Source organism: Chryseobacterium sp. JAH (assembly GCF_001507335.1).
GTDB lineage: Bacteria > Bacteroidota > Bacteroidia > Flavobacteriales > Weeksellaceae > Chryseobacterium.
Genome location: NZ_LMAH01000010.1, coordinates 1 through 57,671, shown reverse-complemented (window position 1 = coordinate 57,671; position 57,671 = coordinate 1). Strand labels below are relative to the sequence as shown.

The following is a 57,671-nucleotide window of genomic DNA, read 5'->3' as shown; positions in this document are numbered from 1 at the left end:
ATTCCCGAAACCCAGGAAGTGATGGATTATTGCGCTGACAATAAAATCTATCCGCAGATAGAAATGATTAAAGCTTCAGAAATAAATGATGCATGGGGGAAAGTTGTCAATAAAGAAGCGAGATACAGATATGTGATTGATGCTACGACATTTTAATTTTAATACCTGAAATTTGAATGTAGCGTAATCTCCCATCCGTTTATCGTTGCTAATTCTCCTCAGTTTCAAGACAAAAGTTGCAGCAAACTGAATTCAGTCTTCAAATTTGAAAAAAATAAAATCGACCCATTATGAAAAATGTTTTAATATCAGGTGCACTGTTTATATTTTGCTCAGTTGCAATTTTTTCCTGTGACAAAAAGCACAAGGATGCATCCATCGGTAAAAAAAAGGAATTAAATCAAATTTTTCCTTCAGGAAAAAAAGGTCCAAGTGAAAATTTTACCGGAAACGCATACAACGTGGGATTGGTAGATCCTGACAGCACGTTCACAACATCTGTAGGCAATGTTTATTTCGAGCCCGGTGCAAGAAGCAACTGGCATAGTCATCCTGCGGGTCAAATTCTAATTATAACAGACGGAATTGGTTACCATCAGATAGAAGGAAAACCAATTGAAATCATTAAAAAAGGTAGTGTTGTAAAATGTCCGCCAAATGTGCGCCACTGGCACGGAGCAAGTACTGATGTAGGATTACAACAGTTATACATTGTTCCGAATACCGAAAAAGGAATTGTGAAATGGCAGGAAGCAGTGACTGATGAAATATACAACAGTGTACAATAATGTCGGTGAAAAAGGCCCATTAAACTAAATTTCAAGCGTAAGACTTTGTTTTCTCCGAGTGAAACTTAAAAAAAATTAAAATATGGATAAGTATACACATAATCAAAACACCAAATCCTTGGAGCGACGGGACTTCCTGAAGAATGCGTCATTACTTACCTTGGGAACTATTGCCTCAGGAACATTGTTGAGTTTCGGATCTGCTCCCGGTAATTACGAAAATAACAACATTAGTATTAAGAAAGATTCTGGAAAGCTACTTAAAGAAAAGAGAACATTAGGATCAAAAAAAAATCCATTGACAGTTTCTGCCATCCAGTTAGGCTGTATGGGAATGCACACCGGACGTGGCGTCCATCCAGACCATAAGAGTATGGTCAAATTAATTCGAAATGCCGCAGAAATTGGTTGTGACTTCTTTGACACCGCTGAAGTATATGGCCCATACATCAATGAAGAATTGGTAGGTGAAGCACTTAAACCTATCCGAAATCAAGTGTCTATTTCGACCAAATTCGGTTTTGCAATCGATGGTACAAATGCTTTGGACAGCAGGCCAGCACATATACGTAAAGTTGTTGAGCAGTCCCTGAAAAGATTAAAAACCGACCGTATCGATTTATTATATCAACATCGTGTTGATAAAAATGTTCCCATTGAGGATGTTGCTGGAACTGTAAAAGATTTGATCAGAGAGGGAAAAGTGCTGCATTTCGGACTTAGCGAGGCAAAAGCAGAAACGATAAAAAAAGCACATGCAGTCTGTCCTGTAACAGCCGTTCAGAGTGAGTATTCCTTTATGACCAGATTACCGGAAGAATTTATCTTCTCGACTTTGCAGGAGTTAGAAATTGGTTTTGTAGCATATAGTCCACTGTGCCGTGGGTTACTGGGTGGAACATTAACGGAATATTCTGACCTGAATACAAATGACATTCGCGGTGCGTGGCCAAGGTTCCAGCCTGAAGCCATAAAGTCCAATATCCGTATTGTAGAGGCACTGAATGATTTTGGAAAAACAAGGGGAATGACCTCATCTCAAATATGTTTGAGCTGGATGCTCTCCAAATACCCCTTTATTGTTGCTTTACCAGGCACGACGAAAATTTCACATCTGGAAGAGGATTTCAGAGCTGCCGACTTTACATTGTCAGCCTCAGAGATTAGTGAGCTTGAAAGCAGAATAGAGAAGATAGGTGTTGTGGGAGATAGATATGACGCAAAACAGCAGGCACAAGTCGAATATTAACAGTTAAAAAAAATTAAATAAGAAAAATGGAAAATAATATCAAAAACAAAATAGTCATTATTACAGGAGCAAGCAGTGGTATGGGTGAAGCTGCAGCTAAACATTTAGCGACACTCGGCGCTGTTGTCGTACTTGGCGCAAGAAGAACAGACAAAATTGAGCAACTCGCAGAAGAAATCGTTGAAAATGGAGGAAAAGCACTAGCCATAAAAGCAGATGTTACAAATCTGACAGAAGTACAAAACCTTGTCGATACTACCGTTCAAAAATTTGGGCGTCTCGATGTACTATTGAACAATGCCGGCGTGATGCCACTTTCTCCGATAGATAGACTTAATGTAGATGAGTGGAACACAATGATTGACGTAAATATCAAAGGAGTGCTAAATGGTATTGCCAGTGCTCTTCCATATATGAAAGAACAAAAATCCGGTCAGATCATCAATACTGCTTCAGTTGCAGGTCACAAAATATTTGGTGGTTCTGCAGTTTATTCGGCTACCAAATTTGCTGTTCGCGCTTTATCTGAAGGTTTGAGAATGGAATTAAAGCCCTATAATATCCGTACCACCATCGTATCTCCCGGTGCTGTAAAAACTGAACTTCTGGAACATATTTCTGAAGCAGATATTCAGAAGGCCAATAAAGAGTATGTAGGACAAGTGGGTATAAGCGCGGACAGTTTTGCTCGTGTGGTTGCCTTTGCAATTAGCCAGCCGGAAGACGTTGACATCAATGAAGTCATATTCCGACCAACAGCGCAGGAATTGTAGAAACACTTTTTTTACTAAAAAATTAATGAATTAATAATGTTGTATGGAAAAACGTCTTTTAGGAGAGGGAGGTCTTGAGGTCTCTGCGCTTGGGTTAGGATGTATGGGTATGAGTTATGGCTACACGCCAATCCCTAACAGAAAAGAAATGATCAAACTAATCCGTAAGGCTGTCGAAAGTGGGGTGACCTTTTTCGATACAGCGGAGGTATATGGCCCTTTTATTAATGAGGAGTTGGTTGGCGAAGCATTGGAACCATTTAGAGAAAAGGTCAATATAGCGACCAAGTTTGGTTTTAAACCTGCTGCTGATGGTTCTTGGTCAGAATTAAACAGTCGTCCGGATAACATTAGGAAGGTAGCAGAAGAGAGTTTAATAAGACTAAAAACAGATGTCATTGATCTTTTTTATCAACACCGTGTCGACTTAAATGTACCGATTGAAGATGTGGCAGGAACGGTAAAAGACCTGATACAAGAGGGTAAGGTAAAACATTTTGGACTATCTGAAGCTAGCGCAGAAACCATCCGACGCGCACACTCTGTACAAAAGATTACGGCATTGCAGAGTGAGTACTCCTTGTGGCACAGAAAACCAGAAGAGGAAATCATTCCGACACTTGAAGAATTAAAAATAGGTTTTGTTCCATTCAGTCCTTTAGGAAAAGGCTTCCTGACAGGCAAAATTGATGAAAAGACACAGTTTCACAAAGGTGATTTCCGCAACACTCTACCCCGCTTTCAAGAAGAAAACAGAAAAGCCAATCAGGCAATGGTACAACTACTCAACACCATTGCAAGACAAAAGAATATAACAGAGGCGCAAGTAGCGCTAGCTTGGCTCTTGGCTCAGAAACCTTGGATTGTTCCTATCCCCGGAACAACAAATCATCACCGTTTAGAAGAAAATTTAAGTGCCGTAAATATTGAGCTTACAGGCAAAGAATTAGAAAAAATTAATGAAGCTGCTGCTCATATTGCTGTAGTGGGTCCCAGATATACAGAAGCTGGTGAAAACCTGACGGGTCGGTAATCAATCGAGTTATATAAAATTGCAAAACAGTAATAACACCTTTGCAACGTTATTGTCGTTATGTTTTTTTGTGCATAATATGCCATTGTAGAACTAAGAGTAATGAATAAATTGAAACACAAATGCTCTTAAAATCTGGTTTTTATCGTAGACGATAATGATGATAGAAGAAGAAGTTAGAATTTTGACAGCCAGTTAATTTCCATATAGCATTCTCAATAATGATCCAACGAGTGCATCTGACTTTAATGCAGTGTTGCAGCAGATATTTCGAGAAGTCGCTTAAATTATTAAAATTTTAAATAAAGAAAAATGAATACAAAAATTCCAAAAATAAGTGATTTTCCAACAGGGGAAGAAAATACTGGATTTGCACAATATTTTACAGGTATTTCTTATCTTGCCAATCTCACCAGCAAAAAGGATCTAAATGTTCCCATTTCAAATGTGACCTTTGAACCCGGTTGCAGAAATAATTGGCATAAACATACTGGCGGTCAGATTTTAATTGCAGTTGGAGGTCAAGGCATTTATCAGGAAAGAGGAAAACCGGCCAGAAAATTAAAATCAGGAGATGTTGTCGAAATTGCACAAGATGTCGAACATTGGCACGGTGCAACTTCAACACATTGGTTTTCACATTTGGCTATCACCTGTAATCTGACGAACAATGAAAATTTTTGGTTGGAAACTGTCACAGATGAAGTTTTCGCTGAGGCTAATGATCAAGTCAAAGAATAATAAACTATTGTGAAGGTAAGTATTTTTCACCTTTATTTCACTGATTTTTATTATCACCTCATTACAAAATAGTCTTTGGCTAGTGATTGGCTGCGTTTCACAAATCAACTCGTCCATCAATAAGCAATACAACTTTTTACTGTTTTTTTTATAATTAAGCAAAGCGATATTTGAAATTCTTAATAAATAGTTTGATAATCGTTAACAAAATGACAAACGATATACTATATTTGGATAAGTAATATCAAGAAAAAAATATATGATCTCATTAACAATAAATAATAAAAAGCATCAGCACGATGTTGATGAAAATATGCCATTATTATGGTTCTTACGAGATGTTGTCGGATTAACAGGAACTAAATTCGGTTGTGGCGTAGCACAATGTGGCGCCTGTACTGTTCACCTTGATGGCGAAGCGGTTAGATCTTGTGTTACAAAACTAAGCAGGGCAAATGGTAAAAATATTACTACTATTGAGGGACTTTCAAAAAATAATGATCATCCTGTTCAGCAGGCCTGGATTTCAGAAGACGTACCACAATGTGGTTACTGCCATTCGGGACAGATAATGTCTGCAGTGGTGCTACTTAGGGAAAACCCCAATCCCACCGATATTGATATAGATAACGCGATGGCCGGAAATATCTGTAGATGCGGAACATACAGCCGTATTCGCAAAGCAATTCATTTGGCTGCAGATATCAAAAACGGAAAAAATAATAAATAACGTGCAGTACCCCAGTCTGATAAAATAGTAGAAATGATGTCAAACAAACTAAACTTAATAAAATATTCGTGCATTACTTTAGTCGTGGGATTATCTCTCTTTTTTGCGAGGGATAAGACTCATATGCCAATAAGTACTGTAAAAGTTGAATACAACCACGCTGCAAAAGACAGCGTCGCCTCTCTTAAAGCCTTTAAGAAAGTATATTCAGTATTGATGAGCCCACGCTGTATGAATTGCCATCCTTCAGGCGATATTCCATTACAGGGCGACGACAGTCACCTTCATGGGATGCTTCCAAAAAGAGGAATTGATGGAAAAGGTTTGTATGCAATGAAGTGTACCAATTGTCATCAACCAAATAACTCTGAGGGAGTACATACTCCACCAGGACACAAAAACTGGCATTTACCTCCTGCCAATATGAAAATGGTTTTTCAAGGAAGAACCCCGCATCAATTGGCAAAACAACTAATTGACCCTAAGAAGAACGGTAATAAAGATATAAAAAAATTGATCGAACACGCTGATGATGGACTTGTTCTTAAAGGTTGGGATATGGGTGAAGGAAGAACAAAGCCACCAATGAGCCATGCAGAATTTAAAGAAGCTTGGATAACCTGGCTTAAAACAGGCGCATACGCTCCAAACCCTTAAACATCAATTCAATCAAAAAACCGAATCAAATTATGTCTAAAAATACAGAAATTAACAATTTATCGCGCAGAAAGTTCCTATCTGTGGCGGGTCTGGGAGCGGGGGCGCTATGCTTGGGTTATTTTTTTCCTGCAAGTGCAAGTGTTGTCAAAATTTTAGATACTAAAGAATCCTTACCAGTAAACGACATTCCTATGAATGCGTGGATTCACATTAATAAAGACGGTCAAATTACTTTATTTGATCACCGAGCAGAGATGGGTCAGGGATCATTTCAATCCGTTCCACAAATCATTGCAGAAGAACTAGAAGTTGATCTTAAAGATATTAATGTTGAATTTGCACCAGGAGACCGTACTAAATATGGTGGACAGATAACCGGCGGTAGTTCTACCATCCGCGGAGGTTATAAAAGACTTTTAAATCTGGGAGCAGCAGCCAGAATGATGCTTATTCAAGCAGCTGCCAATCAGTGGAATGTCGATACTTCTGCCTGCTACGCCCAATCGGGATGTGTAATACATAAATCAAGTGGTAAAAAACTGACTTACGGTCAACTTGTTGAGAGCGCCTCTAAATTGGAAGCTCCCAAAAATATTCAACTGAAGCCGGTCTCAGAATATAAACTGATCCGAAAGCCTTTAAAGAGACGTGACACACCGCTGAAAACCAATGGAAGTGCAATTTTTGGTTTGGACAAAAGAATACCGGGAATGTTATTTGCCTCCGTAGAACGTAATCCGAAGATTATGGGAACTGTTAAATCCTTCGACGATACCGAGACTTTAAAGATAAAAGGTGTAAAAGAAGTTTTTAAAATTCGTGCGAAAGTACATAATGTTTGGCGAGAGGGAGTTGCAGTAGTAGCCGATTCTACCTGGTCTGCATTACAGGGAAGGAAACATCTTAAGGTGGAATGGGACGAATCTCAATTTAAACATATCAACAGTACAGAAGTATTAAAAGAACAGAGAAATCTTTTAGCTTCACAAGAAGGCCTCACCCACAAAACGCAGGGTAATGTGAAATCTATTTTGTCAGATAACAATGATAAGTTAGATGTCATATATGAAACACCTTATCAAGTTCATTATGCGATGGAGCCCCTCAACTGTATTGCTCATTGGAAAGGGGATTCTGTTGAAATATGGGGTCCGGTACAAGCGCCTGAACTCATTCAGGATGCCATCGCTCAGGAATTTAAGATCCCGTGGCAAAATATAAAAGTAAATATGACTTTTCTTGGCGGTGGATTTGGTAGAAAAGCCAGTGCAGATTATCCTTACGAAGCTGCAATCATTTCAAAACAAATAGGAAAGCCTGTGCAGGTAGTTTGGACCCGGGAAGATGAAACGACCGGAGGTCTATTCCGTCCCGGAATTACCTACAGGTGCGAGGGTGTAGTTAAAAACGGGAAGATTGAAGCTTTAAGAGTAAGATTATGTGGACAGAACATTTCTCACTTTGCGGGAAGCAGTGAAGATAAAACTAAAGCAAATGGAAGTGCTAGTGAAGGATTTTTGCAGCCTTATTATGAAGCCATCAAAAATATAGCTATTAATGATGTGCCATTTGAAGCGCCAGTCCCTGTTCACTGGTGGAGATCAGTATATGCATCAACAAATGGTTTTGCTTACGAAAGTTTCATCGATGAGTTAGCTGTTAAAGCTAAGATTGATTCTATGGATTTCAGAAGAATGCATCTGCAAGAAGATCGTTTACAAAAACTGATAGATAAGCTCGAAGAGGTTTCTGGATGGAAATCACGGGGGAGAGAAAAGGGTTATGGCGTTGCAATTACCGAATGTTTTAGTTCTACCGTAGGACAGGTAATCAAAGTCTCAAGAAACGGCGGGGGAAAAATTGTGATCGACAAAATCTGGGCAGTGATGGATTGTGGCTGGTTTGTTAATCCTGATATTATACATGGACAAATAGAAGGCAGCATTATAATGGGATTAGGCGCTGCTACAATGCATGAGCTCACATTTACAGATGGTGAGGTCAACCAAAAAAACTTCTATGCATACAACCTGCCACGCATTATGGACATGCCAAAAATCGAAGTTCATATAATTGAAAATGACGAAGACGCAGGAGGTGTCGGTGAGCCAGCTCTACCACCATTTGCTCCTGCCCTGGCTAACGCAGTCTATGACCTTACAGGAACGAGAATAAGAAAGCTTCCATTCGGTTTGGACAGCCTATAGTTGAAAACTAACAGTTTTTTTTTAATAGTTAATATAATTCTGATATTCGAGCTGCTCATAACTGAATTCTTTTATTAGCTATAAGACTGGTAGACTAAACAAATATAACAAGTAATGAATTACTAGCTTTAGTTAGAATTAAATTGAAGCTGCTAACCAATTATCAATCTTTCTGAACGGTCATTACTATTATTTGTAAAGATTACATTGACACCAGTGTAATAAAAAGTTTTGAAAATTAAGAATTTTAGGATGAAAAATAAACAGATCTGGTTTTTCATCCTAAAAATTTCAGCACAATGAAAGCTATAAAAAACCTCGTGAACTACAGGTTTTGTAAATCATTAAAATTTTTCTGAATGAAGTCTAAAATCCAAATAATATTACTTTCAGGTATCCTGTTTACATTATCTTGTAAATCTGATGATAATACAGAAACTCCAGCTTCTGAAAATCCATCAACTGGTACATCAGTCGAAACTAATCCGGCCAATACCAATTATACGCCAGCTTTTCCTGGACAAACCAGGGCAAATGCAATAAGCACTACCACACCTTATCAGCGGACAGTCATAACATCTGCCCTGAATTCGCCCTGGGGAATCACAAACCTTCCAGACGGACGTTTGCTCGTCACAGAGAAGGCAGGAACTATGCGCATCGTTACTTTAACTGGTATCGTAAGTGGTGCCATCACAGGCATTCCTTCTGTTAATTCATCGGGGCAAGGTGGATTGTTGGGTCTTTGTATCGATCCCCAATTTTCATCGAATAGAATGATCTACTGGGTTTTCTCTGAAAATGTTGCAGGAGGAACGTTGACTTCCGTAGCAAAGGGAAGGCTTTCTAATAATGAAACTTCAATAGAAAATGCCACAGTGATCTACAGAGCAAATCCTTCAGCAAACAGTACAGCTCATTATGGAGGAAGGATTCTGTTTGATAAAACTGGAAATTTACTAGTCAGTACAGGGGAACGATCAAATCTGGCGACACGTCCGTTGGCTCAAACAGTAACTGCGGCTCTCGGCAAAATTATTCGCATTACGACAAATGGGACGCCGGCGCCTGGTAATCCAATCTTCACGCAATCAGGTGCTTTGCCGGAGCTCTATAGTATAGGTCATAGAAATCCTCAGGGAATGGCGTTACATCCTTTGACAGGAGAACTTTGGCAAAGTGAACACGGTCCTCGTGGTGGCGATGAAATCAACCGTGTGCAAGCAGGAGCAAACTATGGGTGGCCCATTATTACCTATGGAATTGAGTACGGAGGGCAGGCAATCGGTTCTGGAATTCAGCAACAAAATGGTATGGAACAGCCGGTATATTATTGGGATCCTGTAATTTCGCCAAGTGGAATGACTTTTTACAGCGGAAGTCGTATTCCTGAATGGCAAAACAATCTTTTCGTAGGTGCATTAAGTGGAACACACATTGCCCGATTAGTAATTAGCAATAATCGCGTAATAGGTGAAGAGCGATTGCTGTCAGGCGAAAATCAACGATTTAGAGACATTACCCAAGGATTGGATGAGGCATTATATGCTATTACCGATAGCGGTAGGCTTTATCGCATAGATCGATTATAAAATAGTAAATAATTGGATTTTGATATTACTTTAGTGCAAGTAGTTTATAATTAAAATCTATATATTTATATATCTTATTTTTGAACGAAGCGAGAAAAATTTGAAATGATTTCAATAGGTTGACTTTGGTCCTGTTTTAATCTAATCAAACAGTTTTTTGAAAAAATCAAAGAAAATATTTTGATTTATGACAAACGAGTATAAGATCTATTTGGATAATAATGCAACTACGAAAATAGATCATAATGTATTGAAAACAATGCTCCCTTATTTTACAGAATTTTATGCAAATGGCAACAGCTCACATCTGGACGGTCTTGTCGTCAAAGATTCAGTTGAAAATGCAATCTTTCAAATTGCAGATCTAATCGGTGCACAGGAAAATGAAATTATTGTCACGTCGGGCGCAACTGAAGCTTTAAATTTAGCCATCAAAGGGCTTGCTGCCGCATCATCAAAAAAGAAAATCATCACTTTTACAACAGAGCATAAGGCTGTTCTGGACACCTGTAAATATATAGAAAATCAAGGATTTGAAGTGGATTATAGTGGCGTTAAATCTGATGGAACTATCAACGTTGAGAATCTTAAAGATTCCGTTACTGAAGAAACGCTACTTGTGATTGTGATGATGTCTAATAATGAAACAGGAACGGTTCATGATATCAAAGCAATTTCAGAAGTGGCGCATGCAAACGGTGCTTTATTACTTTGTGACACGACACAGGCCATTGGGAAAATAGCTATCAATGCCGAAGATTTAGGAATAGACATGTTGACCCTTTCAGCACATAAATTTTACGGTCCCAAGGGAATTGGTGCACTTTACGTTTCAAATAAATCAAGAATTAAACTTTCCGGACAGATTCACGGTGGTGGACAGCAGAGAAATCTGAGAAGCGGGACTTTAAATGTGCCTGGAATTATCGGTCTTGGAAAAGCCTGCGAAATTGCAAAATCTGAAATGCAGAATGACGAAACCAGAATAGGTAAGCTTCGTGATTACCTTGAAACAGAATTATTAAAAATTGATGGAACATTTGTGAATGGTTCGGTAAAAAATCGAATCTACAATACGACAAACATTTGTTTTCCGGGCGTGTGGTCTGAGCAGTTGATTATCGCACTGGGAAATATTTCAGTTTCCAGCGGATCGGCCTGTTCATCGGTCACCTCGAAGCCATCACATGTTTTGAAAGCACTTGGATTATCGGATGAAGATGCTTTAAGCTCAATCCGTTTCAGTTTAGGACGATTTACAACTTTAGAGGAAATCGATTTTACCATTAAAAAAGTAACTGAACTGGTTCATCATTTAACAGCATAAAAAATCCCACCGCTTGCAGTGGGATTGAGTTTTTTTTATATAAAATTGATTTACAGAAGTCTGTCAAAATGAATCGGTAAATCGTAAATTCGTTTTCCTGTTGCGTGAAAAATAGCATTGGTAATCGCGGGAGGCATTCCTACTCCACCAATTTCCCCTACTCCTTTTACACCGAGATCATTCACAAATTGATCATTCTCTTCCACAAACAATACTTCAAGATCATGAATATCTGCATGCACCGGAATATGATATTCACCTAAGTTTGGATTCATATATTTTCCAAACTGGTGGTCAAGAATCGTTTCTTCATGCAAAGCTTTGCTGATTCCCCAGATCATTCCACCCAAAACCTGACTTTCGGCTGTTTTAGGATTAATAATTTTTCCGGCTGCTACAGCTGTTACAGCTCTTTTAACTTCAATAATACCTAATTCTTCATCCACTTCCACCTCCACAAATACAGCACTGTGTACTGCTCTAGCTTTTTTACCGTACGTCAGTGGGTTAGGCATCGCAGAATTGGTTGTTTTCACTGACTTTCCTTCATTTGAAGCCAAAACATCTTTTATACTGATTTTAATTTCAGCATTATTCTTTAAACTGATCCATCCATCTCTGAACTGAACCTCTTTAAATTTAGCATCCCTTAAAACTGAATCTTTTAATTTTCTGGCGAGCTTAAATAGTTTTTCATTCAGAGCCTGACAGGCATTCTGTACTGCAGGACCCACTGTTGCCGTGGTAAAAGATCCACCCTGAATCGGTGCGAAAGGCATTTTACTGTCTGCATGGGAGAACGTTATATCTTCAATTGGAAGTCCAAGTTCATCTGCTGCGATTTGAGTCATAATGGTTAAAGTTCCTGTTCCGATATCGGTCACCGCACTTTTAATTTCAACCTTTCCGTCGGGAGTCATGATGGCTTCAGCTCGGCCTAAAAGTCTGTTGGCATCCCACATTCCTGTGGCCATACCATATCCAACCAATTTGTTCCCACGCTTCATGCTTCTCGGTTCAGGATTTCTCTGGTTCCAGCCAAATTTTTCGGCTCCCTGCAGATAGCAGTTTCTCAGTTCCTTGCTCGAAAATTCTTTATCGCTGCTTTTGTCGGTTTCTGAGTAATTGATCAGTCTCAATTCCACAGGATCTATATTTAACTGATAAGCAATTTCATCCATGGTCACCTCGATAGCGTGCATTCCGGTACTTCCGCCTGGCGCTCTCATATCCAAAGGACTGTAAACATCCAACGGGACAATTTCGTGTTCCAGTAAAGTATTTTCAGCGGGATAAAGCATGTTTGCCCAGTTGACTACGATCTCTACATAATCTTCAAATCTTGAAGTTTCGCCGGTAGCTTTGTGGTAAATCGCATTGACTTTTCCATCTTTGTCTGCTCCGAATTTTGTCTGCTGCAGAGTCGGTGGTCTGTGTCCGATCATGTACATCTGTGCGCGATCCAAAGTGACGCGGACGTTTCTTTTTAAAGCCAAAGATGCCATCACAGCCATAAAAAGCTGATGCTGAGGACGAAGACCCGAACCGAAACCGCCTCCCACGAAAGGAGCAATTACCTGAACATTTTTCATTTTCAGTCCGAAAACATTTGCAACGTACATCTGGGAATTGATCGTTCCCTGTGTCTTATCAAAAATCTTTAATTTATCTTTCCCTTCATAAATAACAGTCGATGCATACATCTCCATCGGATTGTGGTGCTCTGTGCCGTGACTGAAATGACTGTCTGTTTTGATAAAAGAATTTTCATATTCTTTATTAAAATCGCCGGTCGGTTTTGGAGGTGGCGGTTTGAGCATTGAAGCCAGTCCTTTTTTAGGATCACGGGATTTTTCGAGATTGGTTTTTAAATCGGTTTCAAAATCTTCCTGCTCGTAGACGATGTCGAGTTTTGTGGCTGCATATCTGGCCAGTTCAAAAGTATCTGCAACCACCAGCGCAATCGGCTGACCGTTGTATTTGATATCGTTATCTTTAAGTGGCTTAAAAACAGTTCCGGGAGGCGCATCCATATCGGCATACTGAAAATCGAACCAGGCCGTTGAAGGTTTGTTTTCATGCGTGAAAACTTCAATCACGCCGGCTATTTTTTTCACTTCCGAAGTATCGATTGACTTGATTTTACCTTTTGTGACTGTACTGTTGACTACATAACCGTACAGTAAATCGTCAGCCTGATATTCTCCGGCGTATTTTGCACTTCCGGTTACTTTTAAATGACCTTCAAGACGGCTGATTGGTTTTCCGACAGATAGTGTATTTTCCATAAATAATTGTATTTGAAAGTGATTTTTACAAAGACGGTTTTGCGCCAAGACGTTGTGATTTAGGGTCTAAAGCCATTATGCAGTTTCTTACGATTGCTTTTTTAGCAAGATCAATTTTAAAACTGTTATTTTCAAAACCAACTGCACCATTCAGAATTATATCAGCTGCGGCCGAAAAATTTTCTCTTGTCGCTTCTCTGTCAACCAAAAAATCTTCTGCTTCTTTTACACGCCAAGGCTTATGAGCAACACCGCCTAAAGCAATTCTGGCTTCTTTAATTTTCCCGTTTTCCAAGGTTAAACCTGTCGCAACGGAAACCAAAGCAAAAGAATAGGAAGCTCTGTCTCTTAATTTTAAATAAGAATAATTTTTGGCAAAGCCTTTTTCGGGAAGCTCAATTCCTGTAATGAGTTCGCCATTTTTAAGATTGTTATCAAACTCTGGTGTATCGCCAGGAAGTCTGTGGAAATCTGCAAATTCCAATGTACGTTCTCCCTCAGGTCCTGAGATGTGAATGACCGCATCCAAAGCAGCGAGCGCTACACACATATCTGAAGGAAAAACAGCAATACAGTTTTCGCTGTGTCCCAAAATTGCATGAATTCTGTTGTAACCGGTAATCGCAGAACATCCGGAACCCGGTTCACGCTTATTGCAAGGCGTATTGATATCGTAAAAATAATAGCATCTTGTTCTTTGCAGTAAATTACCACCATTGGTCGCCATATTTCTGATCTGCGCCGAAGCTCCTGCTAAAATTGCTTTTGACAAAAGTGGATATTGCTGTTCGATAATCGGATGATATGCAGTTTCCGCATTGGTAAGCAGCGCACCGATCCTAATTCCTCCATCCGGAATCTCCTTTATATCACTCAGTCCGGAAATTTGGTTGATGTCAACTAAAGTATCTGCCTGAATGACGAAATATTTCATCAGATCTACAATATTGGTACCGCCGGCAATGATTTTATTGCCATCATGACCGTTGATGAAAGAAACTGCATCTTCAACGTCAGTGGCTTTTGTATAGGCAAAATTATTCATAAGACATCGCTTGTTTTACTGACATAACAGCATTAATAATTCCTCTGTTGGCACCACAGCGGCAGAGATTACCGCTCATCAGGTCCTGAACTTCTTCACGTGTCTCGGCTTTATTTTCGTTGAGTAATCCAACCGCACTGCAGATTTGCCCCGGTGTACAATACCCGCACTGAAAGGCATCATGATCAATAAAAGCCTGTTGGATAGGATGTAAATTTCCATTTTCTGCAATTCCTTCGACGGTGGTTATTTCTGTTCCCTCTTTCATTACAGCGAGACTGAGACAACTTAAAACACGTTTCCCGTCAATTAAAACGGTACAGGCGCCACACTGTCCGTGGTCACAGCCTTTTTTTGTTCCGGTAAGATGAATTCTTTCCCGTAGAGCATCGAGAAGGGAAACCCATGGCAGAATTTCCAGATGATGATTTTCACCATTCACATTAAGCGTAATGGATTGTTTTTCACTATTTAACATAAATTTGAGCTTTGGTATAGTGAACCTATTACAAAAAAAGAACCGTTATGTCTACATAACGGCTCATGTGGTAGTATTAAAGCTAATTTATAATCGATGTATTTAAGACCGAATTTTAATTAAAATTAAATTAGACTTAATGAATCTGATTATCATTCAACTGGAAAACGTGCAGAATCTGTGGGAAAAGTGCTTCCATAGATTCTTCAACCGCTTTTTTGGAACCTGGCAAAGTTAGCACCAGCGTCTTACCTGAAAAACCTGCTACTCCTCTCGAAAGCATTGCGGTTTTTATTCTTTGCTGTCCGTAACTTCTCGCCGTTTCCATAATACCAGGAATTTCTCGGTCGATCAGTGGAGCAACTGCCTCGGGAGTGACATCTCTGGCTGAAAGTCCGGTTCCGCCAGTGAAAATGACCAAATCAACATTACTTTCTTTACAATTAATCAAAGTGGATTGGATGGTATTAAAATCATCTTCAATAATCTGATAATTGACATCTGTGATCTGATATTTTTCTAAGCCTGCACAAATTGCTTTTCCTGAAGTATCTTCTTTCTCGCCACGAAATGCCGAATCTGAACAAACGATCACAGCCGCTTTTATATCAGAATTTATAAATTTATTGCTGTCAGATTTACCGCCCTTTTTTTCCAATAGGCGGATGTTCTGAATTTCTACGTGTTTGTCAATCGGTTTCAGCATATCGTACATCACCAGTGCGGCCACTGATGCGCCGTGCATCGCCTCCACTTCTACTCCGGTTTTATAAATGGTATGCACTTCAACCGAAATAATCACAGACAAATCTTTTATTTTAAAAGTAACCGATGTAAATTCTATAGGCAAAGGATGACAATCCGGAATGACGTCACTTGTTTTTTTAACCGCAAATAATGCCGACGCCCTTGAAAATTCAAAAATATCTCCTTTCGGAACGGTGCGGTTTTCTATTGCCGAAATGGTTTCTGTTGAAGAAGTTTTTACTGTTGCTGTCGCTATCGCCTTACGCAGCGTGAATGATTTATGTGTAATGTCAACCATATTATTTATTTACTTTCCACTGGTGGGATTCGTCGTTAAAAATTTCTCTGCCCCAAATCTGAAGCTCTGATTTGATGCGTTCTACAAGTTCATTACAGGCTTCCATTGCTGCAATTCTGTGTTTTGAAGAAGTAAAAACAAAAAGACAGATTTCTCCTGCATTAACAATTCCTAAACTGTGATGAACATGCATGCAGGTCAGATAATATTTCAAAAAAATCTCTTCCCTGATTTCGTGCATTTTCTCCAAAACCATTTCCTCGTAAGCGGTATATTCAATTGCAGCTACGGTTTTGCCGTCGACCACATCTTCTCTGATTTGACCCAGAAAAATACTGTGTGCTCCAATGTCTTTTTTCGTCGCATGTTTTGCAATGCTTTCAGAAATAAAAACCGGACTGATCGCTCCTTCTGTAAATATATTTTTAATTGCTCTGCTCATTTTTTCTTTCCTGTAATCCTGTGATTCCACCTTTAAGATGGCTAATTTTTTTCTGATTTCCGAAATGTTCCAGTAAAATACCTGCTGCTTTCAGACTTCGTTTTCCGCTTTGACAGAATAAAATAATCTTTTCTTTCTCAATTTCCGACACTCTGCTTTTTAATTCCGAAAGGGGAATTTGAATATGTTTAAAATCTGCCTTCGGGAGTTCATCAACTTCCCGTACGTCGATGGTCAGTGTGTTTTCATTGAATGTTTGTTTAATAAAATTATCAGGATTTAAATCCTCAAGATTAATTTTTGAAATTCCACAGAGAAAGTCATAATTGGTTTCTTCAAAAGCTTTTCTATCCTGAGGAATTAAATGTACGGCTGAATTTTCATTTGAAACATCCATAATGAAATTCTCATAAGTGAGCATATTAAAAGTCAATAATCTACCATCTAAAACTTCACCGACACCTGTAATTAATTTAATTACTTCGTTCGCCTGCATCATTCCAATTATTCCTGGAAGGACACCCAAAACACCGACTTCATTACAGTTCTGCACTTCATCTGGTTTGGGTGGATCTGGAAAAAGATTTCTGTAGTTTACAGCTTTATTATTTTTTAAATTTAAATTAAAAACAGCCACCTGACCTTCATATTTATAAATCGCCCCGAAAATCAAAGGCTTATCTAAAAGTACACAGGCATCATTGATCAGATACCGTGTGGCAAAATTATCGGTACAGTCGACGATAATTTCATACTCTGTAATAAGATCCCAGGCATTTTCTGAAGTCAGCTCAAGCTGATAAGAGTTTATGTTTATTTCGGGATTTAAAAGTTTTAATTTTAAAGAGGCAACATCAGTTTTCATTTTACCAACGTCATCGGTAGAATAAAGTGTCTGACGCTGAAGATTGCTCAGTGAAATTCGGTCCTGCTCGACAATTCCAATGGTCCCAACCCCTGCAGCAGCAAGATACTGGAGAACCGGACAGCCTAAACCACCTGCCCCGATGACAAGAACTTTTGTCTGCAAAAGTTTTTGCTGACCTTCAAAACCGAAGTCAGACAAAGCGTAATGCCTGGCGTATCTTTCGTTGTAATTTTCCATATTATTATCCTCCCGAATAAGGCGGCATCAAAGCCACTACATCATTTTGATTTAAGATGATATTTTCCTGCACCAATTTTTTATTCACCGCAAAAGCAAATTTCCTTTCTGAAAGTTCGGGAAATTTTTGAATTAAAAACAACTTTAACGAATCTAAATCTCCTGCTTCCGACACGAATTCTCTTCCCGTAATTTCCGCTATCTGTCCAAATGAGATGACTTTTATTTCCATAACTATTTCACTTGCTGGATTACAATTTTAGACAAATTCTTTACATATCTTCTTCCTGTTGCTTTATCGGTCGGCGTTATTAATATGATATTTTCTTCTGATTGAGAAACATCAGATCCATTCAGTTCCGTTACAATAAACGCCTGATCTCCGTTGCCGCTGTTGAAAATTTCGTTCCATGAAAAAACAACTTTATACCCGTCATTGGCGATGCAGACTAAATAAAATTCACTCAATAATTTTGGCGAATCAGTTTTAAAATCAACTTTTGTTAAAACATCTCTTAGTAGAACACCTTTTATTTTTTTCAGAGTGCTTTTGTAATCCATTTTGTGATTATAAATCACCAGACTGTCGACCGAATGTTTATGATAACTTTTCAGATCATTAAAATTGATGGTCAATGGCTTGGCAATATCTCCGGTTACAGAAACCGAGTTAGTCGCTTGAGCATTGAGTGTCAAACCAAAAAATAAAATAAAAATTGAAAGAATCTTCATGGTTAAGCTTTTGTGAGTAATAATTTATACGATGCCATCAGCAAAACGGTCGCCAAGACATATTTTAAAACATTTTGATTGAATTTTTTTGAACCTAAATAAGCGCCTAGTAATCCTCCTGTGAAAGCAACCATGATGTACATCACCATATCTCCAGTGAAAGATATTCCCTGCGTCACCATTCCACCTAGCCCTGCCACCGAATTAACGAAAATGAAAGCTGCGCTTATTGCTGCGGTCTGTTTCTGATTAGTCCAGTGCAACAAAAGTAAAATCGGAGAAAGAATAATACCGCCACCAATGCCGATCATTCCTGAGAGTAAACCTACTACTCCGCCGGTTACAACTGCAATTGTCGTATTGTGAGGTTTCAGTTCACTGTCGTCTACATTTTTAAAAAAGAAAAATCGAATCACCGGAAATAAAAGCAATATTCCGAGGATTCGTTTATAAATATTTTCTTCTACGGTAATCATTCCGCCAATAAAGGCAAGCGGAATCGAAGCTGCTGCAATTGGTATAAAAAGTTTTCTGGAAAAATATCCGCCACGGTAATACTGAATGAAAGACGTTAAGGAAACAAAGAGATTGAGCACCAAAGCGGTCGGTTTCATCTCTTCCGGAGCTACGCCGTAAAGAGCCATGAGTGCTAAATATCCACTGGCACCACCATGACCGACAGCAGCGTAAAGAAAGGCAACAAAAAAAAGAATAACATAAAATATTTCTACATACATTGGCTTAAGACGTTGATTTTTAAATTCTAATTATATTATTTTGGTAAGAGATGAACTATAACGTCATCATTTTCTTTGCATCCCAATGACTCTTCAGGCAAAACAATGAAACAGTTTGCCTGTGCAAAAGAATGCAGACGGAAAGATTCCTGAGCGTGAAGCGGTGTCACTTTTCCATCGTTGTAAAATGCTTTCAGAAAATGCGTCAATCCTACAGGTTTAGGGTAATGATGAGTTACGGTTGCGGTTGTCTCACTAACACCTGATGGCAGTCCCATCACTTTTTCGAGCGCCGGTAAAACATATTCGTAAAAGCAGGTTAACGATGAAGATGGATTACCGGGAAGTCCGAAAACCAAGTTGTTTTCTTTTGTCCCAAAGAAAAGTGGCTTTCCCGGTTTTTGTTTGATCTTATGAAATTTTTCTTCCACACCGCAAGTATTTGCCACCTGAGTAACAAAATCATAATCGCCTACACTCACACCGCCGTTGAGTAAGACAACATCATTGTTTTCGATTGCTTTTTCGAGAATCTTATGCAATTCTTTAGGATCGTCTTCAGCTCTGAAGACTTCAATATTTTTAATTCCAGTTTGATTTAAAACTGCTTTCAACTGAAAAGAATTAGCTTCGTAGACCTGACCAAATTCCAATGGATTTCCGGGATCCTGAAGTTCGTTTCCGGTAAGAATAATGGCTACTTTGGGAGGTGTATAAACTGAAATTTCTGCACAACCGATTCCGGCAAGAAATCCGATTGCAGCTGCAGAAAGATAGGTTCCTTCTGTCATGGCGACTTCTCCTTTTTTTACTTCGGCACCTTTCGGACGAACGTTGAGACCCTCAGATAAATTTTCGTCTTCAACAGTCAGCGTTTTATTTTCCAAACGAATTTTTTCCTGCATTACCACGGTATCTGCGTTTTCAGGCAGAGGCGCTCCGGTAAAAATTCTGGTAGCTTCGTTGCCACTAATTGCCAGTTGTATTGATGCGCCTGCAGCCATTTCACCAATCACAGCAATAGGCTGATCATGATCTGCAAATCTTAAAGCATAACCATCCATCGACGACTGTGCAAAATTGGGAATGTCGGTTGAAGCAATTACATCTTCTGAAGTGACCAATCCAAAAGCTTCTGACAGCGGAATGATACTGCTTTTTTTCGTTAATGCAGATTGTAGGATGATTTGCTTGGCTTCGTTGACGGAAATCATTTTCATTGAATCAGTTGTTGGTAATCTTTTTGGGTGTCGATATCTATTGCGCCTTTTTCAAAATTAATTTCAGCGATATCGTCTATAAATTTTTGGAGGAGTTTTTTAGCACCTTCCTGTCCGGAAAGATCATATAAATTCTTAAAATATTTTTGGATAAATAAAACCGGTGTTCCCAAAGTGTCTGCGTATTTTGAAGCGATGATTCCTTTTTGAGAATCTTGCTGCATCTGAATTAATTCAGAGAAAACCGATGCTTCGATAAAAGGCTGATCGCAAACTGAAACAATACAGTTTTCAATGGTTGGAATTGCATTTAAAAGCTGATTTAATCCGATATGGATTGAAGAACCCATGCCCTCTTTCCATTTTTTATTTTCCGCAATGATAAGTTCAAGATCATTAATTTCTTTTGAAATTTCGATTGAATTCGATCCTGTAACAACTACAACAGATTTTGTTATTTTCAGTGATTCTTCAGCAACATGTCGCAGCAGACTTTTTCCATTAAAATCCAATAACTGCTTAGGCTGTCCAAGTCTTGAGGAATTTCCTGCTGCTAAAATGAGTATTCCTGTTTCCATTAACCACCGATTGTAATCATACTTCTGTTTTCTAATTTTGATGCATCGATATTTTCAAATACACCGCTGAACTGTCCGCCTAAAGCTTTGGCTTTAGCTTTCATCGTCTGCTGAATTAACGGTAAAATATCCTGGCCATTCCTCAAAGCTCCCAATAGATCGGTTTCATCTTTACTGAACAGACAGTTTTTTAATTTTCCGTCAGCAGTCAGTCTCATCCTGTTGCAGGTATCACAGAAAGGCTGGCTCATTGTGCTGATTACGGCGAATGATCCAACATGACCATCAATGATGTAACGGCTGGATGTGTCATTGGGTTCAGGTTCAACCGGAATGACATCATATTTTGAACTTACTTTCAATAAAATCTCATGTAAGGTAAACACCTGATTACTCGTCCACTGATTTCCGCTGAAAGGCATAAACTCAATAAACCGCACTTCAATATTATTGTGTTTCGTCAAAGCAATAAAATCAATAATCTCATCATCATTTAAACCCTTCATGATGACGACATTGATTTTTACACGAATATTGTGCCTCAAGAGTAAATTGATATTATTTCTGACGCGGTGAAATAGATCACGTCTTGTAATTTTTAAAAATTTTTCAGGCTGTAAAGTATCGAGGCTGATGTTGATGGCTTTAATATGGGCTTCCAACAATTCGTTTAACATTTCATCGACACGAATTCCATTAGTCGTAATGGCGAGTTCGATATCTAGTTTGCCCAATGATTTTAATATCTTGGGAGCGTCTTTTCTGACCAAAGGTTCGCCGCCCGTCAGTCTGATTTTCTTCACTCCGTATTCGACAAAAAGTTGAGCAATCTTTTCAATTTCATCTACCTGCATGAGTTTGGCGGCTGGAGCAAATGCATATTTTTCTTCCGGCATGCAGTAAAAACAACGCAGGTTGCAATTATCTGTAAGGGAAATCCTCAGATAATCATGCACTCTTCCGAAAGTATCTGTAATCATATTATTTTATTTTTAGCAGCCAAACTAACTGTGTATTTTATCTGTTTTGTAACGAAGAGAAGTTCCTTTTCGATCTTCTATTACAGCTTTAATTTCAGATATTACGGACAAAGCAATTTCTTCAGACGTTTCTGCGCCAATATCCAGACCAATCGGACCGTAGATGCGCTGATAATCTTCTTGAGTGAGAATAATTCCGTCTGCATGTAAGTCATCAAAAATTCTCTGCAGTTTTGTTTTTGGACCCAATATTCCGATGTACGGACAATTTGTTTTTAAAAGCAGCTTTAAAACTTCAAGATCATATTTATAATTGTGAGTCATCAGAACAAAATAAGTTCTGTCATCGATGACGACATTTTGTAACAATTCTTCAGGTTTTACAACCATAACATTTTTAGCTTCAGGAAAACGCTTCTGAGTAGCGTGAGTCACTCTGCCCTCACCAACAGTAACTTGCCAGCCCAAGATATCCGCCATCTTAACCACAGGCTGAACGTCGTTTCCTGCGCCGGCAATCACCAGCGAAACGGCTGGAGCAATATATTGAAACAATGCACACTGTTCCCCGTTTTCGAAATGAATATTTTTGATTTGCGAAGATTTATTCTTTAGAACATTTAAACTTTCATCTTCTAAAGAATAATGAACATCAAAAAAACTCTCGCTTTGCTGAAAAACATTCACCGTTCCTATTTGTTTTGCGTTTCTTTCCAAAGAAAACAAGGTTGCAATTACTGATTCTGTGCGGTTTTCTTCCACTTTTTTCAGTAACTCCAATGGATTATGAGGATTGTCAGAATCAATATATTCAAATAAAATATGAACAATTCCATTGCAGCCGAGCTGAACACTAAATTCCAAAATGCTTTCATCACTTGTATCGTAGGTGATCAGTTTATTCTGTTTCTGATTGATGGCAAGCAAAGCCTTTCTCAATGCATCACCTTCCAGACATCCTCCGCTGATAGCACCTGTCAGGATTCCATCTTCAGTCACAAGCATTCTGGCGCCCGGCTGTCGATAAGAAGAGCCTTCTACGTTCACTACAGTCGCTAAGGCAGTCTGTTTCCCTTCAGAAATGGCGCGATGATATGTATTGATAATTTTGCTTAATTCCGTCATTTAAGTTAATATTTGTGTAGTTTAATTGTAATCTTGTCAATCACATCTGTCCTTAATGGAACCGTTTAGAAGCACTATGCAATTATCCGTCCCATTTTTTTATCTGATGCTTCAATCGCAGGCAGTGGACCAACGACAGAGCGGTTTAAACTTACTTTTATTTGTCTTTTTTTCGAGACCATCTGCTATTAGTTTTATAAGACTCCGGTTTTTTATCTTATAAACTTACAAATTTTATACTTGAGAATGAAAACATCAACTTACGTCTACTTGTACCAGATATTTAAGAGTACTAAAAAAAGTAATGATAATCAAACCAATAATTAAGAATTTAGAACAGAACATCTGTGTAAAAATTCATTATCATATGATTAACTCCAACTAAGTATCTAACAGCAATAAGTTTCAAATCAAATCGCACAGACTCAGATCATCAGTATGATGTAAATTATATAATAATTTAAAATCGCTTATGAAACAATCTGTTAATTTGGATAAAAAATCGACAAATCTCAATCTTTAAATTAAAAATCGGAAGATCAATATTAAAACTAATTGAGGCTTCTGTATTCGTTTGGTGTATACCCCGTTTTCTGTTTGAAAAGCCGTGTAAAATGCTGTTGATATTTAAAACCCAATTCGTTCGCTATATTATTGATTGATTTTGAGTGATCAAATATTCTTTCCTTGGCCTCCTCAATGAGTTTAGTCTGTATATAATCTAAAGCTGTACTCCCTGTTTCTTTTTTTATGAGATCACCAAAGTAGTTGGGTGATAGGTGGAGTTCCTCTGCGCAATAGCTCACACTCGGCAAACCTAGCAAAAATGGCTTGTCTGAAAGAAAATAATTACGAAGCAGCTCTTCAAATCTCATTAGAATATCTTTATTGACATTATTTCTGGTAATGAACTGCCGGTCATAAAAACGCATACAGTAATTCAGCAGAACCTCTATATTTGAGACAATAAGCGTCTTGCTGTGCTTGTCGATATTTTGTGCAATCTCAGCGGCAATCTTTTCCAGGCAGTCAAGAATTGTTTTTCTCTCTTTTTTCGATAAGTGCAGAGCTTCATTCACTTCGTATGAAAAAAATGTATAATCTTTGATATTTTTCCCAAGAGTTGTTCCTGTAATAAGATCCGGATGAAATATCAATCCATATCCAGAAGGTTTTATTACAACTCCTTTACTATCTATTCCATAAACCTGACCCGGAGAAACGAATACCAAAGTACCGTCTTCATAATCATAAGGTTGACAGCCATACATCATGTCCCCGCATTTTATATCTTTTAAAAATACGGCATACACACCCATATACCTCCTGAACTGTTGTATTGTCGGAATCTCGTTAAAGTTTACCACACTTACCAACGGATGAAGGGTATTAACACCTACCAGACGATGATACTGACCTACTGTATCAATTCTTTCTACTTGTTCCATAATTAAAAATCTACCATGCAAATTTAACAATCAAAATGATGTGATGTACTCATAATCAGCAAAATCAGTAAAAATGGTAAATAAAACAGTATTCTATATAAAATACTAATACGCCTGAAATGGGAAATTTGCAATGTCGATTTAGTACAGGTATTAATTTAATGTGTGAGATAACAATAAGAAAGAAAATTTGAAAATCAAACAGTTATAAAAATACCTTAGACAATGAAGAATTCCTGCTAGCAAAAGCCATATAGCTTATGAAGATTACAATTGGAAAATATTAAGAACCTGATCTTAAGAGCCTACAATTAAGGAATAATTGAATATTTAAACAATCAGCCATTACATCTGAACAAATACTCTTTGTGATAAATAAAAATTTACAAATTAAGAATGAAATTTTTTCAGATTACTATAGAACTGCTGTTTGCTATCTAAAAGTGCCAAGTGATCATCAGTTAAAAAACAAGAATGAATTGCTGGATTACAATCTTAAAGTGGTTAAATAAAACAGTACTGTATAAATAATTGATAATTGATAAGCAGGGAATTGATTATACAGTCCCTGTTTTTTTTGTGAAAAATTAAAAAAATAATTAATGGATAATAATCATAATATAACAATTCAGCAACCAAGATGGATGGCTGTATATGCCGTGGCATTGGGAGTTGCAGGATTGATTACCGCAGAATTTTTACCTGTTAGCATATTGTCGCCTATTGCAAACGAATTAAGTATCACTGAAGGAGCCGCAGGACAAACGATGTCTGTAACGGCATTTGTAGCAATGTTTTCCAGCTTGCTGATTAGTGTGGTAACCCAAAAAGTAGATCGACGCTACGTAGTGCTGTCCTTCTCACTATTGCAAATTATCTCAAGTCTTCTCGTTTCCTTTGCTCCAAACTTTTTCGTGCTGATGCTGGGACGTATATTATTAGGGATTGCGGTAGGTGGTTTTTGGGCATTGTCGATTTCAATTGCAATGAGGTTGGTACCCGAAAAATTTGTTCCAAAAGCATTAAGTATCGTTTTCAGTGCGGTCTCTATTGCCACCGTAATATCTGGACCTTTGGCTAGTTTTCTTGACGGGCTGATCGGCTGGCGTTACGTTTTTCTTTTGGTCGCCATTATTGGCGGAATATCTTTCGTATGGCAGATCATTTCTCTACCATCGATGCCACCTGCAATCCCAACAAAACTAAGGTCTTTTGCAGATTTATTAAAAAATAAAACTGTGCGAACCGGTTTGTTAGCAAATATGTTTTCCTTTGTGGGATATGCCATTTTTTTTACCTACCTCAGACCATTTTTGGAGAATGTCACGCATCTGACGGGAAATACGATTTCTCTTGCTTTACTGGTGTATGGTATTGCTAATCTTCTAGGAGCAATAGCCGCAAAATTCTTTCTGCAAAAAAGCCTTTTTCTCACCTTAACCCTTTCACCTGTTTTGATGGCAGTGTCCATACTTTTTGTCATTTTACTGGGAGCCGAATTAAAATTTGCGATCTTATTTATTGCACTTTTTGCATTTTCATTTGGAAGTGTACAAGTCGGATGGCCAACTTGGCTGACCCAGTCAGCGAAAGACCAAGCAGAAACTGCCGGAAGTCTTTTAGTTGCCTTTACTCAAATAGCCCTTACCGTTGGTGCCGGAGTTGGAGGATTGATTTTTGACAAGCTCGGAATTAATGTAGCATTGGGATTGGGGTCAGTCGTTTTGATACTGGCTGTTGCGTTAGCCATTCCTGCTCTTAAAAAAAATTGTTAGAATTCATTTTAGTGATTGCCAGTAAAATAATCTTACTGTTAAAAGACTTTAATTATAATCAGTAAATTCTAAGATCATTAAAAAGTTCACACTACTCTATTTTCCTAAAATATTTAAAATCAGTAAAAAAGGTAAATAAAACAGTATTGTGTATCAATCAAAAGTGATTGTAAAGTAGGAATTTTGCATTATTAATAACAACCAAAATATACAGAAATGAAATATTTAAAATTGTTCACGGCAGGCACTCTACTAGTCTTTGGATTTTCTTGCAATAAGATGACACAGCAGGGAACCGCCCAAAAAGAACAGACACTAAAAACAGAAAAAATGGAAAAAATCTCGTCAAAGGAATTCACTACCTTTAAAGTTAATGATAATGTTGAACTTTATAAAGTTAGTTTCAAAAACCAATATAAAATGGATGTTGTAGGGCACCTATTCATTCCAAAAAATTTAGACAGATCCCGAAAGCATCCAGCCATTATTGTGGGACATCCTATGGGAGCTGTAAAAGAACAGAGTGCGGATGTGTATGCTTCAAATATGGCAGACCGAGGTTTTATTGCCTTAGCAATCGACCTGTCATTCTGGGGCGAAAGTGAAGGTGAGCCACGAAATGCCGTTTTACCGGATGTTTATGCTGAAGATTTCAGTGCAGCAGTAGATTATTTGGGCACTCGTGATTTCGTTGACAGAAACAATATAGGCGTGATCGGAGTTTGTGGTAGTGGAAGTTTTGTAGTCAGCGCCGCAAAGATAGACCCTAGGATGAAAGCCATTGCCACAGTAAGTATGTATGATATGGGATCAGCGAATCGTAATGCACTGCAACATTCATTAACAATAGATCAGAGAAAACAGATCATCGCGCAGGCTGCTGAACAGCGCTATGCAGAGTTCTCAGGAGCAGAAGTGAAATTAACAGGTGGAACAGTTGATAAGTTGGAGGCTAATACAGACCCGATTCAGCGCGAATTTTACGATTTTTACCGCACTCCAAGAGGAGAATTTACGCCGAAGGGAGCTACAAAATTGACCACAACCCATCCTACTCTGAGCAGCAATACAAAATTTATGAATTTTTATCCATTTGAAGATATCGAAACGATATCACCGCGTCCAATGTTATTTATAACGGGAGATCATGCACATTCAAAGGAATTTAGTGAAGATGCTTACAAACGTGCAGGACAACCGAAGGAGCTGTTCTACGTGAAAGGGGCAGGACACGTTGATCTTTATGATAAGACCGACCTGATTCCGTTTGAAAAGCTTGCAACATTTTTCAAGAAAAATTTGAAATGAGATTAATAATAAAATCTAGAAATCTGCTTATCAAAATTTAATTGATTGATAAGCAGATTTTTTTTGAATAAGATCTTCATAACCAGACCTTGATTATAAGCAACTCAGGTTTTTAATGTTCATCTTCTTTTTCAATATCCAGACTTAGCGGAATGAGCTTGTACATCACAGGAGTAATAATTCTTGAGAGAATCGTTGAGCTGATTAGACCTCCAATTAATACAATTGCCAAAGGAGAAAATGATAATTCTACAACGTTCACCGTGATTTACGGATTTGAAACTTCCTTAATAACATCTGCTGCAACATACTATTTATTAGTAACTAGAACATTTAACATTACTTTCAACCAAATTATAGATATCCTATAATCCTCCAATTCCCACGTTTGTAAATAGACTGATAATTCAACTAAAATAGATATCTTCATTAAAACTTTATATTTACTCAATGAATTTATAGTTCAGATCATCAATCTAATATTTTATTTCGACCATAAAGTTCTTGCGTCGTGCAAGAAAGGGCCATGATTGGTCTTTATCAAAATCTTGTCAGATCTGGTATATTCTACGAGGGAGACTCCACCCTTAGGTGTATCGAGTTGAATATCAAGCCTGCTGCTTGATAAATTTTGGATATCATTGAGTAAATCCTTTGCCTCCCCAATCGAAATTCTCTTCGATGTACGAATCACCAGATCCAAATCACTTGTATCTTTTATAGACTTGTACCCTGTTGCAAGCTCGTAGGCAACACTACCAGCCGGCCCCCAAAGAGAGTCCAATCTTTGATTCATCAAAGATGTGATCGCAATAAGAGTCTTAACAGGATTAGGCATCCTACCATTGTATTTCATTTTCCAGCTTAGAGGATCCGTTAGGGACATAGGGCTGATGACCTTTGTTATATGTTGATCGTCGATCCATGCTGCAAAACGCTGCCCACGCTCAATTCCCCTTAACCCCACTGGTATCCTATTTTTTTTATAGTGAGCATCTCTGCGAACAACTGCAAGGAAACTCTCCTTTAAGGTATCTAAAGCCCAAAATGGTAGAGGTTCATCCGACAGTAGGTTATTTATGGTATCAAAACCCAGAAGATCGTGCGCCGCTAGTTCCATTGTTCTTCTATTTTGGATCTGACAACTATTGAGCTCTTACGCCCGCTTTCAACTGCATTTTTTGTTTTAAGACGCTGTGAAAGTGAGTGGTCATTTGCTTCGATAGCTTTTGATAATTCTATTGATACTTTTTCAAAATCATGAGTAGTAGGAAAATTGGCATTTTCAACGTCGATCAAAGTATCTAAAGCACCTAAAGTGTAATAACTATTGATATCATACGCCATGGCAGGAACTTTTTTAGTTACTTCTTCTAATTCTGCTATAGTACGTTTAGTAATACGGGCAGCAGACTGCTTGGACATTGCCTGCACGTTGATATCTTTGTCATTGAGTGCAATCAGCCTGCTCGATTGAAGACCATGTGCTAAAAATGCCCCTGAGATTGCATTTCCCACAATTACACCTATAACAGAATGTCCTTTTAATCGTGCTGTTGCATATGCGTCTGCACTTGCAGCACAGGCATAATGAATGCCCAATAGCTCTTCATTAAATCCATATGCTTGGCTTGGAACATCAATTATCGCCACAAAGTTTCTTTTGATCATCTTATCTGCATCATCCTCAATAGCTTCTCTGATGTACTTTGCCAGTACCCATCCTTCTTGTAATCCAACTTCACCGTGAATTGCTCTAGGAAAGCGGTTTTTTTCATTGGGTACAATAGCAACAAACCTCGTCATTTTTCCTTCAAATTCTCTATCAGCTACTAAAACGGTCGGATACTTACTAATTGACTCCACCCCCTTTGTGAAAGTCGTAAACCAGGTTCTTCCTCGACTTGGCGTTTTAGCATCAATACGATCAGGAACCTGTGTCATTTTGTTTTCTAACAATTGAAGTACCGATTCTTTGCGGTTCTTAACGGTGGGATCCAACTGATTGACTGTCGATAAAAACTTAGAAATCTGTTGTGTTCGGGGCACAGAAAATTCTTTACTGATTGCTGTATGGATAGCATTTCTAAAAAGTTCCACATCGTCTTCAACCAATTGATCAACCAGTCCCATCTCATATCTCGCCATCCCTCCAATCGTATTCCAGACCAGTGCTCTGTTTTTGGAGTTGAACTCAGTAATTCCTGCTTCCTGTTCAATTACTTCGGGACCATTGAGTCCAAAACGAGCTGTTTCTGTCATAATTAATTCTGAACATAATGCAGCTGTAATCGACATTCCCCCAAAACTCCCCACATTTCCTGGAATAAGTCCGATGACCGGACCGTATTCCCTCAGTGCGACAATGGCTGACTGGATTTCAGAGATCATCAGAAGTCCATAGTTAGCTTCCTGAAGACGAACCCCTCCAGTATCAAAAATAATAACAGGTATTATTTTTTTACCAATCTTATTTTCTTTTAAAACATGCTCAAGTGCTCCGGCGATCTTACTTCCGCCAACTTCTCCAATACCTCCGCCCTGGAAAGCACCTTCAATCGAAATAATGACAGCAGGCTGGTGCTTAAAAGCACCTTTTCCGATGATAACACCATCATCACTTTGCGGCACAATACCTTGAGCCGCTAAATGTGGCGATTCTATTCTGTCAAAAGGCCCTAACACCTCCCTGAAACTACCAATATCCAAAAGAGCAATGGCACGTTGACGTCCGTTCAACTCTATGAAACTATTTTTTAACATATTTTAATTTTTTTTATTTGCTAATTCAAGAACCTGAGCAAGGCGAAGACTTACAACGCCAGGTGTCGCTCCAAAGTCGTTTAGGGTTATTTTTGCCTGCACATCATTAAGGGCTACAAATCTTTTAAACACTTTTTCCCATATTTCCTTAAAGCCGTCTGATGCTGTTCTGACAACAAATTCAGATTCCGCAGATGTCGTCGGTTCTAGTAAGATTTCCAGATCACCTGAGCCTACAACTCCTGTATGTGCTCTCTGTAAGACAGATTTAGATGCTGGATATTTGAATGAAAATGACTCCATATTTATTTTATTTATAATTAACTATGATTTTTTCCAGAAAGATCGCTGCTGCCAGAAGATCGGCGCTTCCACCTGGAGATATCCAATTGCGTGTAACATATTGATCTAAATCTCTATATCGCTCAGCATTGGTATCCTTTCCCATTCCTCCATGATCGAGTATTTCCGTACACTTTTGTTTCACAGAATGCAATGTTTCCATATTACTTCTATTAAGAATACAGGTGTCGTCGACTGTCGCCATTAAAGCTAGTAAAACATTTAACCGCTGACTACTCCTAGGTTGCCATTCAAATTTTTTCATAAAAGGCATAGCAATGTTCATTAAGGATGGAAAACCCATTATTGCTTCTTCTCGGGCACCTCTAACGGCATATCTCTTTTGTACTTTTCCACCATTTGTCAAAACAGGAGGCATGTAACGATCGTGAAATTCTGCGATAGTACCAGCTGTATCGAGAATATTCTCATACCTTAATTGTACATTGGATGGTGCTGACAGTAGAATCGATACGGCGGCGGTGAGCAGTCCCAAGGTCCAGATTGCTCCCTTATGAGTATTGATACCTCCAGTTGAATGAAGCATTTGATATTCTCCTCTCCGCCCGATTGCTGCAAGAACCTCTCTCACCTCCTGGGATGGATTTTTTCCTTTTACCGATTCCGCCATTTCCAAGAAAACAGATCGTAATGTATACGCTGACCTTTCCATTAATTGAAGAGTGAGATCATTATGGGATCCATTGTTCTCACCATCCACAAGACCTGGCTTAGGCGTTAGCCGTACTTCTTCTAGTAAGGCCTGCACAGCAAGATCAGCAAGAATAGCGGAATCTACCTGTTCCTTAATACAATTTTTTTCAAGTAACATAATTTGCTATTTTTTGACTGTTAACATTACCAGTTTTTAAATTTTGCAGGTGGATTATACAAACCTCCTGACCATTCTACCAGCTCCTTAACATTTTTAGCTGCCAGCAAAGATCTATTGGCTTCCGTACGACCTATTCCCAGGTCCTCAGGATATGCGACAATTCCCCTTTCTCTTAAAGATTTAATGACTTTAGCATCTGCTTTTGTTCCTACTGAAGTTACGCCTGCTATTGCACTTAGTGCCTGTTTACGCTCAATTTCACCTTCAGCCTTGTAAATGTAGGCAACTCCCTCCTCTGTAACGACGTGCGTAACATCGTCACCATATATCATTACTGGTGCAGTGGCAAGACCTGCTTGTTTTGCAACTTCAATGGCATCAAGTGATTCTACGAATACAGGAGTATTACCATTTTGAAAGGTCTCAACCGTTTGAACAACAAGTTTTCTACCTTTAGCCAATGGATCATCTGATGTGACCATATCCATCCATGCTTTTGAGGAATGTCTTCTTCCCCTTGGATCATGGCCCATATTGGGAGCCCCACCAAAGCCGGCAAGTCTTCCCGAAACGACAGTCGAAGAGTTGGCATTTATGTCCATCTGAAGAGTGGATCCAACGAACATATCTATAGCATACTGTCCGGCAACCTGTGCAAAAGCCCTGTTTGATCTCAAGCTACCGTCTTTACCAGTAAAAAATACATCTGGTCTTGCTGCACAATATTCTTCCATTCCTACCTCGCCCCCAAAGCAATGTACAGTATCAATCCATCCGCTCTCGATTGCGGGAATCAAGGTTGGGTGGGGATTTAAAACCCAGTTGGTTGCAATTTTACCTCTTAATCCAAGTTTCTCTGCGTAAGTTGGCAATAAAAGTTCAATTGCTGCGGTATTGAAGCCAATACCGTGATTGAGAGATTTTACCTGATGCTTTTCATAAACCCCTCGGATGGTCATCATCCCTATAAGAATATGAAGTTCAGTAATCAGTTTAGGATCCCGTGTAAATAGCGCTTCCAATTGGTATGGCTTGTCTGCTTCTACAATGAAATCTACCCATGAAGCGGGAATATCTACTCTTGGAAGTTCATCAACGATTTCATTGACCTGCACGATCACTATTCCATCTTTAAAAGCTGTAGCTTCTATAATAGTGGGAGTCTCTTCAGTATTTGGTCCTGTATACAGATTGCCAAATGGATCGGCCTTATCAGCCGCAACCAATGCTACATTTGGAATAAGATCAACAAAAAGCCTCCCGTAAAGTTCAAGATACGTATGAATCTCTCCTATCTCCACAGTGCCATCCTCAATCATCTGTGAGATTCGAAGACTTTGTGGGCCTGAAAAAGAGAAGTCGATTTTTTTTGCGATACCTTTTTCAAAAATATCCAAATGCTCAGGTCGCGAAATACTTGACATGATCATATGTAAATTGTTTACTCGTGAAGAACTTACCTTTACTAAGGATTCTGATAAAAATGAAGCTTGCTTCTGGTTATCTCCTTCAAGCACAACCAGATCACAAGGCTGGATCAAAATTTCCAGCGCTTCCACGATATTTTCTTTTTTAAGTACCACATTTTTTGTTAAATGTGAGATGCTCTTTATTCGTCGGGTTTTTTCATCCCGTTTTGTAGTCCAAGAATTTCTAGACATATTGTTATGATTTAAATATTATTCTGCTTAGTAGCTGTCATACAGCCACCTTAATGTTTCTATATTTTGATTTTCAAATGCATATACATAGGCATTCGGAAATGTTGTTCGAGCAATTTTTGTCAACACACCGGAAGGAGACATCTCAATAAAAAATCTGGAACCTAATTCATATAATAAGGTCGTACCTTCGTACCATCTTACAGTTTCTGAAATACTTTTAAATAAATCTTCTCTGATTGCATATTCTGTCCTAAGAAGTCTTCCTGTATGGTTTGAAATGCATGGATATTTTGGTTGGTCAATCTTAATAGTTTCAAATCTATTCTTTAAAGCAAAGGAAACATAGTTCAATAGTTCGCAATGAGATGGAACGGAAACATTAAGTAATTGAACTTTCCTGGCGCCACCTCTCTGTAATATGGGGATAAAGAAATTAATAGCATCCAAAGAACCAGCGATCACCTGCTGATCAGCTGCGTTATTATTAGCTATGAAAAGTTTTTTATCTAAATCATTCAAAGTTAACAGCTCTTTTAAATGCTTCTCGCTGAAACCCACGATAGCGGCCATACCATATCCGAAAGGATATGCCTCCTCCATCATCTTAGCACGAATTGACACAAGATCAAGTGCATCCTCAAACGAGATTACATTGCTGATAACAGCAGCAGAGAAAACCCCTACAGAATGCCCTGCAAGAAAGTCAGGATTAATATTAGATCGAAGCAGTAATTTTGCTGAGATGACACCTGAGATCAAAAGGCATAGCTGAACATTTATCGTGGATTTTAATTGATCATCACTATCCACTCCTTGCGGATTTAGACCAGTATGATTCTGGACTGCTGAGTAAACTTCAGCAACAATTGGATCGGCAGAATTGAACTCTTGAAGCATTCCTGCATACTGAGATCCTTGTCCTGGAAATAGAAATGTTGTTTTCATATTGATTCTATCATCATATCATCTGATGAATTACTATTAAAAAAAACACCAGAAATGGTGTATGCTTTTTGCCTTTAATCAAGTTTGCGCATCTCTAAAATTGCTTTAACAGCGTTTTCTGGAGAGTTGTCAACAATTGCATTAAACAGATCTTCATGAATTGCAGTCATACGGTGCATTGAAATATTCTTTGAATATCTTTCTTCAATGGAATTTTTAAGTTCCTGCTCAGCAAACGTCTTGTACAGATTACTTAAAATCGTATTCTTAGACGCTTCTGATATTTTAATATGAAAAGCGATATCTTCTTCTATCCATTTTATTAGATCATTACGGTCAGCTGCTAAATTCCTTTTTTTTAAGATCTGCTTCAGCTCTCTGATATCATCAGCGGTTCTGTTAAGCGCAGCTTTCTCGACGATCTTTATCTCCAAAAGATCCCTAACCTCATTAACATCTTTAACGCTGGCAGTTTGCAATTGCTTTGTCAAAGAATCTTTTGAAGCTACCTTAGACGCCACGAACGTACCCACGCCTTGTTGCACATTGACCAATCCTTTATTTTCCAATATTTTTACAGCTTCTCTGATGCTAGATCTTCCAACTCCAAACTGCTCCATAAGTACAGGCTCCGTTGGCAGCTTATCACCGACTTTGAAATCACTAGACTCAATTTGAGATTGCAAACGTTGGGAAACTTTTTCCGCTAAACTCACTTTTATTATCTTATTCATCTTATCATCTGATGATACAAATTTACAAAATTATTTTTTACGATAAATTCATTTTTTTGTTTTTTCACAAGATTATTGATCACGTGATTGTTTTGAATTTTTATCTGGCAGTAAATATTCAAAAAATCTAAAACGTTAGAAGCGTAAATGCATAACAAGTGATGAATGAAAAATATAGACTGATTTCCTGAAGATAAATCGTTTTTATATGATTTTCATACGATGACCCATAGCCCCTTTACCCGCACCGCCAGTTCCTAAACCAGCCCCCTTGATACGGAAGATTTTCTAATCGTATTCAATAATTCATGATCAGATCCAATACCCTAATGATCAAGAGCCTCAATCAAAATTTTACAGGTTAGTCAATTGCTTCCTTCGTAGTTTTGATTTTAATCACGTTGCATATCCAAATCATTGATACTTAAACCTCGCAATTTACACCCTATAATACACCAAAAACCTTGTTCTTGTAATCAATAATAACCGTTTCGTTTATAGTTATTTTTAAATAACCTAATCAATTTGCAGTAAAGTGGAATATCTAAGTAATTTACATATTAGATATCTAGTGCACAGTACCACTCATTCAGATCTTTATAATCGGCGTATAACATGGAGCAATCTTCAACATTTTCATATTTTTTCTGAACCATTTTTTTGATTGTCTTACCATTTTCATCATTATCGAGGAAAAGAAAAATTTTATTATATCCAAACAATTCATTTTCAACTTTGAAAAACATCGCTGTAGAATTTAGAATGAGGTAATCTACAGTTTCTTTGTTTAAAATATTGATCGCTCTGTAAGTGAGATAATCAAAAAAACCTTCGAACACAATGATTTCCTTATCAGAATTCAGATCATTTTTGATCAATGTTACATCTTTCTTTCCCAGACACAGTTTAGAATACTTACTTCGGATTTCAAACCCTCCTGAATTGTTTTTAAAACCAATTCCAAAGTATTTCTTATTGTTCATCTTATAGTGTATCTCCGTTACAAGATCCTGTTGTTTGTACACCTTCCGTAATTGCAAATACTGAATTAATGCAGAATGCTTGATGTCAATCGTTTTTATAATCTCATAGTGTTTTTGTACTATACTACCAGCCTTCTCTTCAGAATTTAAGAGAGAGAGATCAAATCGGGCCAGATATTTTAATGCTTCGGATACAGAGCATCTGTTGATCATTTGAACAATAGAAATAATGTCATAGCATTTTCCTGTTCCGAAATCAAAAGCAGTATTTTTTATAAAATCAACAAATAGGCTGGGAACGTTCTCCTTTCTATCCAGAGCGAAATAAAAACCGGTTCTTTGATTTTCCTTTGCAGGAACTCTATTGAATGACTCTAACACCACTCTGATTCCTACTCTATTCTTAATGTCCTGACAATTCATTCTTTTTTTTTTTTTAAAGCAATTTCTCAAGAGTTATTCTTTTTAATAAAAAAATAAACTTTGTAATCTTTTACTGTACTTTTAATGATGACTGCAATCAACTGGTATTAGCTTATCGAACTTATTTTTTAAATGTGTTGAATTCCGAAAAAGACATCAGTGCAATTTCGAAAAAGAGATCAGTTCAATTCCGAGAATGCATTTGCAGTGCATGAGAGCAATTCCGAGAACATCCTTTGAAAATTGATAACTTATTCATAATTACATCTGCAGACTTTCGCCAATGAGTGTAATTCCGAAAGCTGAATATGAAAATCAATTCTTTTAACATCCGTTTAACTTGAGTGAGTGCAATTCCGAAAAACACATGAGCGTAATTCCGAAATTCAGATGAGTGCAAATCCGAATTTAGATAATGGTTGGATAACCATTCGGTAATAATTTGCCTACTTTCGTATCCCTATATAGTACAATGATATACTCCTGAATCTTCTGTAAAAAGCTTAGTCCTTTAAATTCCGTCGACCTGACTTTTTGTAATCTATTCATTTTTTTAAATTCTGAAAAAGCTCGTTCAATCAATATTCTCGTCTGGGGTATGTTTTTATAATGATAAGTAAAAAGTTCCATTTCATTTTGCTCAAGCACATATCTTTTTCTGAAGTATCTTAATCTTCGTGTCAGTTTAGACTGTTCGGAAACATCTACAACTAAATTAAATGTCTTTACCTCTTTTACATGATAAGGTAAAATGGAAATAAGATCCTTGGAATACTTATAATTGAAAGAGAGATTATTGAATTTGTTTAAATTGATTCTTGCGGGTTTTAAGAATTTAAAGCAGAAATCATTTGCTGTTTTATAGTTGACTCCAAATTTTTTGTTCAAATTAGAAAGTTTAACACTTGTTCCTGCAATTGGTAATTTTGAAAGCCATATCGCAAAAATGATATGCTTATTATTGCTGATATTATATACCAGATTATAGAGGACATAGTTATATTCAGGAATGACCATTAATTTTTTAAGCCAGTAACTGCTTATCAAAAATCGAGTATACCCTCTCTGATCATAAGAAGGAGTAGAAATTAATCCTCCGAATGTCTTAATCTCCTTCCCCTTTGCGTTAACCGACTTATACCAAGCCATTTTAAACTTAGTTAAAAACTCGTAGGCATCAATGACTTGCTGTGTTGAACCGCTGGGTGAGATTTTGCTGTTTCTTATCTTCAAAGAGGCAAAAATATTATGGTCTGTCTCAAATTCCTCATCGAATAAAGAGAGTTGATGAGGCCGATCCTCCGGCCGAAATTGTTCAGCGCTAATCATAGAAACAATATTAAATATCACACGCAGGGCATTGATGGGAATATCTGCTGCCGCCTGATCCTCAAAAATAAAATCATCAACAAAAGCGTTTCCCAATCTAATTCGCTCAGGGCTTCTATCGCCTTTTTCTTCAAAAATTTTACGAATCATTTTAAAATTCATTTCTGTATCAGCCATAATGAAAAGTTTGATCTAATTTTAGGTTAGAAATTAAAATCGAAGGAATAAATTGAAGAATACTAAGATGACTTCGGTCGTCTTATTGTGGGAACAGACTCTATGGAAGGATTATCAGGTAATACATTTTTATCTTTTAAAAACGGCAAAACACTTTTTAAAGAAGACTTCCAATTGGTGATGGGTCTTTTTGAATGATTAATCCATCCCTCATTTAACCAATTTTCATATTTTTCCTTTAAGATTTTTTCCAATGTACTCTCATAAAATTCCAATGTTTGAGCGTATTGCAAAAATTCATCAAAGTTTGGGATATCTAAATTCTTGATGCGTCGTTGTGAGTTCGGGAAGTCCAAATTTTCACCTACCTGCGAATCCTCCGGAATAGTGGGAATGTCAACATTCTGTTCAAAAGCAACGAGGTTAGCTTCTAATCTCAATGTCTGCCTATCAGCAAAATCTTCAATTTCCAATGGCTTTACTTCCACTTCACTATTAGGTCTTAAAGGATAATTTAAAAGTATACGATAGTGGCACGGAAGCCCGTTTCTTGTTTGAAATGCTATCAATCCTAAAACCTCCAGCTTTTCTTTAGTTGATTTGACCGTTTTTCTGGTCAGTCGCAGTTCTCGACTTATCTTGACATCAGATAGTTTAAAGTCATATCGTTCACTAGCAAATCCCTCTTTTAAAAGATATAAATAGAATGCAGTGGCTGTAGATCCAACATTATTCTCATAGTTGAAATCCCAAAACCGTTTAATTAATTCAAGATAATACATATCTATTTCTTACCAAAAAGCTGCAATGCTTTTTCTCTATCAATGATGATAATGTTTTTGTTTTGAATAATTGCACTGTCCAAAATTCCAGAAGATTTTATCTCTGAAGCTTTGGAAACCGAGCATCCAAGAATCTTTGCCAACCCTTTCAATCCGTATTCATATTTTTTTTCAGCGGTATAATTTTTTAAAATTTCTATAAATTCCTCGACAGTTAATTGCCATATAGGAATTTTGCGATTAAATTTTTCCATTTGTAAATTATTTAAGAATGTGAATTGTTTTTATTTTCTGATACAAAACTGATAAAAACACAGAAAAACCTTTCGGTAGTATTTCGTAACTACCGAAAGATTTATAAAAAAAAGAATGAGGTTAAAAGATAATCTTACAGCAACATCCTGTCAGAAGGACTTTAGGTAGCAAAAGGAAAATACCAACCCATACCGCTGTGTTATCAAATACTGCTAAAAAATGCCAAAAAAATATAAATAGATAAGATATTTCATTGAGCTGCAGATAAATCATCCAAAATAAATGTTTCATGCTCATTTAAGCGTACAATAACTTATTATTCGTCCGAATTATCAAGATACAGCTCCATATTATGCTTGATCAAATTAAGAAACTTGGTACGGTCAGCTTTTCTGAGCTTAATTTCACTCAAGGTTTTATGGTAGTTGCCCAGATTGATATTCAACGCGGTCTCTGCCCATCGAAATACTTCTGAAGGTTCAGCTTTTCCTGCGTTGAAGCATTTGGTTTGATAAAGCGCATACAACAGTTCAGTCAATGCAACTTTTGGGGCAGTCCATTCAAGGGGGCTGCTCTGGAACACAATATGATCGGTAACAAATTCAGCATTTATTTTTGTTGTCAGGTACAAATCCAGACGGTCATTTGCCAGAATCTGAGAAACCGTGTGATCGTGCGATGTTGTAAAATGCTCGTCATAGCTGTAAAACTCGGGGCTTAGCCTAAGTTTAAAATCAAATTTAAACTTGACAAAATACTTTTTATCCAGATAGGTTGCCCTACGTCTGTAGTAGCTGATGAACTCTTTATGTTCCTGATAGAAGTATAATAAATTAGCCCTTTCTGTTTCATAATAATTTTTGAGTACAGAAGGATCTGCATATGGTTTCGAACTTTCAATGGATAAAAGTTTCGAGTAATAAATATAGATCGAAACAAACTTTGGCTTTGTTACCTTAAAAAAATAAATTTCTTCACTCCAATCTTCAAACTGGTACTGAGAAACATATTCTTTCAGCTTTCTGATTGCTTTGTCTGTATCCATCAGAATTTCTTCTGCATATTGTAAAACATCTGCTTTATTACGATGTACTTCATCGAGATTCTCACTGAGGTTTTTCCACAGTTGATCAACTTTCTTTTTGAAATTTGTACCGGTCATACGTTAAAATTTTAGTAACGTAAAAATCGGATAAAAATAAATTGTTATTGTTGATTGAGTTCCTCATTACGCTTGCGCATAAAATCTTTCGGACTCATTCCATTAATTTCGCGGAAATGTCTGGTAAATACTTGTCTGTTCAGCATTCCGCACATTTCTGCTAGACTGTCAATCTTGTAATTCAGGTACTTTTTATCTTCTAACATCAGGTTGGTGATATAATTTATCCTTAAAATTTTAAGATATTCCGTAAATGTAGTATCAAGATGCACATTGATAACGTATGAAAGTGTTGTTCGATTAGTACCTGTAAGCGAAGCCGCTTCCGGAAGCTTAAGGTTCTTTTTTAAAAACTGTTTCTTCTCCTGAAAAATAATCAGATTTCTTTTTACTTCTTCAATCAGCTCCACACTAAATACATCCTTAACAACTCCCTTCTCTCCTTGTTTTTCAGAGAGTGACCTATCATCATGATTTCCTCTGTATGCATTATCTTCAACATGGGGAATATTTAACTTTTCCAATTCTTCCTTATAATTTTGGACCTTGTCCTTCAACTGATCATATCGGTTTGTAAGTTCTTTTTCTTTTTTAATAGATTGATAGACTATGTAACCTATAAAGCCAAAACCAATTGCTATCGAATATAAATATAGTATGGTACCAATGTGATTTTCTTTCATCAGTTTATTCTTTTCAGAAGTCAGTCTTTCGGTATCATACTGATTTTTTATTTTTGAAGAAAGTTTAGGAAAATCATTGATAATAATGGAGTCTGCTTTTAAAAGCTGGTTGGTGTAGTAAAGTTGCATTTTGGCATTGCGAGAATCCTTTGCATCATTGATCAGATACTCGTAGCTTGCCCTTATTTCGGGCGTGATGTACTTAAATTTATTTACAATGGAATCTACTTTGCTTAGGTACAGTACAGCTTCCGTTCTCCTTCCCGCTTTCCAATACAATTTTCCCAAATAAAAATTCACCGTAGCCAATGAAGCAAAATCTTGCATATGATTCAAAATATCCTCTGCCAATCTCAAATGTTTTAAGGCTTCAGCTGGCTGTCCCTTCCTGATCAACTGGATACCTTTGCCTTTCTGAAAGTATGCATATTCTAAAGAATGTTGATCCGATGTGTCTAACTTTTTAAGTCCGATGTCAATCAGCGAATCTTCTTTCGCATACAATCTCATATTACGATAGCATTTGCTCAAGCGATAGATACTATTTAAGTAACCAGATTCATGGTTGAGTTTAGTATTGATATGAAGATTCTTCAAAACCATATTTTTCTCAAAGAAATTGGCTGTTTCCATAAAATGTTCTGACGCTTCGTCATAATACCCTAAATATTCTTTTACCATACCAAGGTGATAAATCACCTTATTTTTCAGATAATCATCATTAGAAATTTTTGAATAATTGAAAGCTTTTATATATTCTTCAAGTGCTTTTTTATGATTTCTGATATTGTAGTAATATATAATTCCTTTCCCTAAATAAGCACGAGAAATCTGATCATTGTCATTATACTCAAGTGCGGTAACGATTGCGCTATCGCCATATAGTAATTTACGTTCTGCCGTATTTGAATAGTAAATAGCTTCCTCGTAACCAGCTATTAATTTCTTGAGATCATGTTTATTTTTAGCTTTATCTATATACATATTCACATATACCATTGCCCTTTCATCATTTTCAGGATAAGAGTTGAAAAGAGCTGACAATTTTTTGTATGAACTCTGGTGTCCCTGACTAAAAAATAAGTTCACAGCCAATGCCAGAATAAGCATTAATAGTCGATTATGATTTCGCATGTGATAATGATTAGTCCAAATTTAACCAAATTCTTACAAGTAATCCGAGAGTCAGTGCCTTAAAACACCATTCTGCTATAACGCTCTGAATCACAAAATAATAATTGAGTTTTTGAGTGGAATAATGTATCCATTAAACCTTTTCGAATGATCCATCATCCCACCAAACCCTTTTACCACGGGTTTAATCATTCTAATTTCGAACCAGATATCTAAACAACTCGGCCGGGATAACTTTTTAAAAATCATTAAAACATTATGACAAAGTATATCTCAATATTTAGTTTAATTACTGCATTACTCATGCAGTCGTGCGAAAGATCAGATTCTGATTTAAACTCGGAAACGTTTCAAGAAAACACAAAACCTGTCAGTTTGAAAACAGAAAAAGTAGAAGTAAAAGATGCAAATTGGTCAACTGCAAAAGATTCAGATGTAGCTGATCCTGACACTGGTGATGATGACGAACCAAGAAGGGACAAACAACACTGGAGGATACGCAAAGATACCATTAGTAACAATTAATAGTTTAACTAAAAAATTGAAAAATTTTATGACTGTTGATCATGGAGCATAAGGAAATCATTTTATCGTCAGGAAAAAAATGCAGTATCAGTGGTGAATGGGAATTAAAGGGTCATGTCACCACAACTATTTTTTTATCAAAAGGTGAAATAATGCCTGAATACTGCGGTAAAAAGGTACAGTGGATATTAATCAATAAAGGCTAAATAAACTATGGAAACCATTAAAACAAGATTTGTAGAAATCGTCAGTTATTTTTTCATCCTATTGTTTTGTTACGCAACAGTAAGTAAAATAATGGATTTTGAAAATTTTCAGATTCAGATTGCCCAGTCGCCCTTGTTAAGTGCATATGCAAATATGGTTTCTTACGGAATCCTTGCAGTAGAGCTTTTGGTAAGTTTTCTTTTAATATTTGAGAAAACAAGGCGGCTCGGACTATACAGCTCTTTTGTTCTAATGGTTTCATTTAGTGTGTATATATACTTAATTCTGAACTACAGCGAATTTGTTCCGTGTTCATGTGGTGGTATTTTGGAAAAGATGGATTGGACAACACATTTGATCTTTAATTTGGTAACAGTTGCAATTGCTTTTATTGCCATAGTATTTCAGAGAACTGGTGATAATAAAAATATGTTCAAGTCAATTGTCTGGATGATTATATTAGCTATTATCAATAGTGCTGTAATCATTGGGCTCTATCAAAGATCGGAGTTTATCATCAAGAAGGAAAATAACTTTACGAGAAGGTTTTTTCAGCATCCGATCAAAGAAGAAGATCGATTCAACCTCGGGTTTAATTCCTATTATTTTGCAGGATCTTCCAAAGATTCAATTTATCTTGGAAACTACACGACCCCATTTACATTGACATCGCTAGATATTAACCTCAATGATATAAAAGAATTAAAGGTAGTTCCCGATTCTCATGAGTACAAGTTCAAGAGAGCACAATTCCATGTCAATGGATCTTATTATTATCTATATGATGGATCTGTTCCTATAATTTATAAAGGAAATGTGGGTGAAAAAGAAGTTCAGACATTGAGTTACGGCCAGGCATATTTTAGTCAATTAATTAACATCGACCAACATTCATTTGCGTTAAGTACATTTTTTGAGCCAATGAAGATGCAGTCCTTGGGACTATTATTTCCTAAAGCAGATCAAGCTTTATCAATCAAACCCGACCTCCTTCGAAAGCATAAAGATCCGGTATTTGAAACAGATGGTCAACTCCATTATGATTGCGATAATCAGCAATTGGTCTATGTTCATTACTATAAAAATCAGATTATTGTAATGGACAGGGATATGAATCTTAAAGCAACGCATAAGACCATAGATACCATCAGCCATCCACAGATCAACATTTCAGAACTGTCTGATGGCAGGAGAAAAATGAACCATCCGCCATTAGTAGTTAATAAAAAATCAGCAGTGAAGTACGGTCTATTATTTAATGAATCAAATTTGATCGGGCGGGATGAAAACAGGGAAATGTGGAATACTTCAGCAGTTATTGATGTGTACTCTACTTTTGAGCAGAAATACATCGGAAGCTTCTATCTTCCAAAACCCAAAGAAATTAAAAAAATTCAGTTTCAGATAGCTGACCAATACCTTATCGTATTGGTAGGAAATGAAATTGTGAGATACCGTTTTGCGCAGAACTTGTCTCAACATTTCATCAAGGGAAACGCCGAAAACCTTAAAAAAGAGTAGGCAAAAATATCAAATTTCAACATCATGAAAAAAATGAGAAAAATCGCATTGCCTGTTGCAGTCCTTTTATTGGGTGCCGGAAGTGCGTATGCAACAACAGCTTTTAAATCAAGCACAACAGAAATGCAAGGATATCGTTACGACGATTTGGCACCTGCTGAAAAATGTATCCTTACAGAGAAGCGCTGTACTACAGATGTCGGACCAGTATGTACCTGGAATGACGGTTCGGTAAACCATGAACTTTTCCAGATTAACAGTGGAACTTCATGTGTGAATCAGCTGTTTGAAATTCAATAAATTAAGTCGATTTATAAAATTGAAGGATGCAAAATGCATCCTTCTTTTATTAATGATTACTTACTTTACCCCAAATTAATTTCTAATAAAATATTTGCGCTCATTCAAAAATTAACGCAAATATTATTTATAAAGATGTATGCTAAATTATCTTGATGTTTGTAGAAAATAAGACTAACTCTTAATTTGCGATAGCACTAAAAAGCCTGTTCTTCGCTTACTTTCAACAATTCTGACTCAACTTTTCCTTAAATAATAATAAATGAAGGATTCTAATTTCCCCAGAGGTAAACACCGCAGTTTACTAAAACTTTACATAAAATCCACTTTTGATAATAGATTTTATAACTGCCAAGGGATCCATCCACTACTAGATAAAATCTCGAATTATAGTATCTTACTCATTAATATTGCAAACCAATATTATCATCAAATTCCCTGGCATTAATCTTACAAGGACTACCCGATTTACCCTTCTGATCTATCATTGTATCTGCAAAAATAAATTTGTTATTCGAGTCTTTTATCCAATTATAATTTCTAATGATAGGGTTGATTTTTAAGGAATTATTAATTACTTTAATGCATTAGAACAACAAAAAAACTTGGAATACGTCAGTAAAAACACTAACGTCTTTTGGTTTTTATCTGTTATAAATTCTTTTTTATTATTTCTTATAACCCACCATTCATCCATGTTGTTTGTTGCATAGATAGTATCAGTATTTTTTGCGACAAATGCATAAGAAGGGCGAGGAATTTTGTATGCATCTTGCTTAACTCCATATTTGTTTAATGTATCAATCATCGCTTTGTAATAAGATTTATTCATCTGTTTAATAGAAATATCGGACAAAATATCATCATTATCGAAAAAAATTTCGGGAGACACAATTAATAATGTGTTATCTAAATTTTTATATACAATAATGTCATCATCAGAAATTACTTTTTGTAAAGTCGAACTGCAAGATATTGATATCATTAATAAAAGCATATTACCAAGATTTTTCATAATTATTAATTTTTTATAATACCATTTACTTTTCTAGAAGTACCTTCTCCATAAATTGTTCTTTCAGCATCAGGTAATTTCATTTTTTTTGCTTCCACGTTTGTTTCTGTTGTATTTCGATACTCTTCCTGATTGGGAAAACCTTTAGGAGGTTTAACAACAGGCTCACCTGTTTCTTTATCAACTTCCGTGTTAGTCTGATGAGCAACAGGATTAAAAAATGCCTCTTCCCCATGATTAATTTCATGAAGTCCTGCACCTGCAGGAGATAAGCTTCCTTTTTTTCCTCCTCCGACATCTTTAATATCAATAGCGGCTTCATCATCCCAAAACATAGTTCCAATACTATTTTCTGGGTCAACATGTTGCATTTCAGAAGGATTCTTTTTTCCTTCATAAAGACCAATCATATTACGATATCTATTTCTTCCTTCCATGGTAGGCTTAATAATGTTGAAATCTTTTTTACTCGATGAAGCTTTATCTATAAAATCTGTATTGACACCTGCCTCATACATTTGGTCTAAAAGTTTCATTGCATTTCTTTCATATCCATAAGATAATTCTTTATAATTCCTGTTCTTTTTATAAGAATATTCAATTTTCGTATATGAACCATCTCCACGTTTCGTCCAGATTATAATTCTTCTGCCATCTGGATCAATATATTTGATCGGATTATTTGCTGTGTAAACATATGGGGATAAATTCGGATACTTCCCAGCTAATGGATCAACGCCATACCATACACTTAACCTAGGGTTATAATATCTGGCTCCGTAATAGTATAATCCTGTATCACTATCGAGTTCCTTGGCATTGAATTTATAAGGATTGTCATAAACTCCGGTCATCTGCTCTGCCATGGTCTCACCGAATGGTAAATTTAGGTAAAATTGAGTAAGTTCTGTAATTTCTTTGGTTAAGTAGTTTGGTGCTCCTAAATGATCTCTGTGTACGTAATAATACTAGTAAAAATCGCATGATCTCTGGCAAATTATTTTTCTATGTCAGTTGTTTTTTTAATTAGTTTTAGAAGTCAGTTTCTGCATCTGCAGGCTTGCAGAATATTTTTCATCCCCAGTCCTACAAGATTTAAGGATCTTCATATCCCATTGTGCCATCTATCAGACTGCTAGAAAATCTTTTTTTAATGTTAGCAAAATAAAGCTGAATAAATTAAAAACTACCTAAAAAACTTAAGCAATATTTTTTGGATATTTTTCATCGCTAAGCATGTAGGTTTAAAAGAATTTTACTCTCATTTAAATCTTTTCGTTATATTAGCTTTCAAAAAATTCATCCTCTATGAAAAAGTATTTATTCTTCCTAATTTTTCCTTATCTAACTATAAGCTGTGACTATAATAGAGTTTTTCAAGGACGTAAATAAAAAGAAATTTAAAGAAATTTTAAATAAGACAGATAATGATTTTGGGAAAACTAAAGATTTTGAACTTATCAATAGCTGGACCCAAATAATTAAAGGATCAGATCCGATATCCAAATACGAACTTTCATATCTTGTTACAAGAGATTCTACACAGACAAAAGAATATTTTAGAATGCAGAAAGAAAATGATACTATTAAGATAATTTCATACAGAGTAGATTTTGATATCGTATCAAAAAAATAAAGCGGAAAATTTTCCGCTTTATTTTTTTTTATTGTCATAGCTTATACCTATGGCTAATAATACTATCTTTTTTATGAATACTAAAAACCAATTCGCCCTTCTTCTTCACAATAGTATCACCTGCTACTATCTCATTCTTATAGGAACTCCACCACCTATTATAGTGTTTACATTCACAAGGTTTCTTTGTTAGAGGGTCATAACCTTTCGTTCTAAAAGTGACAGAGGTATATGACAAAGGGGGAATTTCTACAACTATAATACACTCTTCCTCTGCTAATTTTTTTGCAAAACTTTGCTTATCTATACGATTTGTGAAAATAAAGAAAATTAACACAAATACTAAACATACAATTAAACTTATTTTCGGTTTCATTTTTAATCAAATTGAGGTGAATACTTAATATTTGTACGAAGCCATTTCCCCATTGCTGATGGAGCATTATTAACTTTTTGCGTTATATCAGTTGTATATGTTTTTGAAACTCCTGCATCATAACCAACTCCTACATTAATACTGGTAGATTGAGTTCCATAAGCCGATCGCATAAGGCCATTTTTACCTGTGCTAAAACTGTGAGAACCTCCAATGAAATATGAACCTGAAACTTCTGTAGAATACTCTGTAGCACCTTCAAAAACATTTGTATATTTAGATCCATCTTTCTCACCAAATGCATTCATTTGGAATAATGAAACTCCCGCATCAAGGCTTGGCAGTCCTGCTTTTGCTCCGGAAGTGTGAAATATTTTAGCCTGTCCCGTACCAAAATTAAATGCTAGAGAAAGTGACTGAGTTGCATTTCCTATACTTCCACCAACTGTAATTCCAAAAGCATACATACCAAACGCCTTTGCTTCAGCATCTCGTAACCTATAACTTGCTTGTCTATAATTATAGTTGGCTTGAGCCTTTTCCGACGATTTTATTTTGACTTCTTGAATACTCTCTGTTCTTAACCATTCTAGTTCTGACGAGCCCTCGCTTACTTCTGTAGCAGTATAATATTTTCCATCAGAACCATAGCGAGATTCGTCCGCTTTTTGAGGATTAGGACATTTTGGACAATCTTCTGCTATCATTCCAGTAGGATCTACATAACGAACAGGATTATCAAACGTATAAGAATAAGGCGACCAACTTGGCATTTGCTCAGCTAACGGGTCAACACCATACCAAATACTCAATCTTGGGTTGTAATACCTTGCTCCGTAGTAATACAAGCCCGTATCATCGTCCAATTTTTTTGCATTGAATTTAAACGGATTATCATAGGTGCCATCCATCTGCTCGATCATTGTTTCTCCAAAAGGTAAATTTAAGAAAAATTGAGTTGCTTCTGCCTGAGAATTGGTTACAAATGAGGCTGTTCCTAAATGGTCTCCATGTAAGTAGTATAAATCTGGACTCCATGGTCTTTCACGCAATTCCAATGCAACACCATTACTCAGACCTGCCTTTTCAAGATATTTCTCAAAATCAGACTTTGAATCAGCAGGTTTTGTGGATGGTTTGTCATCAGTCGTTCTGCTAGAATACAATACTGCAGGATCTTCAAATCTCACAGCTCCATCCATCAGTCTGCTGGCAAATCGCTTAGATCCTTCAAAATAATGCTTGGTATACTGTCCGGTTGAGCTAACCGTTACATATGGATTCGGATATATTTTATATTCAAAAAGTCTTAATTCGTCGGGATTCAATGGCGCTCCATTTTGGTAGAGTTGCGAAGGAGCTTCCAGTCCGTATTTAATGACCTTTTCTCCTTTATCATCGTATGAATAATATTGATAGGTTCCGCTATTATCATTGTAAAAAGCTTTAAGGCGCTCCTGTTCGTCCCAATACATTCTTTTAGTTCCTGCATTGTCATTGTGATTTACTGCATTACCATTAAAATCGTACTCGAAAGTTTCACCGTTACCTGTTAAAGCATCACTGACTTTTTCTAATTTATGGGTATTCTGTACATACTCATATTTATTATCATACGTATTTTCATGGACAACCTGCTGATCTCTTTCATGGTGCTGTATTTTTTGCGTGATACCCCCTACATTATTATATTTCATTTCAAGCTGATAGGTTGAAGGAATAAGACTTGTGGAAGGTAAAATATAAACTGTCCCATCTGGAACTCTATCCGGATACCAAAATACTTCCGAACTCGTCACGGTTCCTATCAATCTGTTGAGAGTATCATAGCTTAAATCTAATTTAAATGCTCCACCCATGCCATTCTGTAATGCCAGTGCCTGATTGTTAATCGTAGTAATATTAGCATGCTCATCATATAGATATGAATTATACAGCATTGTGCTACCCAATACCTGATTAGATAATTTATAAGAATCTAATCTTCTGTTGTTTTGATCATAAGTATATGTAGCAAAAGTTCCATTCCCATTGTAAATATTGGCAAGTTGCTCAAGATCATCATAATTTATATTTTCAATATAAGTTTCCCCATAATTATTATTGACAGATTTAAGATTACCACCAAAATTATAATGATATGAAACAATTTCATCATCCGGATACTTAATCTTTGTAATACGATTCCAACTGTCATAGTTGAAATAGGTCTTGAAATACATTTCAGGAATATGATGTCCCCTAACAATTCTTAATTCCGAAATTACTTCGCCCATTCTGCCATATTTATAAACAGCATCTCCTGTTCCATCAGTTTTTGTAATTAGCTTTCCGGCATTATTACCTGCCGTATTGCTTCCGTACTGATAAATTACATTATTAGGATTTGGGTCTCTGATGTTTGGGTTTCTGACATCACCTATATTCAAACCAATGAAGGATTTTTATACTTGACCACAGTTATTGATTTGTATGACCGTAAAATAGTTGGATGGAGTTTAAGTAATGGAATGAGTACTGAAGAAACAAGTCTTGCAGCTTCGAAAATGGCGATCAAAAATAGAAAAGTCGTAAAAGGATTAATTTTTCATAGCGACCGAGGCGTTCAGTATGCAAGCAATACATTTGTAAAAACCATTGAGTCTTACAATGTAACTAGAAGTATGAGTCGCAAAGATAATTGTTGGGACAATGCTGTAGCGGAAAGCTTTTTTAAGTCATTAAAAACGGAGTTAATTTATGGGAATAAACTTATCTCCAAAGAAAAAATGGAGCTGGAAATATTTTGAATATATTGAAATCTGGTACAACAAAAAAAGACGACATGGTGCCTTACATTACAAAACAATAGAAGAATTTAATAATCAAAACAAAATTTACCAAAACGTAGCTTAACTGATACGGGAAATTTTATTTGCATATCCATTCATAAACCAGCAGGACTTTCGTCTTACGAATAGCAATAAAATTAATAAAACTTAGTATTATATTTTATTTTTCACTAATCAGCATCTGCTTCATTTCGAGAATTTACTCGCACGTCAATTTTCAAAATATGCCTGTAAATAAAAAATATGTTGCTCCTAAACAAGGAATTTTAAATTTGCCACACACCAACAAAAAAGGATGCTAAAAAGCACCCTTCATTTGTTTATTGATCCATAAAACATCCTTTCTCCCAAAGAGATGATAATCAAACCAATCCAGAACCCTTAAAGATAAATCTTTCTGAGACGTTGCCCTTCCCAAAGAGTGGCCTTCATCCTTATACCAAAGCGCAATAACAGGCTTTTGATATTTACGGAGGACATTAAATAAAGACCTTGTTTCTTCAGGATCTACATTTTGATCCGCAGTACCTGCCCACAAAAGCATGGGTGCTGTAATCTTAGAAATTTCGTAAAGAGGATTATTATTGATGTATTTCTGCTTATTATTAACAAAACTCCCCTTCATTCTAAACTGTCCTTCTTCATAGCGCCAGTAATCCGGTGAATCAAAATTATAATTAAATGCATACGAAGTATGAATAATATCTGAAATTGAATTGCCTGAAATAAATGCTGAAAATCTATTGCTGTGACCTGCAATAAAATTTGTCTCATACCCACCGAAAGACTGTCCCATTAAACCTACTTTCTCCATATCGACATATAACAGTTTCTGTAGTTCATCCAGCGCATTGTTGATACACATAAGCGCAGATACGCCCGGGCCTTGATCTCCATAGGTGATATCAGGAAACATGACCAGATATCCTGATTCTAAAAGAAGTCTTGCATTGATGCCCCTGCCATTCTTAAATGTAGGCAGCAAAAATTTATTCATAAACCTTTGCTGCTGCTCATAAATTGACAATACAACCGGATATTTTTTTGAATGATCAAAATTCGCAGGTAAATACAAACTACCTTCAAGTTCCTCACCATTCGCACCATTGTAAAACAACATTTTCTTGATGATGTTAACTGATTGGCTATCGGTTTCATTTGAAGAGTAGACTGTTATCGGTTTCGATGACCTTTCCTTTTTCCTAAATGTAAAGGCCTTATTGTAATTATCTTCAATCCAGAACATCTTTTCCACCTTAGCAACCCTACTGAAATATTGGATACGATCCGTCGTTTCAGGAATAATAACATCCGCCTTTTTATTCTTTACATGGACATAAGATGAGGTTAGCTCTTTCGTATTTTTTGCGATCACAACAAAATCTGTGCTCTGCTCCAAATATTGAGATAACCTGTTAACTCCAATTCCGGTGTACATCTTTTGCGGCCTGAATACCTCTAATTCATCTGCATGTAAGGAGACCAAGCTTCTTTTTTTAAGACTCCAAAGATCCTGCTCCCATACTTCATTTTTAGCGATCCAAATAACTTTCTCTCCTGCCCCATAATACGGAATAGCTTCTTTAGCCCAATCCAACTTCACAGCACTTAACTTCTCTGTATCGAACCTTACCCACCCATCAGAAGCTCTTATTAAAAGCGACCGACCTTGTGGATCAATATTCATATGCCCGTCATCCAAGGGAAGCATGCTATCTTTGTTCGTAAGAGAATTCCAAAGGTATATTTCTTTACTATTAGGCTTAAACTGATCATCATTGACATCCACCTGATTCCTGTCAATTTTCATTTTAAGAAATAAGTTGTTGGTACCTATGGCTGTAAAACCAGTAAAATCCTCTCCAAACTTATAGATTCTGTTCTGTTTGGGATACCATAAAATATGGTTTGTAAGGTTTTGGCCTCTAGTATATTTGCCAAGATTCTGTTCATTTCCGTACCAAATATCAACCACCCGCTGTTTTTTCGGTATCGCTTTCTGCAATGTTAAAAAAACTGCCCCTGAGTCAGATGATGGATTGACTTTGACATACGTAAACCCTCTTAAACTGATATCCGTCAACTCAACGGTGCTATTCCCTTCCTTTACAAAATAGACGACAAGTCCGGAAGAAGTTTTAGCAGACACAATCAACCCATCCAGTCCGGACTCCGATTCAACCGCATTAAAAATTTCATACGCTGAGGACCACAATCCTACCCGCCCTTTTCCATTATTATTTAGCTGATACAGATGATGTTGATCCTTTTCTTTAGTCATCACAAGAATGCGATTTTTTCCGTTGACCCATCGAATGACCGACTCCATCTTTTGAATGAGCTTACATCGAGAATCATAAATCTCAAGTCTGTTTCCCTGCTTTGCATCATAGAGCACCAACAGCAAACGAGCCTTACTGACAAACTCTATTTTGTCCACCCCTTTAATTTCCCGAGATACTCCTGATCTAAGATCAATGATTTCCAGCACATTCCCCCGATGTATGGCAATCGTGTAGTCATTGATAAAATAAGGTTTTACTACCCCTTCCCTTACTATTTTCTTAAACGGAGCTTTAGTCTCAACTACAGTTAATGTGGTCGGTCGACTTTCATAGCCATTAAAATATACCGCCCACCTGCCATCAGGAGAAGGCATCACAGAAAGCAGCTCCTCAGCAGATTCAGTCAATTTTGTTAAATGGCCAAGATTATGCTGGGCTTGAAGCCGTGGCAGCGAATTAATCAGCAACACTAAAAGTACAGCGCAGATCAACCTTTCTATTCTTTTCATGAAGCAAAGTTTAATACCCTGTGTTTTGAGGGTTCAGGTTAGGATTAACAAGCAGTTCCTTCTGAGGAAGCGGCCATTGCGCATGAAAGCTCTTCCAGTTTGATTTCACAGAAACCAACCCGTCAAGCATTCCCCATCTTTTAAGATCAAAGAACCTGATCCCATGCTCGGTAAAAAATTCCCTCCTTTTTTCTTCCTTCATCTCAGTCATCGCCACAGATGCACTGATAGTTGAACCAAGAGCAGGCAATCCTGCCCTTTGTCTTGACCGGTTGATAAAAGGTATCGCCTCACTCACTTTATTCTGCTGAAGCAAATTTTCAGCCTGCATCAGATATACTTCATCAAGCCTGTAGACAACCGAATATTCAGTAGCATTATTAACCGCAAGGTTTTTATATTTTGCAGGTTTATAATTAACCAGCTGACCAAACGGAACCGCAGTAAAATAATGCACACGTCGCAAATCACCAGTAGCAAAAGAATTAACCAAATTAGGGTTCATTGTAAAAGAAGTCGGAGCTGACGTAAAATTATACAGTGAAGCTTCTTTGGTTGCATCATTGTTATTCTTCGGTTTAAGCTGCCAGATAATATGGCCTCCTGTTTTCTGGAATACCTTGGTAATATCCGTCTGATAAGTCAATGCAGGCGCATTCGTAAGAACAGAACAAAGAACTTCTGCCTCATTCCATTTTCCAAGAAGCATCTTCATTTTTGCCAATGCAGTATATCCTGCATATTTATTCGGATAGATCCTCTCCGCATTCCTGTAAGCCGTCGACAAAAGATTGACCGCTGCTGAAAGGTCGGTTTCAATCTTTAGCAGAAGATCATCCTTGGTCATTCTCTTGAGCGTACTGTTAACAACATAATTGGTTGTATCGGTATACGGAATTTCACCAAAAATCTGGTAGAGATCCATATAGATCATTGATCTTACCAACAGAGCTTCACCTCTTATCCTGTCTTTCACCGCAGCCGATAAAGATTTAGAATTCCCCACCCCTTCAATAATACTGTTGGCAGTATAGATCTGCTGGTAAGCACTCGTCCAGAAAGCCGTCACTGCCGTATTGGTAGGAAGCTGCTGATTAAGATACAAATCCAATACACCATTTGAAGCACTGGTATACACACAAGTAAGATCATCCGTGTAAGAACCTAATAAAGCGCCCATCCCATTGATACCACCCGAATACATCGAAGTTTCCCACAAACCGGAATACAATCCGGCCAACGCAGCTTCAGCCGTCTGCTCATCTTCAAACACAAGCTCAGAAGGTATCTGATTATTCGGAAAGTCAGTTTCCACAAACTTCTCACATGATATCGTTGTAGATAACAGAGCTGCCACTAAAGCCGCCGTTATTATATATTTTATTTTTGAGTCCATAAATAATTTCATTTAAAAGTTGAATTGCTAAAAGGTCATCTGAAAACCTATCGCATACGTTTTCAGCGGCGGTAAATATCCGGTCAGTATAAACTCAGGATCAAGCCCGAAATACTTTGTAATCGTCAATAAATTTTGACCCTGCACATAAATCATTGCTTCCTTAATGCCGAATCGATTAACAGGAATGCTGTAATTCAGCTGCACATTTTTCAAGCGGATATACGATGCATCACCGATCGACGCCGTAGAATTCTGAAAAAAAGTATGCAGTGAAGTTTTCGCAGCAACAGTCCCCGAACTGTAAGGCATATAAGTTCCCGTAGGATTATCTGCTGACCACACATCCAGAACCTCAACAGGCTGATTGTTGAGTGATCCAGGAATAATCATCTGGCGGTTGTAGTTCCAGTTTCTCTGTTTCACAAACTGCCATAAAAAAGAAGCCGACCATTGCCCGTACCTTAAATTATTCGACCATCCGCCAAAGAAACGTACCCCCAATCGCTCGATCACTTTATTGTCATCAGGTGAAGTAATCTTTCCGTCCCCGTTATAATCCGTAAACTGATACAATCCCGTAGAAGGATTGATACCCTCATACTGATACACCTTGACCAAAGAAGTCGGATAACCTATCACATATTGATTCGTGTAGGTTGATCCTTCAAGATTCGGAAACTCCAGCAATTTGCTGTCAGGCACCGAAAGATTCAATGAAGTATCATATTTAAATTTCCCACCTCTGAAAACCTGTAGAGAAGTTTCAAACTCCCATCCCGTATTCTGTACTTTCGCAGGAAGATTAGATTGTATCGATGCAAAGCCCGTTGTAGCAGGAAGCGGAATTCCTACCAATTGATTGGAAGACGTATTTTCATAATACGCACCCGACACATTCCAACGGTTTTTAAAGAATGAGAACTCAGCAGCAACCTCCTTCTTCAACGTTTTCTCCCAACTGAAATCAGGATTGTACAACCTTGAAGGATTCAGTGCAGTGATGTTATTATAGATATTTGAAGACACTGTATACGTATCCAGATACTGATAATCCCCTATCCTGTCATTCCCGGAAGTCCCCACACTCCCTCTCAGCTTAGCAAAGCTCAACCAGGAGATATTCTTCATCCACTCCTCTTCAGAGAGCAGCCACGCCGCACCCACAGCACCAAAGTTCCCGAAACGGTTATTCGGACCAAAACGGCTCGAACCATCCCTTCTCCCGGTCACATTCACAATATACCGTTTCAGATATTTATAATTCAGCCTTGCAAAAACAGCCGTATAATTATATTGATTCCTTACCTGATCACTGATAATCTTTGTTTTGGCAGCCCCAATATTCTGAATCAAAGCATTGCTTTCAAAACCTATTCCCTGCATCGAAGACTGATTAGTTTCAGATTTCTGCAAACTCGCTCCGATCAGCATATCGATGCTGTGATCGCCAAAACGATAATCCCTCGTAATCTGAGGCTCCAAAATATAGGAAAAGACAGAACTGTTGTTCTTCGATGAGGTAGAATTTGCACTGGTCAGATTGGCAGCAGGATTAGACATCGTATGCGGACGAAGCGAAAACTCCTCAAAATTCTGATAGGTAATCCCCCCATTAAACTTCAAAGAAATAAAAGGAAAAAGCTTATGAGAAACCTGTGCACCCGAATTGATAAAATTCGTGGAGTTCAGATACTCACTTTTAAAAGCTCCCAACGGATTCGTAAATGTGCTGTTCTCCCAGTTCAGCGAACCATCCGCCTTATACAATGCAGGAGCATTAGGACTTAAAGTAATACTTCGTCCCGTCACATCACTGTTCAGGACATTATTATCCTGAAACGAAAAAGTATTGGTCAAATTCACCTCCGTCCTCTTATCAGGCGTCCGGTAACTAAAATTACCCGTCAGGTTATTCGATTTGTACTGAAAATCCCCGGGAACAACAGTCGACTGCTCCGTATGTCCATAGCTGATCAGATAGGAAGTATTTTCAGAACCGCCACTTAACGAAAGCTGAACCACAGAAGACTCAGAAGTCTTCCCGATCAGTTCCTTCTGCCAGTCAGTCTGCCGTTCCTGACTCCAAGTACTCAGGTCATAAGCAGTCGCAGGAATCACAGAAATCCCGTCATTCTGAAAAGCAGCACGCCGCATCTTCAGATAATCAGCAGTTCCCATCATCTTCAGACGATTCGTTACTGTACTCAAAGAATATGAAGAGTTCAACTTAAGATCAGTCCTACCCTTTCTGCCTTTCTTAGTCGTCACAATAATTACCCCATTCGCTCCACGACTCCCATAAATAGCCGTAGCATCAGCATCCTTCAACACCTCAAAGCTCTCAATATCATTCGGATTGATCGCATTCAGAGGATTAATCGAAGCATAAGGCAAAATCGCAGCACTATAGATAGAAGGAGTTTCAGAAATCACAGGCACCCCATCAATAATATACAACGGTTCATTCCCATCCCTACGAATACTGTTCTTCCCCCTGATCTGAATATCAAACCCACCACCCGGATTCCCCGAATTCTGAGTAATCGCAACTCCTGCCATTCTACCCTGCGCCGAAGACAACACATTCGTCACAGGCTGATTCTCAATATCCTTAGCAGAAATCTTCGCAATACTCCCAGTCCTCTCCTTATCCTTAACCTTATAATATCCCGCATTCAACACAACCTCCTCAATCCCCTGCACCTTCCCGGAACTAGAATCAGAACCAGAACCAACCCCATCACCATCATCTCCACTTCTAACAACCATCCCAACATCTACAACAGACCGATTCTCCAAAGGAATTCTCTGTTCTGCATAATCAGGATGCCTGAAGACAAAAATGCCATTCCCGTTTCCGTCATCTCCGGAAATCTCTAACCGATAAACACCTTGAGCATTCGTAACCGCAGTCTGGTCACTTCCAATCTGGGAAACACTGACCCCGGAAAGAGGCAACATCTGATCTCCTTTTGCTAGGGTAACCTTTCCCGTAACGGTTTTGGTCTGTGCCTGAGCTGAACTGCAAACAACGGTCAACAGTAAGACAAGGCCAATACTTCCTATAGTATTATAGGATTTTTTCATAGTTTTGTAAAGTTTTTAATTAAACGATTTAAATAATCATTGCTCCTTCCGAATTGTTTTAGTCGACTTATAGGAAGGGGCTTTTTTATGTAAACCCATTTCTTCTCAGGCTGCGCCTGGCGAAGTTCTATTTCATTTTTCTTTAATTTATTAGGCTACGAATTGTCAGACTGAGCCTGCCGAAGCCATTTTTACTGGATTCATGTGTTTGAAAACAAAACTTTCCTGAGTGCCTTTTGGTTTGAAAAAGGACATGGTGAGGTCTTTGAGCAGTGACCAAAAGACACCGGAAAGCATTAATTAATAAATATGAAAATTTGTCCCGTGTAAGCTTTAAAAGCCGCAATAGGTTGTACCCTCCTA

Annotated in this window: 53 protein-coding genes (1 of these 53 running past the window's edge); 19 read left to right on the top strand and 34 right to left on the bottom strand. The window is 37.3% G+C overall.

Annotated features, from left to right (window positions below):
* The 11 genes from AR685_RS16795 to AR685_RS16745 form a co-directional block, all read left to right on the top strand.
* Window positions 1–156: the 3' end of an NAD(P)-dependent alcohol dehydrogenase gene (locus tag AR685_RS16795; protein WP_059125281.1), read on the top strand. Its footprint begins 1,026 nt before the window's first position; 156 of the gene's 1,182 nt are visible here — the last part of the coding sequence; the start codon falls outside the window, past its left edge; the stop codon is at window positions 154–156.
* Window positions 157–290: 134 nt separating this feature from the next.
* Window positions 291–788, top strand: a complete 498-nt coding sequence (locus tag AR685_RS16790) for a cupin domain-containing protein (RefSeq protein ID WP_059125280.1) — start codon at window positions 291–293, stop codon at window positions 786–788.
* Window positions 789–870: 82 nt separating this feature from the next.
* A complete protein-coding gene (locus AR685_RS16785; protein ID WP_082671964.1) occupies window positions 871–2,037 on the top strand; it encodes an aldo/keto reductase in 1,167 nt (388 codons plus the stop codon).
* 26 nt (window positions 2,038–2,063) lie between these two features.
* Entirely contained in the window at window positions 2,064–2,810 is a 747-nt protein-coding gene (locus AR685_RS16780) for an SDR family oxidoreductase (RefSeq protein ID WP_059125279.1), read from the top strand.
* A gap of 43 nt (window positions 2,811–2,853) precedes the next feature.
* Window positions 2,854–3,843 (top strand): aldo/keto reductase, encoded by a 990-nt coding sequence (locus AR685_RS16775; RefSeq protein ID WP_059125278.1) that lies wholly within the window; start codon window positions 2,854–2,856, stop codon window positions 3,841–3,843.
* A gap of 312 nt (window positions 3,844–4,155) precedes the next feature.
* Window positions 4,156–4,584 carry a cupin domain-containing protein gene (locus AR685_RS16770; RefSeq protein WP_059125277.1) on the top strand — a complete coding sequence of 143 codons (429 nt, stop codon included), beginning with the start codon at window positions 4,156–4,158 and terminating at the stop codon, window positions 4,582–4,584.
* 259 nt (window positions 4,585–4,843) lie between these two features.
* Window positions 4,844–5,314, top strand: coding sequence for a (2Fe-2S)-binding protein (locus tag AR685_RS16765; protein WP_059125276.1), 471 nt, complete (start codon window positions 4,844–4,846; stop codon window positions 5,312–5,314).
* A gap of 33 nt (window positions 5,315–5,347) precedes the next feature.
* Window positions 5,348–5,971 (top strand): hypothetical protein, encoded by a 624-nt coding sequence (locus AR685_RS16760; RefSeq protein ID WP_228376458.1) that lies wholly within the window; start codon window positions 5,348–5,350, stop codon window positions 5,969–5,971.
* A 32-nt stretch (window positions 5,972–6,003) separates the two neighbouring features.
* Window positions 6,004–8,181, top strand: a complete 2,178-nt coding sequence (locus AR685_RS16755) for a xanthine dehydrogenase family protein molybdopterin-binding subunit (RefSeq protein ID WP_059125275.1) — start codon at window positions 6,004–6,006, stop codon at window positions 8,179–8,181.
* Between the two features lie 359 nt (window positions 8,182–8,540).
* Window positions 8,541–9,773 carry a PQQ-dependent sugar dehydrogenase gene (locus AR685_RS16750; protein ID WP_059125274.1) on the top strand — a complete coding sequence of 411 codons (1,233 nt, stop codon included), beginning with the start codon at window positions 8,541–8,543 and terminating at the stop codon, window positions 9,771–9,773.
* Window positions 9,774–9,960: 187 nt separating this feature from the next.
* Entirely contained in the window at window positions 9,961–11,100 is a 1,140-nt protein-coding gene (locus AR685_RS16745) for a cysteine desulfurase family protein (RefSeq protein ID WP_059125273.1), read from the top strand.
* 50 nt (window positions 11,101–11,150) lie between these two features.
* On the opposite strand, the gene AR685_RS16740 is transcribed toward AR685_RS16745, so the two are convergent.
* The 14 genes from AR685_RS16740 to AR685_RS16675 all read right to left on the bottom strand — a co-directional run bounded on the left by AR685_RS16740 (window position 11,151) and on the right by AR685_RS16675 (window position 24,323).
* Window positions 11,151–13,388: a xanthine dehydrogenase family protein molybdopterin-binding subunit gene (locus AR685_RS16740; RefSeq protein ID WP_059125272.1), complete on the bottom strand. Its 2,238-nt coding sequence runs from the start codon at window positions 13,386–13,388 to the stop codon at window positions 11,151–11,153.
* Between the two features lie 25 nt (window positions 13,389–13,413).
* Complete coding sequence (locus AR685_RS16735) at window positions 13,414–14,433, bottom strand: FAD binding domain-containing protein (RefSeq protein WP_059125271.1); 1,020 nt, start codon at window positions 14,431–14,433, stop codon at window positions 13,414–13,416.
* Complete coding sequence (locus AR685_RS16730; protein WP_059125270.1) at window positions 14,426–14,911, bottom strand: (2Fe-2S)-binding protein; 486 nt, start codon at window positions 14,909–14,911, stop codon at window positions 14,426–14,428. The genes AR685_RS16735 and AR685_RS16730 overlap by 8 nt, the downstream gene beginning before the upstream one ends.
* 136 nt (window positions 14,912–15,047) lie before the next feature.
* Entirely contained in the window at window positions 15,048–15,956 is a 909-nt protein-coding gene (moaCB, locus tag AR685_RS16725) for a bifunctional molybdenum cofactor biosynthesis protein MoaC/MoaB (protein ID WP_059125269.1), read from the bottom strand.
* Window position 15,957: 1 nt separating this feature from the next.
* Window positions 15,958–16,398 carry a molybdenum cofactor biosynthesis protein MoaE gene (locus AR685_RS16720; RefSeq protein ID WP_059125268.1) on the bottom strand — a complete coding sequence of 147 codons (441 nt, stop codon included), beginning with the start codon at window positions 16,396–16,398 and terminating at the stop codon, window positions 15,958–15,960.
* Window positions 16,382–17,503 (bottom strand): HesA/MoeB/ThiF family protein, encoded by a 1,122-nt coding sequence (locus AR685_RS16715; RefSeq protein ID WP_059125267.1) that lies wholly within the window; start codon window positions 17,501–17,503, stop codon window positions 16,382–16,384. The genes AR685_RS16720 and AR685_RS16715 overlap by 17 nt, the downstream gene beginning before the upstream one ends.
* Window positions 17,504–17,507: 4 nt before the next feature.
* The gene (locus tag AR685_RS16710) at window positions 17,508–17,735 is read right to left on the bottom strand and encodes a MoaD/ThiS family protein (protein ID WP_059125266.1); all 228 of its coding nucleotides are present in this window, start codon (window positions 17,733–17,735) and stop codon (window positions 17,508–17,510) included.
* 2 nt (window positions 17,736–17,737) lie between these two features.
* Window positions 17,738–18,235: a molybdopterin-binding protein gene (locus tag AR685_RS16705; protein ID WP_059125265.1), complete on the bottom strand. Its 498-nt coding sequence runs from the start codon at window positions 18,233–18,235 to the stop codon at window positions 17,738–17,740.
* A 2-nt stretch (window positions 18,236–18,237) separates the two neighbouring features.
* On the bottom strand, window positions 18,238–18,972 hold the full coding sequence (locus tag AR685_RS16700; RefSeq protein WP_059125264.1) for a sulfite exporter TauE/SafE family protein: 735 nt from the start codon (window positions 18,970–18,972) through the stop codon (window positions 18,238–18,240).
* Window positions 18,973–19,007: 35 nt separating this feature from the next.
* On the bottom strand, window positions 19,008–20,192 hold the full coding sequence (glp, locus tag AR685_RS16695) for a gephyrin-like molybdotransferase Glp (protein ID WP_228376457.1): 1,185 nt from the start codon (window positions 20,190–20,192) through the stop codon (window positions 19,008–19,010).
* Window positions 20,189–20,770: an NTP transferase domain-containing protein gene (locus AR685_RS16690; RefSeq protein WP_059125263.1), complete on the bottom strand. Its 582-nt coding sequence runs from the start codon at window positions 20,768–20,770 to the stop codon at window positions 20,189–20,191. Before AR685_RS16690 ends, glp begins: the two co-directional genes overlap by 4 nt.
* Window positions 20,770–21,750: a GTP 3',8-cyclase MoaA gene (moaA, locus tag AR685_RS16685; protein ID WP_059125262.1), complete on the bottom strand. Its 981-nt coding sequence runs from the start codon at window positions 21,748–21,750 to the stop codon at window positions 20,770–20,772. The genes AR685_RS16690 and moaA overlap by 1 nt, the downstream gene beginning before the upstream one ends.
* A gap of 24 nt (window positions 21,751–21,774) precedes the next feature.
* Window positions 21,775–22,875, bottom strand: coding sequence for an XdhC family protein (locus AR685_RS16680; protein ID WP_059125261.1), 1,101 nt, complete (start codon window positions 22,873–22,875; stop codon window positions 21,775–21,777).
* A 551-nt stretch (window positions 22,876–23,426) separates the two neighbouring features.
* A complete protein-coding gene (locus AR685_RS16675; RefSeq protein WP_059125260.1) occupies window positions 23,427–24,323 on the bottom strand; it encodes a helix-turn-helix domain-containing protein in 897 nt (298 codons plus the stop codon).
* Window positions 24,324–24,925: 602 nt separating this feature from the next.
* Between AR685_RS16675 and AR685_RS16670 the strand changes: the two genes are divergently transcribed.
* Window positions 24,926–26,098: an MFS transporter gene (locus AR685_RS16670; protein ID WP_059125259.1), complete on the top strand. Its 1,173-nt coding sequence runs from the start codon at window positions 24,926–24,928 to the stop codon at window positions 26,096–26,098.
* A 330-nt stretch (window positions 26,099–26,428) separates the two neighbouring features.
* Window positions 26,429–27,406, top strand: a complete 978-nt coding sequence (locus AR685_RS16665; RefSeq protein WP_059125318.1) for an alpha/beta hydrolase — start codon at window positions 26,429–26,431, stop codon at window positions 27,404–27,406.
* A 112-nt stretch (window positions 27,407–27,518) separates the two neighbouring features.
* Here the strand turns inward: AR685_RS16665 and AR685_RS18180 are convergent, their stop codons facing one another.
* The 14 genes from AR685_RS18180 to AR685_RS16595 all read right to left on the bottom strand — a co-directional run bounded on the left by AR685_RS18180 (window position 27,519) and on the right by AR685_RS16595 (window position 41,617).
* Window positions 27,519–27,668 (bottom strand): hypothetical protein, encoded by a 150-nt coding sequence (locus AR685_RS18180; RefSeq protein WP_165592831.1) that lies wholly within the window; start codon window positions 27,666–27,668, stop codon window positions 27,519–27,521.
* Window positions 27,669–27,890: 222 nt separating this feature from the next.
* Window positions 27,891–28,526 (bottom strand): malonate decarboxylase holo-ACP synthase, encoded by a 636-nt coding sequence (locus AR685_RS16655; protein ID WP_059125257.1) that lies wholly within the window; start codon window positions 28,524–28,526, stop codon window positions 27,891–27,893.
* Window positions 28,517–30,169: a biotin-independent malonate decarboxylase subunit beta gene (locus AR685_RS16650; RefSeq protein WP_059125256.1), complete on the bottom strand. Its 1,653-nt coding sequence runs from the start codon at window positions 30,167–30,169 to the stop codon at window positions 28,517–28,519. The genes AR685_RS16655 and AR685_RS16650 overlap by 10 nt, the downstream gene beginning before the upstream one ends.
* 3 nt (window positions 30,170–30,172) lie before the next feature.
* Window positions 30,173–30,472, bottom strand: coding sequence for a malonate decarboxylase subunit delta (locus tag AR685_RS16645; protein WP_059125255.1), 300 nt, complete (start codon window positions 30,470–30,472; stop codon window positions 30,173–30,175).
* Between the two features lie 7 nt (window positions 30,473–30,479).
* Entirely contained in the window at window positions 30,480–31,343 is an 864-nt protein-coding gene (locus tag AR685_RS16640; RefSeq protein ID WP_059125254.1) for a triphosphoribosyl-dephospho-CoA synthase, read from the bottom strand.
* 26 nt (window positions 31,344–31,369) lie between these two features.
* Entirely contained in the window at window positions 31,370–33,007 is a 1,638-nt protein-coding gene (gene mdcA / locus AR685_RS16635) for a malonate decarboxylase subunit alpha (RefSeq protein ID WP_059125253.1), read from the bottom strand.
* 27 nt (window positions 33,008–33,034) lie between these two features.
* Window positions 33,035–33,955 carry an ACP S-malonyltransferase gene (locus AR685_RS16630; RefSeq protein ID WP_059125252.1) on the bottom strand — a complete coding sequence of 307 codons (921 nt, stop codon included), beginning with the start codon at window positions 33,953–33,955 and terminating at the stop codon, window positions 33,035–33,037.
* A gap of 74 nt (window positions 33,956–34,029) precedes the next feature.
* Window positions 34,030–34,689, bottom strand: coding sequence for a FadR/GntR family transcriptional regulator (locus AR685_RS16625; RefSeq protein WP_059125251.1), 660 nt, complete (start codon window positions 34,687–34,689; stop codon window positions 34,030–34,032).
* A 560-nt stretch (window positions 34,690–35,249) separates the two neighbouring features.
* Window positions 35,250–36,095, bottom strand: coding sequence for a toprim domain-containing protein (locus tag AR685_RS16620; protein WP_059125317.1), 846 nt, complete (start codon window positions 36,093–36,095; stop codon window positions 35,250–35,252).
* A gap of 408 nt (window positions 36,096–36,503) precedes the next feature.
* On the bottom strand, window positions 36,504–37,601 hold the full coding sequence (locus tag AR685_RS16615) for a hypothetical protein (RefSeq protein ID WP_059125250.1): 1,098 nt from the start codon (window positions 37,599–37,601) through the stop codon (window positions 36,504–36,506).
* 62 nt (window positions 37,602–37,663) lie between these two features.
* Window positions 37,664–38,383 carry a hypothetical protein gene (locus tag AR685_RS16610; RefSeq protein WP_059125249.1) on the bottom strand — a complete coding sequence of 240 codons (720 nt, stop codon included), beginning with the start codon at window positions 38,381–38,383 and terminating at the stop codon, window positions 37,664–37,666.
* Between the two features lie 2 nt (window positions 38,384–38,385).
* Window positions 38,386–38,637: a DUF3853 family protein gene (locus tag AR685_RS16605; protein ID WP_059125248.1), complete on the bottom strand. Its 252-nt coding sequence runs from the start codon at window positions 38,635–38,637 to the stop codon at window positions 38,386–38,388.
* A 317-nt stretch (window positions 38,638–38,954) separates the two neighbouring features.
* Window positions 38,955–39,800, bottom strand: a complete 846-nt coding sequence (locus AR685_RS16600) for an RteC domain-containing protein (protein WP_059125247.1) — start codon at window positions 39,798–39,800, stop codon at window positions 38,955–38,957.
* A gap of 44 nt (window positions 39,801–39,844) precedes the next feature.
* The gene (locus tag AR685_RS16595; RefSeq protein ID WP_082671962.1) at window positions 39,845–41,617 is read right to left on the bottom strand and encodes a helix-turn-helix domain-containing protein; all 1,773 of its coding nucleotides are present in this window, start codon (window positions 41,615–41,617) and stop codon (window positions 39,845–39,847) included.
* A 258-nt stretch (window positions 41,618–41,875) separates the two neighbouring features.
* Here AR685_RS16595 and AR685_RS16590 point away from each other — a divergent pair, with 258 nt between their 5' ends.
* The 3 genes from AR685_RS16590 to AR685_RS16580 all read left to right on the top strand — a co-directional run bounded on the left by AR685_RS16590 (window position 41,876) and on the right by AR685_RS16580 (window position 44,170).
* Window positions 41,876–42,142 carry a hypothetical protein gene (locus AR685_RS16590; protein WP_131777648.1) on the top strand — a complete coding sequence of 89 codons (267 nt, stop codon included), beginning with the start codon at window positions 41,876–41,878 and terminating at the stop codon, window positions 42,140–42,142.
* Between the two features lie 213 nt (window positions 42,143–42,355).
* Window positions 42,356–43,870 carry a MauE/DoxX family redox-associated membrane protein gene (locus tag AR685_RS16585; RefSeq protein ID WP_059125244.1) on the top strand — a complete coding sequence of 505 codons (1,515 nt, stop codon included), beginning with the start codon at window positions 42,356–42,358 and terminating at the stop codon, window positions 43,868–43,870.
* Between the two features lie 24 nt (window positions 43,871–43,894).
* Window positions 43,895–44,170 carry a DUF6520 family protein gene (locus AR685_RS16580; RefSeq protein WP_059125243.1) on the top strand — a complete coding sequence of 92 codons (276 nt, stop codon included), beginning with the start codon at window positions 43,895–43,897 and terminating at the stop codon, window positions 44,168–44,170.
* Between the two features lie 574 nt (window positions 44,171–44,744).
* Here AR685_RS16580 and AR685_RS16575 read toward each other — a convergent pair.
* Together AR685_RS16575 and AR685_RS16570 are read right to left on the bottom strand one after the other, a co-directional pair.
* Window positions 44,745–45,185 carry a hypothetical protein gene (locus AR685_RS16575; protein WP_059125242.1) on the bottom strand — a complete coding sequence of 147 codons (441 nt, stop codon included), beginning with the start codon at window positions 45,183–45,185 and terminating at the stop codon, window positions 44,745–44,747.
* Window positions 45,186–45,190: 5 nt separating this feature from the next.
* Window positions 45,191–46,099 (bottom strand): RHS repeat-associated core domain-containing protein, encoded by a 909-nt coding sequence (locus AR685_RS16570; protein ID WP_262483884.1) that lies wholly within the window; start codon window positions 46,097–46,099, stop codon window positions 45,191–45,193.
* Between the two features lie 443 nt (window positions 46,100–46,542).
* Here AR685_RS16570 and AR685_RS16565 point away from each other — a divergent pair, with 443 nt between their 5' ends.
* Complete coding sequence (locus AR685_RS16565) at window positions 46,543–46,821, top strand: hypothetical protein (RefSeq protein WP_059125240.1); 279 nt, start codon at window positions 46,543–46,545, stop codon at window positions 46,819–46,821.
* 378 nt (window positions 46,822–47,199) lie between these two features.
* Here AR685_RS16565 and AR685_RS16555 read toward each other — a convergent pair whose 3' ends face one another.
* The gene (locus tag AR685_RS16555; protein WP_059125238.1) at window positions 47,200–49,626 is read right to left on the bottom strand and encodes an RHS repeat-associated core domain-containing protein; all 2,427 of its coding nucleotides are present in this window, start codon (window positions 49,624–49,626) and stop codon (window positions 47,200–47,202) included.
* A 21-nt stretch (window positions 49,627–49,647) separates the two neighbouring features.
* On the opposite strand from AR685_RS16555, the gene AR685_RS16550 reads away from it, so the two are divergent.
* The gene (locus AR685_RS16550; protein ID WP_262483883.1) at window positions 49,648–49,986 is read left to right on the top strand and encodes a DDE-type integrase/transposase/recombinase; all 339 of its coding nucleotides are present in this window, start codon (window positions 49,648–49,650) and stop codon (window positions 49,984–49,986) included.
* The gene (locus AR685_RS18400; RefSeq protein ID WP_410492932.1) at window positions 49,937–50,092 is read left to right on the top strand and encodes an IS3 family transposase; all 156 of its coding nucleotides are present in this window, start codon (window positions 49,937–49,939) and stop codon (window positions 50,090–50,092) included. The genes AR685_RS16550 and AR685_RS18400 overlap by 50 nt, the downstream gene beginning before the upstream one ends.
* A gap of 234 nt (window positions 50,093–50,326) precedes the next feature.
* On the opposite strand, the gene AR685_RS16545 is transcribed toward AR685_RS18400, so the two are convergent.
* The 3 genes from AR685_RS16545 to AR685_RS16535 all read right to left on the bottom strand — a co-directional run bounded on the left by AR685_RS16545 (window position 50,327) and on the right by AR685_RS16535 (window position 57,308).
* Window positions 50,327–52,720: an alpha/beta hydrolase family protein gene (locus tag AR685_RS16545; protein ID WP_165592830.1), complete on the bottom strand. Its 2,394-nt coding sequence runs from the start codon at window positions 52,718–52,720 to the stop codon at window positions 50,327–50,329.
* Between the two features lie 112 nt (window positions 52,721–52,832).
* Window positions 52,833–54,218, bottom strand: coding sequence for a RagB/SusD family nutrient uptake outer membrane protein (locus tag AR685_RS16540; protein ID WP_059125316.1), 1,386 nt, complete (start codon window positions 54,216–54,218; stop codon window positions 52,833–52,835).
* Window positions 54,219–54,245: 27 nt separating this feature from the next.
* The gene (locus AR685_RS16535) at window positions 54,246–57,308 is read right to left on the bottom strand and encodes a SusC/RagA family TonB-linked outer membrane protein (RefSeq protein ID WP_059125236.1); all 3,063 of its coding nucleotides are present in this window, start codon (window positions 57,306–57,308) and stop codon (window positions 54,246–54,248) included.
* Window positions 57,309–57,671 lie beyond the last annotated feature (363 nt).

Bases quoted from the DNA above. Each gene is read 5' to 3' on its own strand.
- AR685_RS16790 (WP_059125280.1), top strand. From the start codon at position 291: ATGAAAAATGTTTTAATATCAGGTGCACTGTTTATATTTTGCTCAGTT.
- AR685_RS16785 (WP_082671964.1), top strand. From the start codon at position 871: ATGGATAAGTATACACATAATCAAAACACCAAATCCTTGGAGCGACGG.
- AR685_RS16780 (WP_059125279.1), top strand. From the start codon at position 2,064: ATGGAAAATAATATCAAAAACAAAATAGTCATTATTACAGGAGCAAGC.
- AR685_RS16775 (WP_059125278.1), top strand. From the start codon at position 2,854: ATGGAAAAACGTCTTTTAGGAGAGGGAGGTCTTGAGGTCTCTGCGCTT.
- AR685_RS16770 (WP_059125277.1), top strand. From the start codon at position 4,156: ATGAATACAAAAATTCCAAAAATAAGTGATTTTCCAACAGGGGAAGAA.
- AR685_RS16765 (WP_059125276.1), top strand. From the start codon at position 4,844: ATGATCTCATTAACAATAAATAATAAAAAGCATCAGCACGATGTTGAT.
- AR685_RS16760 (WP_228376458.1), top strand. From the start codon at position 5,348: ATGATGTCAAACAAACTAAACTTAATAAAATATTCGTGCATTACTTTA.
- AR685_RS16755 (WP_059125275.1), top strand. From the start codon at position 6,004: ATGTCTAAAAATACAGAAATTAACAATTTATCGCGCAGAAAGTTCCTA.
- AR685_RS16750 (WP_059125274.1), top strand. From the start codon at position 8,541: ATGAAGTCTAAAATCCAAATAATATTACTTTCAGGTATCCTGTTTACA.
- AR685_RS16745 (WP_059125273.1), top strand. From the start codon at position 9,961: ATGACAAACGAGTATAAGATCTATTTGGATAATAATGCAACTACGAAA.
- AR685_RS16740 (WP_059125272.1), bottom strand. From the start codon at position 13,388: ATGGAAAATACACTATCTGTCGGAAAACCAATCAGCCGTCTTGAAGGT.
- AR685_RS16735 (WP_059125271.1), bottom strand. From the start codon at position 14,433: ATGAATAATTTTGCCTATACAAAAGCCACTGACGTTGAAGATGCAGTT.
- AR685_RS16730 (WP_059125270.1), bottom strand. From the start codon at position 14,911: ATGTTAAATAGTGAAAAACAATCCATTACGCTTAATGTGAATGGTGAA.
- moaCB (WP_059125269.1), bottom strand. From the start codon at position 15,956: ATGGTTGACATTACACATAAATCATTCACGCTGCGTAAGGCGATAGCG.
- AR685_RS16720 (WP_059125268.1), bottom strand. From the start codon at position 16,398: ATGAGCAGAGCAATTAAAAATATATTTACAGAAGGAGCGATCAGTCCG.
- AR685_RS16715 (WP_059125267.1), bottom strand. From the start codon at position 17,503: ATGGAAAATTACAACGAAAGATACGCCAGGCATTACGCTTTGTCTGAC.
- AR685_RS16710 (WP_059125266.1), bottom strand. From the start codon at position 17,735: ATGGAAATAAAAGTCATCTCATTTGGACAGATAGCGGAAATTACGGGA.
- AR685_RS16705 (WP_059125265.1), bottom strand. From the start codon at position 18,235: ATGAAGATTCTTTCAATTTTTATTTTATTTTTTGGTTTGACACTCAAT.
- AR685_RS16700 (WP_059125264.1), bottom strand. From the start codon at position 18,972: ATGTATGTAGAAATATTTTATGTTATTCTTTTTTTTGTTGCCTTTCTT.
- glp (WP_228376457.1), bottom strand. From the start codon at position 20,192: ATGAAAATGATTTCCGTCAACGAAGCCAAGCAAATCATCCTACAATCT.
- AR685_RS16690 (WP_059125263.1), bottom strand. From the start codon at position 20,770: ATGGAAACAGGAATACTCATTTTAGCAGCAGGAAATTCCTCAAGACTT.
- moaA (WP_059125262.1), bottom strand. From the start codon at position 21,750: ATGATTACAGATACTTTCGGAAGAGTGCATGATTATCTGAGGATTTCC.
- AR685_RS16680 (WP_059125261.1), bottom strand. From the start codon at position 22,875: ATGACGGAATTAAGCAAAATTATCAATACATATCATCGCGCCATTTCT.
- AR685_RS16675 (WP_059125260.1), bottom strand. From the start codon at position 24,323: ATGGAACAAGTAGAAAGAATTGATACAGTAGGTCAGTATCATCGTCTG.
- AR685_RS16670 (WP_059125259.1), top strand. From the start codon at position 24,926: ATGGATAATAATCATAATATAACAATTCAGCAACCAAGATGGATGGCT.
- AR685_RS16665 (WP_059125318.1), top strand. From the start codon at position 26,429: ATGGAAAAAATCTCGTCAAAGGAATTCACTACCTTTAAAGTTAATGAT.
- AR685_RS16655 (WP_059125257.1), bottom strand. From the start codon at position 28,526: ATGGAACTAGCGGCGCACGATCTTCTGGGTTTTGATACCATAAATAAC.
- AR685_RS16650 (WP_059125256.1), bottom strand. From the start codon at position 30,169: ATGTTAAAAAATAGTTTCATAGAGTTGAACGGACGTCAACGTGCCATT.
- AR685_RS16645 (WP_059125255.1), bottom strand. From the start codon at position 30,472: ATGGAGTCATTTTCATTCAAATATCCAGCATCTAAATCTGTCTTACAG.
- AR685_RS16640 (WP_059125254.1), bottom strand. From the start codon at position 31,343: ATGTTACTTGAAAAAAATTGTATTAAGGAACAGGTAGATTCCGCTATT.
- mdcA (WP_059125253.1), bottom strand. From the start codon at position 33,007: ATGTCTAGAAATTCTTGGACTACAAAACGGGATGAAAAAACCCGACGA.
- AR685_RS16630 (WP_059125252.1), bottom strand. From the start codon at position 33,955: ATGAAAACAACATTTCTATTTCCAGGACAAGGATCTCAGTATGCAGGA.
- AR685_RS16625 (WP_059125251.1), bottom strand. From the start codon at position 34,689: ATGAATAAGATAATAAAAGTGAGTTTAGCGGAAAAAGTTTCCCAACGT.
- AR685_RS16620 (WP_059125317.1), bottom strand. From the start codon at position 36,095: ATGAATTGTCAGGACATTAAGAATAGAGTAGGAATCAGAGTGGTGTTA.
- AR685_RS16615 (WP_059125250.1), bottom strand. From the start codon at position 37,601: ATGGCTGATACAGAAATGAATTTTAAAATGATTCGTAAAATTTTTGAA.
- AR685_RS16610 (WP_059125249.1), bottom strand. From the start codon at position 38,383: ATGTATTATCTTGAATTAATTAAACGGTTTTGGGATTTCAACTATGAG.
- AR685_RS16605 (WP_059125248.1), bottom strand. From the start codon at position 38,637: ATGGAAAAATTTAATCGCAAAATTCCTATATGGCAATTAACTGTCGAG.
- AR685_RS16600 (WP_059125247.1), bottom strand. From the start codon at position 39,800: ATGACCGGTACAAATTTCAAAAAGAAAGTTGATCAACTGTGGAAAAAC.
- AR685_RS16595 (WP_082671962.1), bottom strand. From the start codon at position 41,617: ATGCGAAATCATAATCGACTATTAATGCTTATTCTGGCATTGGCTGTG.
- AR685_RS16590 (WP_131777648.1), top strand. From the start codon at position 41,876: ATGACAAAGTATATCTCAATATTTAGTTTAATTACTGCATTACTCATG.
- AR685_RS16585 (WP_059125244.1), top strand. From the start codon at position 42,356: ATGGAAACCATTAAAACAAGATTTGTAGAAATCGTCAGTTATTTTTTC.
- AR685_RS16580 (WP_059125243.1), top strand. From the start codon at position 43,895: ATGAAAAAAATGAGAAAAATCGCATTGCCTGTTGCAGTCCTTTTATTG.
- AR685_RS16575 (WP_059125242.1), bottom strand. From the start codon at position 45,185: ATGAAAAATCTTGGTAATATGCTTTTATTAATGATATCAATATCTTGC.
- AR685_RS18400 (WP_410492932.1), top strand. From the start codon at position 49,937: ATGGGAATAAACTTATCTCCAAAGAAAAAATGGAGCTGGAAATATTTT.
- AR685_RS16540 (WP_059125316.1), bottom strand. From the start codon at position 54,218: ATGGACTCAAAAATAAAATATATAATAACGGCGGCTTTAGTGGCAGCT.
- AR685_RS16535 (WP_059125236.1), bottom strand. From the start codon at position 57,308: ATGAAAAAATCCTATAATACTATAGGAAGTATTGGCCTTGTCTTACTG.